The sequence below is a fragment of the Nonomuraea sp. AD125B genome (assembly GCF_041402765.1).
Classification (GTDB): Bacteria; Actinomycetota; Actinomycetes; order Streptosporangiales; family Streptosporangiaceae; genus Nonomuraea; species Nonomuraea bangladeshensis.
The window spans coordinates 55,439-111,633 of record NZ_JBGLOU010000024.1; the positions used below are offsets into that span (position 1 = coordinate 55,439).

Annotated in this window: 52 protein-coding genes (2 of these 52 running past the window's edge); 30 read left to right on the forward strand and 22 right to left on the reverse strand. The window is 72.5% G+C overall.

Features of this window, described 5'->3' with window-relative positions; translation table 11 throughout:
• A protein-coding gene (locus ACBR40_RS42625) for an asparagine synthase-related protein (protein ID WP_371252423.1) crosses the window boundary here: on the forward strand, positions 1–734 show its 3' end. It extends 1,042 nt beyond the left edge of the window; only the last 734 of its 1,776 coding nucleotides appear in the window; its start codon lies beyond the left edge, outside the window; its stop codon occupies positions 732–734.
• Here the strand turns inward: ACBR40_RS42625 and ACBR40_RS42630 are convergent.
• From ACBR40_RS42630 to ACBR40_RS42640, 3 genes are read right to left on the reverse strand one after another with little or no spacing between them, the layout of a single operon-like run.
• On the reverse strand, positions 703–1,251 hold the full coding sequence (locus ACBR40_RS42630; protein WP_344218747.1) for a TIGR03086 family metal-binding protein: 549 nt from the start codon (positions 1,249–1,251) through the stop codon (positions 703–705). The genes ACBR40_RS42625 and ACBR40_RS42630 overlap by 32 nt on opposite strands.
• Positions 1,248–1,760 (reverse strand): isoprenylcysteine carboxylmethyltransferase family protein, encoded by a 513-nt coding sequence (locus tag ACBR40_RS42635; protein ID WP_344218749.1) that lies wholly within the window; start codon positions 1,758–1,760, stop codon positions 1,248–1,250. Before ACBR40_RS42635 ends, ACBR40_RS42630 begins: the two co-directional genes overlap by 4 nt.
• Positions 1,757–2,776, reverse strand: a complete 1,020-nt coding sequence (locus tag ACBR40_RS42640) for a 3-oxoacyl-[acyl-carrier-protein] synthase III C-terminal domain-containing protein (RefSeq protein WP_344218751.1) — start codon at positions 2,774–2,776, stop codon at positions 1,757–1,759. Before ACBR40_RS42640 ends, ACBR40_RS42635 begins: the two co-directional genes overlap by 4 nt.
• A gap of 42 nt (positions 2,777–2,818) precedes the next feature.
• On the opposite strand from ACBR40_RS42640, the gene ftrA reads away from it, so the two are divergent.
• Positions 2,819–3,850 carry a transcriptional regulator FtrA gene (ftrA, locus tag ACBR40_RS42645; RefSeq protein WP_371252425.1) on the forward strand — a complete coding sequence of 344 codons (1,032 nt, stop codon included), beginning with the start codon at positions 2,819–2,821 and terminating at the stop codon, positions 3,848–3,850.
• Here ftrA and ACBR40_RS42650 read toward each other — a convergent pair.
• Positions 3,805–4,452, reverse strand: a complete 648-nt coding sequence (locus ACBR40_RS42650; RefSeq protein ID WP_371252426.1) for a TetR/AcrR family transcriptional regulator — start codon at positions 4,450–4,452, stop codon at positions 3,805–3,807. The two genes, ftrA and ACBR40_RS42650, sit on opposite strands and share 46 nt — an antisense overlap.
• A 22-nt stretch (positions 4,453–4,474) precedes the next feature.
• On the opposite strand from ACBR40_RS42650, the gene ACBR40_RS42655 reads away from it, so the two are divergent.
• From ACBR40_RS42655 to ACBR40_RS42670, 4 genes are all read left to right on the forward strand, one after another.
• Positions 4,475–5,809, forward strand: coding sequence for an MFS transporter (locus ACBR40_RS42655; RefSeq protein WP_371252427.1), 1,335 nt, complete (start codon positions 4,475–4,477; stop codon positions 5,807–5,809).
• Positions 5,806–6,237, forward strand: coding sequence for a hemerythrin domain-containing protein (locus ACBR40_RS42660; protein ID WP_344218759.1), 432 nt, complete (start codon positions 5,806–5,808; stop codon positions 6,235–6,237). The genes ACBR40_RS42655 and ACBR40_RS42660 overlap by 4 nt, the downstream gene beginning before the upstream one ends.
• 39 nt (positions 6,238–6,276) lie before the next feature.
• Positions 6,277–6,537 (forward strand): hypothetical protein, encoded by a 261-nt coding sequence (locus ACBR40_RS42665; RefSeq protein ID WP_329592168.1) that lies wholly within the window; start codon positions 6,277–6,279, stop codon positions 6,535–6,537.
• A 118-nt stretch (positions 6,538–6,655) separates the two neighbouring features.
• The gene (locus ACBR40_RS42670) at positions 6,656–7,081 is read left to right on the forward strand and encodes a VOC family protein (RefSeq protein WP_344218763.1); all 426 of its coding nucleotides are present in this window, start codon (positions 6,656–6,658) and stop codon (positions 7,079–7,081) included.
• 15 nt (positions 7,082–7,096) lie between these two features.
• Here ACBR40_RS42670 and ACBR40_RS42675 read toward each other — a convergent pair whose 3' ends face one another.
• Both ACBR40_RS42675 and ACBR40_RS42680 read right to left on the reverse strand, forming a co-directional pair.
• Positions 7,097–7,924, reverse strand: a complete 828-nt coding sequence (locus ACBR40_RS42675) for an SAM-dependent methyltransferase (RefSeq protein ID WP_371252428.1) — start codon at positions 7,922–7,924, stop codon at positions 7,097–7,099.
• Between the two features lie 37 nt (positions 7,925–7,961).
• Complete coding sequence (locus tag ACBR40_RS42680) at positions 7,962–8,915, reverse strand: GlxA family transcriptional regulator (protein ID WP_371252429.1); 954 nt, start codon at positions 8,913–8,915, stop codon at positions 7,962–7,964.
• A gap of 71 nt (positions 8,916–8,986) precedes the next feature.
• Here ACBR40_RS42680 and ACBR40_RS42685 point away from each other — a divergent pair, with 71 nt between their 5' ends.
• Together ACBR40_RS42685 and ACBR40_RS42690 are read left to right on the forward strand one after the other, a co-directional pair.
• The gene (locus ACBR40_RS42685; RefSeq protein ID WP_371252430.1) at positions 8,987–10,273 is read left to right on the forward strand and encodes an MFS transporter; all 1,287 of its coding nucleotides are present in this window, start codon (positions 8,987–8,989) and stop codon (positions 10,271–10,273) included.
• The gene (locus ACBR40_RS42690) at positions 10,270–10,929 is read left to right on the forward strand and encodes a peptidyl-tRNA hydrolase (RefSeq protein WP_344218771.1); all 660 of its coding nucleotides are present in this window, start codon (positions 10,270–10,272) and stop codon (positions 10,927–10,929) included. The genes ACBR40_RS42685 and ACBR40_RS42690 overlap by 4 nt, the downstream gene beginning before the upstream one ends.
• On the opposite strand, the gene ACBR40_RS42695 is transcribed toward ACBR40_RS42690, so the two are convergent.
• Positions 10,919–11,902 carry a DUF3616 domain-containing protein gene (locus ACBR40_RS42695; protein WP_371252431.1) on the reverse strand — a complete coding sequence of 328 codons (984 nt, stop codon included), beginning with the start codon at positions 11,900–11,902 and terminating at the stop codon, positions 10,919–10,921. The genes ACBR40_RS42690 and ACBR40_RS42695 overlap by 11 nt on opposite strands.
• Positions 11,903–12,003: 101 nt before the next feature.
• Between ACBR40_RS42695 and ACBR40_RS42700 the strand changes: the two genes are divergently transcribed.
• The 6 genes from ACBR40_RS42700 (at position 12,004) to ACBR40_RS42725 (ending at position 18,174) form a co-directional block, all read left to right on the forward strand.
• Positions 12,004–12,903 (forward strand): hypothetical protein, encoded by a 900-nt coding sequence (locus tag ACBR40_RS42700; protein ID WP_371252432.1) that lies wholly within the window; start codon positions 12,004–12,006, stop codon positions 12,901–12,903.
• 37 nt (positions 12,904–12,940) lie between these two features.
• Positions 12,941–14,863 carry an ATP-dependent zinc metalloprotease FtsH gene (gene ftsH / locus ACBR40_RS42705; RefSeq protein WP_344218777.1) on the forward strand — a complete coding sequence of 641 codons (1,923 nt, stop codon included), beginning with the start codon at positions 12,941–12,943 and terminating at the stop codon, positions 14,861–14,863.
• 97 nt (positions 14,864–14,960) lie between these two features.
• A complete protein-coding gene (locus tag ACBR40_RS42710) occupies positions 14,961–15,548 on the forward strand; it encodes a DUF937 domain-containing protein (protein WP_364463739.1) in 588 nt (195 codons plus the stop codon).
• A 16-nt stretch (positions 15,549–15,564) separates the two neighbouring features.
• Positions 15,565–16,146: a nucleoside triphosphate pyrophosphatase gene (locus ACBR40_RS42715; RefSeq protein ID WP_364463742.1), complete on the forward strand. Its 582-nt coding sequence runs from the start codon at positions 15,565–15,567 to the stop codon at positions 16,144–16,146.
• Between the two features lie 10 nt (positions 16,147–16,156).
• Positions 16,157–16,906, forward strand: coding sequence for an EI24 domain-containing protein (locus tag ACBR40_RS42720; RefSeq protein ID WP_371252433.1), 750 nt, complete (start codon positions 16,157–16,159; stop codon positions 16,904–16,906).
• 146 nt (positions 16,907–17,052) lie between these two features.
• Entirely contained in the window at positions 17,053–18,174 is a 1,122-nt protein-coding gene (locus tag ACBR40_RS42725) for a DUF4192 domain-containing protein (RefSeq protein WP_371252434.1), read from the forward strand.
• A gap of 368 nt (positions 18,175–18,542) precedes the next feature.
• On the opposite strand, the gene ACBR40_RS42730 is transcribed toward ACBR40_RS42725, so the two are convergent.
• Positions 18,543–18,887 (reverse strand): hypothetical protein, encoded by a 345-nt coding sequence (locus tag ACBR40_RS42730; RefSeq protein ID WP_329592196.1) that lies wholly within the window; start codon positions 18,885–18,887, stop codon positions 18,543–18,545.
• A gap of 163 nt (positions 18,888–19,050) precedes the next feature.
• Between ACBR40_RS42730 and ACBR40_RS42735 the strand changes: the two genes are divergently transcribed.
• Positions 19,051–19,644 (forward strand): DUF1707 and DUF4870 domain-containing protein, encoded by a 594-nt coding sequence (locus ACBR40_RS42735; protein WP_344218787.1) that lies wholly within the window; start codon positions 19,051–19,053, stop codon positions 19,642–19,644.
• Between the two features lie 206 nt (positions 19,645–19,850).
• On the opposite strand, the gene ACBR40_RS42740 is transcribed toward ACBR40_RS42735, so the two are convergent.
• The 3 genes from ACBR40_RS42740 to ACBR40_RS42750 all read right to left on the reverse strand — a co-directional run bounded on the left by ACBR40_RS42740 (position 19,851) and on the right by ACBR40_RS42750 (position 23,386).
• Positions 19,851–20,618: a septal ring lytic transglycosylase RlpA family protein gene (locus ACBR40_RS42740; RefSeq protein WP_371252435.1), complete on the reverse strand. Its 768-nt coding sequence runs from the start codon at positions 20,616–20,618 to the stop codon at positions 19,851–19,853.
• A 720-nt stretch (positions 20,619–21,338) separates the two neighbouring features.
• On the reverse strand, positions 21,339–22,862 hold the full coding sequence (locus ACBR40_RS42745) for an ATP-dependent DNA ligase (protein ID WP_371252436.1): 1,524 nt from the start codon (positions 22,860–22,862) through the stop codon (positions 21,339–21,341).
• Positions 22,863–23,011: 149 nt separating this feature from the next.
• A complete protein-coding gene (locus tag ACBR40_RS42750; RefSeq protein WP_344218793.1) occupies positions 23,012–23,386 on the reverse strand; it encodes an FKBP-type peptidyl-prolyl cis-trans isomerase in 375 nt (124 codons plus the stop codon).
• A gap of 77 nt (positions 23,387–23,463) precedes the next feature.
• On the opposite strand from ACBR40_RS42750, the gene ACBR40_RS42755 reads away from it, so the two are divergent.
• Positions 23,464–24,225, forward strand: a complete 762-nt coding sequence (locus tag ACBR40_RS42755; protein ID WP_371252437.1) for an SDR family NAD(P)-dependent oxidoreductase — start codon at positions 23,464–23,466, stop codon at positions 24,223–24,225.
• Between the two features lie 9 nt (positions 24,226–24,234).
• Here the strand turns inward: ACBR40_RS42755 and ACBR40_RS42760 are convergent, their stop codons facing one another.
• On the reverse strand, positions 24,235–25,674 hold the full coding sequence (locus tag ACBR40_RS42760; protein WP_344218797.1) for a GuaB1 family IMP dehydrogenase-related protein: 1,440 nt from the start codon (positions 25,672–25,674) through the stop codon (positions 24,235–24,237).
• A gap of 97 nt (positions 25,675–25,771) precedes the next feature.
• Between ACBR40_RS42760 and ACBR40_RS42765 the strand changes: the two genes are divergently transcribed.
• A complete protein-coding gene (locus ACBR40_RS42765; protein ID WP_344218799.1) occupies positions 25,772–26,224 on the forward strand; it encodes an effector binding domain-containing protein in 453 nt (150 codons plus the stop codon).
• A gap of 19 nt (positions 26,225–26,243) precedes the next feature.
• Here ACBR40_RS42765 and ACBR40_RS42770 read toward each other — a convergent pair whose 3' ends face one another.
• Positions 26,244–27,398, reverse strand: a complete 1,155-nt coding sequence (locus ACBR40_RS42770; protein WP_371252438.1) for a cytochrome P450 — start codon at positions 27,396–27,398, stop codon at positions 26,244–26,246.
• Positions 27,395–28,516, reverse strand: a complete 1,122-nt coding sequence (locus ACBR40_RS42775; RefSeq protein WP_344218803.1) for a CaiB/BaiF CoA-transferase family protein — start codon at positions 28,514–28,516, stop codon at positions 27,395–27,397. The genes ACBR40_RS42770 and ACBR40_RS42775 overlap by 4 nt, the downstream gene beginning before the upstream one ends.
• 119 nt (positions 28,517–28,635) lie before the next feature.
• Between ACBR40_RS42775 and ACBR40_RS42780 the strand changes: the two genes are divergently transcribed.
• The 4 genes from ACBR40_RS42780 (at position 28,636) to ACBR40_RS42795 (ending at position 33,908) form a co-directional block, all read left to right on the forward strand.
• Positions 28,636–30,183: a serine/threonine-protein kinase gene (locus tag ACBR40_RS42780; protein ID WP_371252439.1), complete on the forward strand. Its 1,548-nt coding sequence runs from the start codon at positions 28,636–28,638 to the stop codon at positions 30,181–30,183.
• Positions 30,180–31,163 (forward strand): NAD(P)-dependent oxidoreductase, encoded by a 984-nt coding sequence (locus tag ACBR40_RS42785; RefSeq protein WP_371252440.1) that lies wholly within the window; start codon positions 30,180–30,182, stop codon positions 31,161–31,163. Before ACBR40_RS42780 ends, ACBR40_RS42785 begins: the two co-directional genes overlap by 4 nt.
• Positions 31,164–31,294: 131 nt before the next feature.
• Entirely contained in the window at positions 31,295–32,644 is a 1,350-nt protein-coding gene (locus tag ACBR40_RS42790; RefSeq protein ID WP_344218809.1) for an FAD-binding oxidoreductase, read from the forward strand.
• Positions 32,645–32,648: 4 nt separating this feature from the next.
• Positions 32,649–33,908, forward strand: a complete 1,260-nt coding sequence (locus ACBR40_RS42795; RefSeq protein WP_344218811.1) for a cyclopropane-fatty-acyl-phospholipid synthase family protein — start codon at positions 32,649–32,651, stop codon at positions 33,906–33,908.
• Between the two features lie 30 nt (positions 33,909–33,938).
• On the opposite strand, the gene ACBR40_RS42800 is transcribed toward ACBR40_RS42795, so the two are convergent.
• Positions 33,939–34,853 (reverse strand): zinc-binding dehydrogenase, encoded by a 915-nt coding sequence (locus ACBR40_RS42800; protein ID WP_371252441.1) that lies wholly within the window; start codon positions 34,851–34,853, stop codon positions 33,939–33,941.
• A gap of 113 nt (positions 34,854–34,966) precedes the next feature.
• Between ACBR40_RS42800 and ACBR40_RS42805 the strand changes: the two genes are divergently transcribed.
• Entirely contained in the window at positions 34,967–35,731 is a 765-nt protein-coding gene (locus ACBR40_RS42805; protein ID WP_371252442.1) for a TetR/AcrR family transcriptional regulator, read from the forward strand.
• A gap of 10 nt (positions 35,732–35,741) precedes the next feature.
• Here ACBR40_RS42805 and ACBR40_RS42810 read toward each other — a convergent pair whose 3' ends face one another.
• Positions 35,742–35,867 (reverse strand): hypothetical protein, encoded by a 126-nt coding sequence (locus ACBR40_RS42810; protein WP_364463793.1) that lies wholly within the window; start codon positions 35,865–35,867, stop codon positions 35,742–35,744.
• A gap of 105 nt (positions 35,868–35,972) precedes the next feature.
• Positions 35,973–37,508: a long-chain fatty acid--CoA ligase gene (locus ACBR40_RS42815; protein WP_371252443.1), complete on the reverse strand. Its 1,536-nt coding sequence runs from the start codon at positions 37,506–37,508 to the stop codon at positions 35,973–35,975.
• A gap of 149 nt (positions 37,509–37,657) precedes the next feature.
• Between ACBR40_RS42815 and ACBR40_RS42820 the strand changes: the two genes are divergently transcribed.
• The 3 genes from ACBR40_RS42820 to ACBR40_RS42830 are packed head-to-tail and all read left to right on the forward strand — an operon-like array spanning position 37,658 to position 41,359.
• A complete protein-coding gene (locus tag ACBR40_RS42820; RefSeq protein WP_371252444.1) occupies positions 37,658–39,199 on the forward strand; it encodes a GMC family oxidoreductase in 1,542 nt (513 codons plus the stop codon).
• Between the two features lie 43 nt (positions 39,200–39,242).
• Positions 39,243–40,496, forward strand: coding sequence for a cytochrome P450 (locus ACBR40_RS42825; protein ID WP_344218823.1), 1,254 nt, complete (start codon positions 39,243–39,245; stop codon positions 40,494–40,496).
• 23 nt (positions 40,497–40,519) lie between these two features.
• Positions 40,520–41,359 (forward strand): alpha/beta fold hydrolase, encoded by an 840-nt coding sequence (locus tag ACBR40_RS42830; RefSeq protein WP_371252445.1) that lies wholly within the window; start codon positions 40,520–40,522, stop codon positions 41,357–41,359.
• Between the two features lie 6 nt (positions 41,360–41,365).
• Here ACBR40_RS42830 and ACBR40_RS42835 read toward each other — a convergent pair whose 3' ends face one another.
• Entirely contained in the window at positions 41,366–42,397 is a 1,032-nt protein-coding gene (locus ACBR40_RS42835; RefSeq protein WP_371252446.1) for a methyltransferase domain-containing protein, read from the reverse strand.
• 222 nt (positions 42,398–42,619) lie between these two features.
• On the opposite strand from ACBR40_RS42835, the gene ACBR40_RS42840 reads away from it, so the two are divergent.
• Positions 42,620–43,861, forward strand: coding sequence for a cytochrome P450 (locus tag ACBR40_RS42840; RefSeq protein WP_371252447.1), 1,242 nt, complete (start codon positions 42,620–42,622; stop codon positions 43,859–43,861).
• Here the strand turns inward: ACBR40_RS42840 and ACBR40_RS42845 are convergent.
• The gene (locus ACBR40_RS42845; protein ID WP_371252448.1) at positions 43,858–45,915 is read right to left on the reverse strand and encodes a hypothetical protein; all 2,058 of its coding nucleotides are present in this window, start codon (positions 45,913–45,915) and stop codon (positions 43,858–43,860) included. The two genes, ACBR40_RS42840 and ACBR40_RS42845, sit on opposite strands and share 4 nt — an antisense overlap.
• A gap of 431 nt (positions 45,916–46,346) precedes the next feature.
• Here ACBR40_RS42845 and leuS point away from each other — a divergent pair, with 431 nt between their 5' ends.
• Positions 46,347–48,827 carry a leucine--tRNA ligase gene (gene leuS, locus ACBR40_RS42850; RefSeq protein WP_344218833.1) on the forward strand — a complete coding sequence of 827 codons (2,481 nt, stop codon included), beginning with the start codon at positions 46,347–46,349 and terminating at the stop codon, positions 48,825–48,827.
• 2 nt (positions 48,828–48,829) lie between these two features.
• Here the strand turns inward: leuS and ACBR40_RS42855 are convergent, their stop codons facing one another.
• Positions 48,830–49,798, reverse strand: coding sequence for a TIGR03557 family F420-dependent LLM class oxidoreductase (locus ACBR40_RS42855; protein ID WP_371252449.1), 969 nt, complete (start codon positions 49,796–49,798; stop codon positions 48,830–48,832).
• Positions 49,799–49,807: 9 nt separating this feature from the next.
• Positions 49,808–50,266 carry a hypothetical protein gene (locus tag ACBR40_RS42860; protein WP_344218837.1) on the reverse strand — a complete coding sequence of 153 codons (459 nt, stop codon included), beginning with the start codon at positions 50,264–50,266 and terminating at the stop codon, positions 49,808–49,810.
• A 153-nt stretch (positions 50,267–50,419) separates the two neighbouring features.
• Here ACBR40_RS42860 and ACBR40_RS42865 point away from each other — a divergent pair, with 153 nt between their 5' ends.
• Positions 50,420–53,572, forward strand: coding sequence for a PDZ domain-containing protein (locus tag ACBR40_RS42865; protein ID WP_344218839.1), 3,153 nt, complete (start codon positions 50,420–50,422; stop codon positions 53,570–53,572).
• A 47-nt stretch (positions 53,573–53,619) separates the two neighbouring features.
• Here the strand turns inward: ACBR40_RS42865 and ACBR40_RS42870 are convergent, their stop codons facing one another.
• Entirely contained in the window at positions 53,620–54,630 is a 1,011-nt protein-coding gene (locus tag ACBR40_RS42870) for a MalY/PatB family protein (protein ID WP_371252450.1), read from the reverse strand.
• Between the two features lie 163 nt (positions 54,631–54,793).
• On the opposite strand from ACBR40_RS42870, the gene ACBR40_RS42875 reads away from it, so the two are divergent.
• A complete protein-coding gene (locus ACBR40_RS42875) occupies positions 54,794–55,636 on the forward strand; it encodes an aminoglycoside adenylyltransferase domain-containing protein (RefSeq protein ID WP_371252451.1) in 843 nt (280 codons plus the stop codon).
• Between the two features lie 174 nt (positions 55,637–55,810).
• Positions 55,811–56,195 carry the beginning of an MFS transporter gene (locus tag ACBR40_RS42880; protein ID WP_371252452.1) on the forward strand. Its footprint extends 812 nt past the window's final position, so only the first 385 of its 1,197 coding nucleotides appear in the window; it begins with the start codon at positions 55,811–55,813; its stop codon lies beyond the right edge, outside the window.

Sequence of the window (56,195 nt, forward strand, 5' to 3'; positions counted from 1 at the left end):
TGCGCGCGGGCAGCCTCAACCTCCTGCAGACCGACCTCGGCGACAAGGCCCTGCTGCGCCGGATCACCACGACCTTCTGCAAGGACGACAAGCTGTTCACCGCCGAGGCCAACGAGCACGCCCGCGAGCTGGCCCGCCCCTGGCAGGAGCGGCCCGACCGGCTGGAGGCGCTCGACCACATCTACATCTGGTACAAGGTCGGCCGGTGGCAGGCCAGCGCGCGGGCCGGCGCCCTGCGCCGGGGCGATCCGGTGCGGCCGTTCCTGGACAACCGGGTGGTGCGCGCGGCGCTCGCCCTCGACCAGCGCTGGCGGCTGTCGGAAGAGGTGATCTACCAGCTCGTCGTGCGCTTCGCGCCCCGCCTGCGTGACGTGCCGATCGAGGGCAAGCCGTGGCGCTTCGCGGAGGGCATGACCCGGCGCCTGCCGTGGACGCACGTCCCGCCGCCCGCCATGCCGACCGTGAAGACCGGCGGCGGCTGGAGCTGGCGGACCAGCCCCGGTCCTGCGCTCACGGACGTGCTGCGCCGGCAGGTGCTCGGCAGCCTCGACGCGCTCGCGCCCATCGTGAACCCCGACGAGGCGCGGGCCCTGTTCGCCGACCCGGTGGTCAAGAAGCCCGCGCTCGCCTGGCACCTCTACACCGTGAGCGCCCTGCTCACCGGGCTCTACCCCGGCAAGCAGCCCGAGGGTCTGGAGCCGATCACGGTCTCCAGGCCGGATCCCGGCCGATGAGGCCGAGGAACCGCTCCAGCGCGGGCGCGTCCGCCGGCACGGCGACCTCCTCGCCGAACGCGCCCCGCGCCCGGCCGATCGGCGCCATGTCCTTGGCGAAGGCGAGCAGCCTGGCCGCGGTGGCCTCCTCCACCTCGTAGCCGCGGCCGGTTGCCCGGGAGAGGTCCCAGCCGTGGGCGACCAGGTCGGTGAGCGCCATGTGGGCGAGGACGGTGCGCGGCAGCCCGCCCATGGCCTCGCTGACGCCCTCCCACGACTCCGGCTTGTCCCAGGCGATCAGCATGCGCTCGACCCGCTCGGGGAAGTCGCCGGTGTACTCCTTCGGAGGCAGGAACCCGCCGCCGCCCGCGACCGACTCGAACAGCGAGGCGCCCCACTCCAGGTGGTTGATCAGCCCCCGGACGTCGAACTCCTGGCACGGCGTGGGCCGGCCGAACTCCTCCTCGGGGATGCTGGTGACCAGGTCGGCGGTGCGCTGGGCGGCCCCGCGCAGCATCGGCAGCAACTCTTCTCTCATGAGCTACAGGATGCCAGCGCCCGGTCCTCCTCCGTGATCCGAATCGTGAGAAGAACCGCGTTGACCGCCGTGAAGACCAGCGCGGTGAGCCAGGCGGTGTGGACGAGCGGCAGCGCCACCCCCTCCGCCACGACGGCCACGTAGTTGGGGTGCCGCACCCACCGGTACGGCCCGCCGCTCACCAGCGGCAGCCCCGGCACCACGACCACCCGCGTGTTCCACTGCCGCCCCAGCGTCCCGATGCACCACCAGCGCAGCGCCTGCGCGAGCAGCACCACGGCGAGCATCGGCCAGCCCAGCGCCGGCACGAACGGCCGCCCGAGCAGCCACACCTCGGCCGGCGCGGCCACCAGGAGCGCCACGTGCGCCGCCACGATCCAGGGGTAGTGGCGCCTGCCGTGCTCGACGCCGCCCCGCGCCCGCGCCCACGCCAGGTTGCGCCTGGCCACGACCAGCTCGGCCAGCCGTTCCATGACGACCAGCCCGATCAGCACCAGGTAGGCGTTCACCAGTGCAGCAGGAGCAGCTCGGCGGAGAAGCCCGGCCCCAGGGCCATCAGCACCGCGGGCGCCCCCGGCCGGCCGCGCGTCTCCTGCAGCACGTTGAGCACCGACACCGACGACAGGTTGCCGTGCCGGCGCAGCGAGCGCCAGGTCACCTCGACCGCCTTGGGCGGCAGGCCCAGCGTCTCCACGATCTTCTCGATGACCTTGGGGCCGCCGGGGTGGCAGATCCAGGTGCCCACCTGGTCGGGGGTCAGGCCGTAGTCGGCGAGGAAGGCCCGGATGTCGCCCGCCAGCACCTCCTCGACGAAACTGGTCAGGTCGGCGTCCAGGACGAGGCGGAAGCCGTGGTCGCCGACCTCCCAGCCCATCAGGTGCTCGGTGCCGGGATACAGCCGGCTGCGGGTCGCCACGACCTCCGGCCCCCGTCCGCGCCCGGTCGCCACGACGGCTCCCGCGGCGTCGCCGAACAGGCCGCTCGCCACGAGGTTCGCGATCGAGGTGTCGTCCCGCTGGATGGTGAGCGAGCACAGCTCCAGGCACACCAGGACCGCGACGTGGTCCGGCCAGCCGCGCAGGTAGTCGTACAGGCGGGACAGGCCCGACGCTCCGGCCGCGCACCCCAGGCCGAAGACCGGCAGCCGCTTGACGTCCGGCCGCAGCCCCATGCGTTTGGCCAGCCGCGCGTCCAGGGAGGGCGTGGCCAGGCCCGTGGTCGAGCAGAACAACAGGTGGTCGACCCGCTTCGGCTCCACGCCCGCCTGGTCGAGCGCGGCCGTCAGCGCCCGCTCGGTCAGGTCGAGGCCGAGCTCCACGTACGCGTCGTTGGCCCGGCCGAAGGAGTCGAGCTTGGCGTAGTCCTCCAGCGGGAGCGCGAGACTGCGGCCCGTCACGCCGGTCGCCTCGTGGAAGCGCCGCAGGAGGTCCTCGTCGCAGTGGGTCAGACGGGCGAACGCCTCGGTGATCTCCGCCTGCTCGTAGCGGTGATCGGGGAGAACCGTCTGTACCGCCGTGATATGCATGCACTTCCTCTGCCGCTGGAGGAGCCCGGCTAACATGCGCTCATGCTCCTCCCCGACCCGGCCCGGCCGCACCGGGTCGCCGCGCTGGCCTTCGACGGGATGGCGCCGTTCGAGCTGGGCTGCGTGGTGGAGCTGTTCGGGCTGCCCCGGCCGGAGCTGGCCGAGCTCGGCGTGCCGTGGTACGACCTCAGGGTGTGCGCGGCGTCCCCGGAGCCGCTGCGGGTGGTGGGCGGCTTCACCATGAGCGCCGAGCACGGGCTCGACGTGCTGGCCGAGGCCGACACGGTGATCGTCCCCGGGGTGGCGGACGTGCGCGGGCCGGTGCCGGACCCGCTCGTGGCCGCGCTGCGCCGGGCGCACGGGCGCGGCGCGCGGCTCGTGTCGATCTGCTCGGGCGCCTTCGCGCTGGCCGCCGCCGGGCTGCTCGACGGCCGCCCGGCCACCACCCACTGGAGGTACGCCGCCCTGCTCCAGGAGCGCTTCCCCGCCGTCCGGGTCAACCCGTCGGTCCTGTACGTGGACGACGGCGACGTGCTGACCAGCGCGGGCAGCGCCGCCGGGCTCGACCTGCTGATCCACCTCGTCCGCACCGACCACGGCCCGCGCGTCGCCAACACGGTCGCCCGCCGCCTGGTCGTGCCGCCGCACCGGGAGGGCGGGCAGGCCCAGTTCATCGAGGCGGCGGTCACGCCGGCCGGCGGCGACGACGCGGTGGCGCGGGCGATGGCGTGGGCCCTGGAGCACCTGGCCCGGCCGATCACCGTGGCCGACCTGGCGCATGTGGCGACCATGTCGCAGCGCTCGTTCATCAGGCACTTCCACCGGCGGACCGGCACCAGCCCGCTGCGGTGGGTGATCGCGCAGCGGGTGGCGGCCAGCCTGCCGATGCTGGAGTCCACCGGGGTTTCGGTGGAGGAGATCGGGGCGGCGGTGGGGTTCGAGAGCGCGGTGACGTTCCGGCGGCACTTCACCAGGGCCATGCGGACGTCGCCGTCCGCCTACCGCAGGGCGTTCGCCGGGGGCTCCGGTCAGGGCAGCAGGCCCGCGACGAGCGCGCGCAGCCCCCGGTCGTAGGTGTCCCTCGCGGTGAGCTCCGCCCACCGCGGGCCGACCTCGGCCAGGCGCGGGAACGCGCCCGCGTCCAGCTCCGCGAACACCCGCTCCCGGTAGGTGCTCCCGCCCTCCGCCCGCCGCCCGGCCGCCGCCGCTCTGGCGCCGATCTCGCCGGCGGTGTAGTGCCAGATGATCCGGTACGCCGAGACCGCGTCCTCCATCGCCAGCCCCGCCGCCAGGGCCGCATCGATGATCTTCTCCGGGTACCAGAGCCCGCCGACGGACAGCAGGTCGTCGGCGCGCAGCACGTCCACGATCCACGGGCAGCCGGCCAGCGCCTCGCGCATCGCGGTGGCCACGGCGACGACGCGCTCGCGCGGCTCATCCGGCAGCTCCTCCTCGGCCGGGCGGGCGTGGCCCGTCGCGTAGTCGTCGAGGAGGAGCAGGAGGAGCTCCTCCTTGTCGCGTACGTGGTGGTAGAGGGCCATGGCCGTGCTGCCGACCTCGCGGGCGAGGCGGCGCATGGTCAGGCTCGCCACGCCGTCCTCCTCGATGACCCGGTGGGCGGCGGTCACGATGTCGGCCCTGGAGATCTTCGGCGGGCGGCCGGTGCGCGCTGGCATCCTGTCATGTTACTTTCTATACATGTATAAAAACTCCTTCGCGAGCCGGGCGGCCGTGGGGGCGCTCGCGTACGGCGTCGCCGTCGGCACGCTGCAGATGACCGTGGTGGTGCCGCTGCTGCCCCGGCTGGCGCGCGAGCTCGCCGCCTCGCCCGCCTCCGTCTCCTGGACGCTCACCGCCGGGCTCCTGTCCGGCGCGGTCGCCATCCCGGTGCTGTCCCGCCTCGGCGACCTGTACGGGCGGCGGATGATGTCCCTGGTCGCCCTCGCGCTGCTCGTGGCCGGATCGGTGCTCAGCGCCGTGTCGGACACGCTCGCGCCCATGATCGCTGGACGCGTGCTGCAAGGGCTGGCCGCGCCGCTGCTCCCGCTCGCCATCGGCCTGGTCAGGCAGGCGCTGCCCGCCGAGCGGCTGCCGTCGGCCATCGGGGTGCTGAGCGCCACCATAGGCGTCGGCAGCGGCGGCGGCATGATCGTCGCGGGGCTGGTCGACGGGGACAGGCGGACCGTGTTCTGGCTGCTCGCCGGGCTGGCGGCGCTGGCGTTCGTCCTGGTCGCGGCCACCGTGCGGGAGGGGCTGCGGATGCGGGGGCGGCCGGGGGAGCGGCTGGACCTCATCGGGGCGGTGCTCGTCTCGGGCTGGCTCGTCTGCCTCCTGCTCGCGCTCAGCAAGGGCGCCGAGTGGGGCTGGACGTCGCCGGTCACCCTGGCGCTGCTGGCCGCAGCCGTGGCGGTGGCGGCCTGCTGGGTGGCCGCCGCGCGCCGGGCGCCGTCCCCGCTGATCGAGATCCCGATGCTGCTGCACCGGAGCACCGTGGGGGCCACGGTGGCGTCGTTCCTGATCGGGTTCGCGCTGTTCGCCGCGATCACCACGGTGTCGGCGTACGCGCAGGGCACGCTCGGCGCGTCCGTGCTGCAGGTGGGGCTGTACCTGCTGCCGACGACGGTCCTGATGCTCGCGGTCTCCGTGCTGGCCGGCCCGCTGATGCGCCGCTTCGCCCCCGCCACGCTGGTCGCGGGCGGCTCGGCGCTGGTGACGCTCGCCGCCGCCTGGCTCGCCGTGCTGCGCGGCGGCGGACCGGGACTGTACGCCGCCACGGCCGTGCTCGGCCTCGGCGTCGGACTCGGTTACGCGGCGCTCGGCACCATGGCCGTCCAGCACGTCGAACCCGCCAGGACCGCGGCGGCCGGAGGCGTCAACGCGCTGGTGAGGGTGCTCGGCAGCAGCCTGGCCGGAGCGGTGGGCGCGGTGGTCCTGGCCGCCGGCGGACCCGGCTGGGCCTTCACCCTCGCCGCGGGGGCGGCGCTGGTCGCGGCTCTCTTCGCCGCCGTACACGGAAGGGTGCGCATCGCATGACCGGGGACCGGCGTCTCGTCGCCTGGGGTGACGAGCTGATCAAGCTGCACGACGGTTTCCGCCGCGATCTCGCCGCCCTGCGCGCCGGGCTGCGTGGAGCGGGCGGGGGCGAGTTGCGTACGCACTGCCTGGCGTTCTGCGACGCCCTGCACGCCCACCACGAGGGCGAGGACGCCACGTTGTTCCCGCACCTGGCCGCCGAGCATCCCGATCTGGCGGAGGTCCTGCGCCGGCTCGGCGCCGAGCACCGGGTGGTGGCCCGGCTCCTGGAGCGGGTCCGGCGGCTGCTGGACGAGGAAGGGGCGGGGGAGGGCGTCGCGGACGAGGTGGAGCGGCTGACCCGCGAGCTGGAGGCTCACCTGGACTACGAGGAGGAGCACCTGGTTCCCGTGCTCAACCGGATGACCGCGCTGCCTGACGGCGTCTGATCGCTGGCTATTTCGAACTGGCGTTCGTATAATGGGGACATGGATCTCACGCCGAAGGACCTTCCCGAGCTCTGGCGGCCGCCGATCGTTCTCCGCGCCGGCGCGGCGCGTTATCTGCTCGCCTGGGGTGACGACGCCGCGGGCGAACGATGGGGTTTCCTGCTGTGGCCGCCGCGGGCGCGCCCGGCGGACGACGGCGTCGCGCACGAGGGGCAGGCGCGCTGGGTGCCGTGGGAGGACATCCGCCCGGTCACGGGCGAGGACTACAGCACCGTTCCGGTGGCGGACGCGTTGCTGTGAGGTGAGAAGAGGACACAACCTGGCCGCTTCGGCTGGCACGGTGGTCGTCGAGCGGGCCGCCTGCCCGCGCCCCCCCCGCCCCCCCCCCCCCCCCACCACCGATCCGCAAGGAGCGATCATGTCCGTCGACGCCGTGACCCACCTCAACTTCCGTGGCGACGCCCGCGAGGCGCTCGCCTTCTACCAGTCCGTGTTCGGCGGCGACGTGGTCGCCGTCACCTACAAGGACGCCGGGAACGTCCAGGACCCCGCCGAGGCCGACCAGGTCATGTGGGGCCAGGTGAGCGCCCCCAACGGGTTCCGCGTGATGGCCTACGACGTGCCGTCGGGCCAGCCGTGGGACCAGGGCCAGAACGCGTTCTTCCTCTCGCTGCGCGGCCAGGACGCCGACGAGGTGACCGCGTACTGGGAGAAGCTCGCCGTCGGGGCGAGCGTGCTGCGGCCGTTCGAGCCCGCCGCGTGGGCGACGCTCTACGGCATGCTGAAGGACCGCTTCGGCGTCACCTGGGTGGTGGACGTCGTCAGCCCGTACGTGCCGTCCTGACCCCCGCGGCGAGGGTCAGGCGGGGACGCGGCCGACGCCGGCCAGGATGCCGGACCGCACGTAGTCGTGCTCCCCGCCGGGCGCGCCGTCCGGCGTCCAGTCGGCGACCGGCACCACGCCGGGCCCGACCAGCTCCAGCCCGTCGAAGAAGGCGGCGATCTGGTCGTGGTCACGCCGCGCGAGGCCGCCGGAGGGCGTGTTGGCGTAGACCTGGCGCCCGGCCTGTACGGCGTCCTCGCCGGCGTCGCCCGCGTACAGGTGCGACAGCACGAGATGCCCGCCGGGCCGCAGCCGCTCCCGGACCCGCGCCGTGATGCGCCCGGCCTCGGCGTCGTCGGGGACGAAGTGCAGCACGGCGACCATGAGGACGGCGAACGGCTGCGACAGGTCCAGGTGCCCGGCCACGTGCGGGTCGTCGAAGATCGCGTCGGGGTCCTTGAGATCGCCCCGCACGACGATGACGTCGGGGTCCGTGGCGAGCAGGGCGCGGGCGTGGGTGAGGACGATCGGGTCGTTGTCCACGTACACGACCCGCGAGCCCGGCCCGTGCCGCCGGGCGACCTGGTGGACGTTGTCCTGCGTCGGCAGCCCGGCGCCGATGTCCAGGAACTGGCGCACGCCCGCCTCGGCCAGCATGCGCACCGCCCGCCCGAGGAAGGCGCGGTTGGCGAGGGCGATCTCGCGGGCGTCGTTGCCGAGCCGCCGGCCGAGCTCGATCATCTGCTCGGCGGCCTCGCGGTCCACGGCGAAGTTGTCCCGGCCGCCGAGGTAGTAGTCGTACATGCGGGCGACGCTCGGCACGCTGGGGTCGATCCCGTCCGGCACGCGGTCCGTCTCGGTCATGTCCCGACTGTAGGTCCAAGCCGGACGCGGCGGAAGATCACACCCGCCGGAACGTGTGCCGGTACGCCAGCGGCGCCACCCCCACCGCCGCGTGCAGGTGCTGGCGCAGTGAGACCGCCGTGCCGAACCCGGCCCGCCTGGCCACCTCCTCCACCCCGAGGTCGGTGGTCTCCAGCAGGTGCCGGGCGTGCTGCACCCGCTGGGCGGCCAGCCACCTGGCCGGGCTCACCCCGGTCTCCTCGCGGAAGCGCCGGGTGAAGGTGCGCACGCTCATCCTGGCGTGCCCGGCGAGGGCGTTGAGGTCGAGCGGGCGGTCGAGGTGGGCGAGCATCCACTCCCGGGTGGCGCCCAGGCCGCCGGCCGTCTCGTCCGGCAGCGGCCGCTCGACGTACTGGGCCTGGCCGCCGTCCCGCCACGGCGGCATCACGCACCGGCGGGCGGTGCGGTTGGCCACCTCGCTGCCGTGGTCACGCCTGATGACGTGCAGGCACAGGTCCATGCCGGCGGCCACGCCGGCCGAGGTCAGCACGTCGCCGTCGTCCACGAACAGCACGTCGGGGTCCAGCCTCACCTGCGGGAACAGCTCCGCGAACCGGGGCGCCTCCCGCCAGTGCGTGGTGGCCGGACGGCCGTCGAGCAACCCGGCCGCGGCCAGCACGAACGCCCCCGTGCAGATCGACATCACCCGCGGCCGGTCGCGCAGGGCGGCGCGCAGCTCGGTCGAGAGCGTGCCGTCCTTGAGCACCCGGCCCGCGTGGATGCCGGGCACGAGGACGGTGTCGGCCGTGTCGAGCACGTCGAGGTCGTGGTCGGGCTGCACGCTGTAGCCCGCCGAGCAGCGCACCGGCCGCCGGCCCTCGGAGCAGGTCACCACCTCGTACAGCTTCTCGCCGCCGGGGGTCTCCGCGGCCCAGAAGACCTGGCCGGGGATGCCGAAGTCGAGAGGGGCGAAGTGGTTGAGCGCGACCACGGCGATACGATGACGGCGCATGGCCGGATTCTTGCACATATTGGCTTTCCGGCCACTCGTCCCCGTACTGGCAGAACCCCCAGGATTGCCGCATGACCTCCAGCACCACCCCCGCCCGCGCCCCCGTCGCCGGGCCGGCCCGCCGCGGCCCGCACCGCGCCTGGTACGTCGCGGCCGTCGCCTTCGTGGCGATCCTGGGCGCGGCCGGGTTCCGCGCCACCCCGGGCGTGCTCATCACGCCGCTGCGCGCGGAGTTCGGCTGGTCCACCGGCACCGTATCGCTGGCGGTGTCGGTCAACCTGGTCCTGTACGGCCTCACGGCACCTTTCGCCGCCGCGCTCATGGACCGGTTCGGCATGCGCCGCGTGGTCGCGCTGGCCCTGCTGCTGATCGCGGCGGGCAGCGGGCTGACCGTGTTCATGACCGCGAGCTGGCACCTCCTGCTGTTCTGGGGCATCTTCGTCGGGCTCGGGACGGGCTCGATGGCGCTGGTGTTCGCCGCGACCGTGGTCGACCGCTGGTTCGTCAGGCACCGGGGGCTGGTCACCGGCATCCTCACGGCGGCCGGGGCGACCGGGCAGCTCATCTTCCTGCCCGTCCTCGCCCAGCTCGCCGAGGGGCCCGGCTGGCGCTGGGCCTCGCTCGCGGTCGCCGGGGCGGCGCTGGCGGTGGTGCCGTTCGTGTGGTGGCTGCTGCGCGACCGCCCCGAGGACGTCGGCACGGCGGCGCTCGGCGCCGAGCCCGGCCAGGAGCGCCCCGCCCCGGGCGGCGGCAACGCGGCGTTCCGGGCGCTCGCCGTGCTCGGCCGGGCGGCTCGTACGCGCCCGTTCTGGCTGCTCGCGGGCGGCTTCGCGATCTGCGGCGCGAGCACGAACGGCCTGGTCGGCACCCACTTCATCCCCGCCGCGCACGACCACGGCATGGCCGAGCCCGTCGCGGCCGGGCTGCTCGCCGTCATCGGGATCTTCGACATCGCCGGCACCGTCGCCTCGGGCTGGCTCAGCGACAGGATCGACCCGAAGGTGCTGCTCGGCCTCTACTACGGGCTGCGCGGGCTGTCGCTGATGGTGCTGCCAAGCCTGTTCGCGGCCACGACCGAGCCCAGCATGCTGATCTTCATCATCTTCTACGGCCTGGACTGGGTGGCCACCGTGCCGCCCACCGTGGCGCTGTGCCGCCGCGTCTACGGCGCGGACGGGGCCGTGGTGTTCGGCTGGGTGTTCGCCTCCCACCAGGTGGGGGCCGCGTTCGCCGCCGTCGCCGCCGGGCTCACCCGTGACCACCTCGGCGCCTACGACCTCGCCTGGTACGGGGCGGGCGCGCTCTGCCTCCTCGCCGCCGGCATGTCCCTGGCGATCAGGCATGCTAGGACCCGATGAACGAAGATTTGTACGTGCTGCCGCTGGTCGTCAGGATCGAGCGGGCCACGCCCCCCGAACGCACCGACGCGCTGGAGGCCGCCGCCATGGCGGTGCTCGGCCTGCTCGACGACCCGGGGGAGTGGTCCGCCGAGCTGGACGCCTGGCAGTCCACCGGGAAGATCCGCAAGGTCGTGCGCAGGGCCCGCGGCGCCGAGTGGCGGCGGGCCGTCGCGCTGCCCGGCCGCACGGTCGAGCACCGCACGGCCGAGGTCCGCGTCCATCCGCCGGTGCCGCTGGACGACTGGCCGCGCGACCTCGCCCGGCTCCAGGTCGGCGGCACCGAGCTGAGCGACGCCCACGAGCCGCCGCCCGCCGTCCCGCCGGTCCTGTGGGCCAACCCCGGCCTGGAGATGACCGCGGGCAAGGCCATGGCGCAGGCCGGGCACGCGGCCCAGCTCGCCTGGTGGGCGAGCGACGCCGCCGGGCGCGCGGCCTGGCGGGCCGCGGGGCTCGCCGTCTCGGTCCGCACCGCCCCGGCGCGGGACGACTTCGACGCCATGGTCGCGGCCGGGCTGCCGGTCGTCCGCGACGCCGGGTTCACCGAGATCGAGCCGGGCTCGTGCACGTTCGTCGCCGACGCGCCCTGGCTCCGGGGCCGGGTCGCTAGATCGTGAAGATGTCGGCCAGCACGCCGCCGGCCGCGGTGATCCGGGCCGGCGACGGGCTGTCGTAGACGACCATCAGCCGGCCGTCGGCCAGCCGCGCCAGCCCTTCAGGGTGGTCGCAGCCGGCCCCGTACGGCAGGTCCATGACGACCTCCAGCTCACCCGCGGGCACCACGCCCGACCGCCGCCCCGGCCACCAGCGCCGCACGTGCACCGGGCCGTCGAGCGCCATGGACGGCCCGGTGAGCAGCAGCAGGCCCGCGCTGTCGGGGTCGCCGTCGGGGTCGCCGTCCGGGCACAGGTCCCGCACGCCGAGCCCGCCGAGGTCGAGGAAGTGCTTGCGGTACGGCTCGCGCAGCCGCAGCCGCCCCCGTCCCGTCTCCTCCAGCCGCAGCTCCAGCACCACCGCCCAGCCGCGCAGGACCGGGCCGCGCAGCCCGAGGTAGACCCGCTCGCCCACCACGGCGATGCCCTCGACGTCGAGGCCGTTGTCCTTGCCGGGAATCGACAGGAACGGCCCGAGATGCGGGTCGTCGCGCAGGTGCGCCGCGAGGCCGAGCTCCCCGGACAGCACCGCCCCCGCGCCGGGCTCCTCGCCGCGCAGCGGCAGCCGGGCGAGGATGTAGCGGTTCTCCTCCCTGACCAGGGTGGCCAGGCGGGCGGCGGCCTTGGCCGGGTCCTTCGACTTGACCCGCTTGCGCTTCAGGCTGTGCGAGCCGACCACCCACAGGTGCCCGCCGGCCCGCGCCATGCCCTCGATGTCGGCCTCGTCGTCGGGGCCGGCGGGGAGGTCGATGTAGTCCGCCAGGCGGAACGTGCGCTGGTCGCCGAAATGGTCGCCGGTCCAGGCCAGGTGCTCGAAGGAGGCGGTCTCGTCGCCGGCCACCCAGAGGCCGTGGGGGCTCTGGCGGAGCGCCGAGAGGTTCGTATGGGTCTGGGACGCCCGCGAGGCGTGATCGAAGCGGAGCTCCACCTGTTGCACGACGCCATGATTGCACTTCGGTCGCATCACCTACGGAATGGCGGGATATGTCGTACGCTCCCGTCGTGCTCGATGGGGAAGATGAGATCAAGGGTTCCCGTGTGAGAACCGCGACCAAGGCCAGAACCCTTATTTCTCCGCCCAAACGCTCCCGCATCGGTGACATCCGCATGCGGGTGGTGTACCGGGGCCTCGCCGTGGCCGCCGCCGTCGCGGCGGCGGCCGTGGCGGTGGTCGTGGTGCTCCCGTCGGAGCCGGACGAGGTCGTCGCGGGGCCGGTAACCGCGCCGCCGGCCGCGCAGCCCTCGTCCGGCCCCTCCGCGCAGGCGTCCCCGTCGGCCTCGGCGTCGGCGTCGGTGTCCGTCTCGTCCTCGGCGTCGTCCTCGGCTTCCCCGTCGGAGACCGTGACCCCGGCCGCGCCCGCCGCCCAGGTCACGCCGACCCCCGGCACGTCCCTGGCTCCCGGCTACACCGCAATGGAGGCCCTGTACGCCGACCCCCGCGTCCCCAAGCTCACCGCGAAGGTCAAGCGCATGCGGCTCCCGGCCCCCTCCCGCCGGGTGACCAAGGACCGGCGGAGCGGCCTCGCCGTGCCGAAGCTGCCGAAGCCCTGGAAGACGTACGGGCCGGCGCCGTTCACCACCAGGCAGGTGCTGCCGCGGCCGCGCGCCGGCGCGGTGCGGGGCATGTTCGTCACCTGCCCGCTGCCGATCATGGAGCAGAAGTCGCCGCGCGACACCGCGCTGCTCGCCGCTCGCTGGACGCTCAACCACCACCCCAAGGGCGCGCGCATCACCTGGCTGGCCTCGCAGCCGGTCAAGCGCGGCTGGCTGCTCGTCTACCGCGTCACGTACGGCAAGCGCTCCTCGCGCGCGGCGGTGGTCGTGGTGGACGGGGGAATGTCCAAGCCGGGTTTGGCGTTCGTGACAGTGCCTGACGCGCAGCGCAAGCAGTGGAGCGACATCGCCCGCGTGGCCTCGGGGGTGCGTGTTCTAGGCTAGAAGGATCATGGTGGCGGCGATGTGGGGAGTGGACGCCGTGGAACGCTCTGGATCGCCGCAGGCACCAGGCAAGGGCAAGGGCAAGCCGCCCTGGCGCTCGGAGGGGCTGCCCGGCACGCCCGGCGGCCGACCCAAGATCAACTGGTGGCGGTTCGTCGTCACGCTGCTGGTCGTGTACGCGGGCTTCTTCGTCGTGTCGTCGTTCGTCGACAACGAATCCGTCGAGACCATCTCCTACACCGAGTTCACCGCCCAGGTCGACGCCAAGAACGTCAAGGACATCTCCGCCCAGGGCCTGTCGGTCGAGGGTGACCTGAGGAACGCGGCGAAGAACCCCGACGGCGGCGCCACGTACACCCGGTTCTCCACCGAGATCCCCGCCTTCGCCAACACCGACCAGCTCGACCAGCAGCTCCGCACCGGCCAGGTGGAGATCACCTCCAAGCCCCTCACCCGCGGCTTCTTCTCCAACCTGCTGCTGTCGCTGCTGCCCGTGCTGCTGCTGGCCGGCCTCTGGATCTGGATCATGCGACGCGGCGCCAGCATGATGGGCGGCGGCGGACTCGGCGGGCTCGGCAAGTCCAAGGCGGCCAAGCCGGTCGAGGCCGGGCAGGTGCGGGTCACCTTCGACGACGTCGCCGGCATCGACGAGGTCGAGAACGAGCTGGTCGAGATCGTCGACTACCTCAAGGACCCGGGCAAATACCGCAGGCTGGGCGCCAAGCTGCCCAAGGGCGTGCTGCTCGCCGGCCCGCCCGGCACCGGCAAGACGCTGCTGGCCAGGGCCGTCGCGGGCGAGGCCAAGGTCCCCTACTTCTCCGCCTCCGCCTCCGAGTTCATCGAGATGATCGTCGGCGTGGGCGCCTCGCGCGTACGCGACCTGTTCGAGGAGGCGCGCAAGGTGGCGCCGTCGATCGTGTTCATCGACGAGATCGACGCCATCGGCCGGGCCAGGGGCGGCGCGGGCGGCATCGGCGGCCACGACGAGCGCGAGCAGACCCTCAACCAGATCCTCACCGAGATGGACGGCTTCTCCGGGGCCGAGGGCGTCATCGTCATCGGCGCCACCAACCGTCCCGAGATCCTCGACCCGGCGCTGCTGCGCCCCGGCCGGTTCGACCGGACCGTGCAGGTGGGCCTGCCGGACGCCGCCGGGCGCACCGCCATCCTTGGCGTGCACACCCGTGGCGTCCCGCTGGACCCCGAGGTCAGCCTCGACCAGCTCGCCAAGACCACGCCCGGCATGACCGGCGCCGACCTGGCCAACCTCGTCAACGAGTCGGCCCTGCTCGCCGCCAAGCGCGGCAAGGAGAAGGTCACCAGGTCCGACTTCACCGACGCGCTGGAGAAGCTGCAGCTCGGCGCGGCCCGCAGCATCGTGATGCCGGAGGAGGAGCGCACCCGCACCGCCTTCCACGAGGCCGGTCACGCGCTGCTCGGCATGCTCCAGCCCGGCGCCGATCCGGTCAGGAAGATCTCGATCATCCCGCGCGGGCGCGCGCTCGGCGTGACGCTGTCCACCCCCGACACCGACCGCTACGCCTACGACGAGCAGTACCTCCGCGGCCGCATCACCGGCGCGCTCGGCGGCATGGCGGCCGAGCAGGTCGTCTTCGGCGTCATCACCACCGGCGCCGAGAACGACCTCGAACAGGTCACCATGATCGCCCGGGGCATGGTGGGCCGCTGGGGCATGTCGGAGAAGGTCGGCCCGCTCACCATCCTGCCCAACGACGGCTCGCAGCCGCAGGCCAGCGCCGCCACCCTCGCCACCGTCGACGAGGAGGCGCGGCGCATCGTGGAGCAGTGCTACGAGCGCGCGGTCCAGGTGCTCACCGACAACCGCGACAAGCTGGACGCGATCGTCGCGGCGCTGCTGGAGCACGAGACGCTGGACGAGGCCGACGCCTACGCCGCGGCCGGTCTGGCCGGCCAGCCGAAGGCCGACGTCACCTCCTGACTTTCCCGAGAATTAGCACAAAGCGGGCGTTGCTCCGCGGCGTCACGGGAACCTGTAGCGTCAGGAGCCTTCGAGCGCCGAGGATCGGAGGAGAGCCGTGACGCCGTACGACGAACTCCTCGACCAGCAGCTGCTCGAACAACTCGGCCGGCCGGGCCTGGAGCAGACGGCCGCCATGCTCGGCACCGACGAGGACAAGGCCCGCGACGTCGTCCAGGCCGTCACCGGCGTCATCATCGGCGGCCTCGCCCGCAACGTGCAGTACCCCGACGGGGCCGACGCCCTGCGCGGCGCGCTGGAGGACCACGTCGACGCCGACCCCTTCGACGGCGACGTGGCCTCGCTCACCCGCGACGGCCACAGCATCCTCGGCCACGTGCTCGGCGGGCAGGGCACCGAGGCGGCCGCGACCGGGCTGGGGCGGCTGTTCGGCGTCGACACCGGCGCCATGATGAAGCTGCTGCCGCTGATCGCGCCCATGGTGATGTACCTGCTGGCCACCCGGGCGGACGGCCGCGACCTCGACGCGGACGCCCTGGTCGACGAGCTCGAACGCGAGCGCGCCGCCCTGCCCGACACCCGCCGCGAGCTCCTCGACGAGCTGCTCGACCACATCTTCGGGCCGGGCCCGGGACGTCCGGGGATCTACGGCGGACTGCCCGGCACATCCCTCCCCGACTGGTGACCGGTAGGCTTGTCCGGTGATCGTTCTGGCCTCCGCCTCTCCCGCCCGTCTGGCCCTGCTGCGCCATGCCGGCCTCGACCCCAAGGTGATCGTCAGCGGGGTCGACGAGGACGCCTACTCCGCGCACAGCCCGGCCGCGCTCAGCCTCGTGCTCGCGAGGGCCAAGGCCGAAGCCGTCGCGGGCGGGCTCGACCAGGGCGTGGTCATCGGCTGCGACTCCATCCTTGAGCTCGACGGCCGCCCCTACGGCAAGCCGGCCTCCGAGGAGGAGGTCGTGGAACGGTGGCGGCTCATGCGCGGCCGCACCGGCCGCCTCGTGACCGGCCACTGCGTCATCGACGTCGCCGCCGGACGGCAGGTCGCCGAGGTGGCGACCACCGTGGTGCGCTTCGGGCAGCCGTCCGAGGAGGAGATCGCCGCCTACGCCGCCACCGGCGAACCGCTCGGCCTGGCCGGGGCGTTCAGCATCGAGGGGCGCGGCGGCTGGTTCGTCGAGGGCATCGAGGGCGACCACGGCAACGTGCTCGGCCTGTCGCTGCCGCTGCTGCGCGACCTGCTCGCCGAGCTCGGCTACGCGGTGACGGCGTTCTGGCGCTAGCCTGCCGGTCATGCGATCAATGCGTGACTTCTCGGCCGGTATCGGCTTCTTTCTCAAGGGGTTCGGCTGGGTGGCCAGGAACGGCCGGTGGTGGGGGTTCGGGCTGATCCCCGCGCTCATCGCGTTCGCTCTCTACGTGGTCGCGCTGATCTTCCTGGGCACGTACGCGTTCGAGCTGGCCGAGTTCCTGACCCCGTTCGCCGACTCCTGGAGCTGGCAGGGGGCCTTCCGCACCCTGGTCGGGATCGTGCTGTTCGCCGGCGGGCTGGCGCTGGCGGTGGTGACGTTCACGGCGGTCACGCTCGCCATCGGCGAGCCGTTCTACGAGCGGCTGTCGGCGGCGGCCGACCCGCTGGACAACGAGATCGAGCAGCCGTGGTGGCGCACCCTGCCGCGCTCGATCAGGGACAGCCTCGTGACGCTCTTCTATGTGCTGCTGTTCACCGTGCCGCTGTTCGTGCTGGGGTTCGTACCGGTGCTGGGGCAGACCGTGGTGCCGGTGCTGGGGGCGGCGGTGTCCGGGTTCTTCCTGACCGTCGAGCTCACGACGCTGGCGCTGGAGCGGCGGGGTGTGGCATGCAAGGAACGCTTCCGGTTGCTGCGCGCGAACCTGGGGGTGACGCTGGGGTTCGGGGTGGCGGTGTTCGTCCTGTTCCTGGTGCCGTTCGTGGCGGTGATCGCCATGCCGGCCGCCGTAGCCGGCGCCGCCCTCCTGGTCCGCCACCACATCGCCCCCACCACCTCCGCCACCACCCCCTGACCCGCGCCGGGTGTGGGTCGCCCGCGGTCCAGGACGCCGGCGCTTGTGCGGGTGTTGTCCACAGGGCAGCCCGTCGCCCGCACGCTTGTCCCCAGAATCGCCTTCGGCTCATTCCGGGCCCGCGCTTCCGGGCACCCTAACGGTCCATGACGACCAACACCTCCCCGCCCCCGCCCCCCTTCACCTCTCCCTCGACCCCCGCTTCCCCCTCGCCCTTCCTCACCCTCACCAGCCCGTCGGACATCCTGGCCGCCGTCCCCTATCTCGTCGGCTTCCACCCCTCCGAGAGCCTGGTCGCGGTTGGCTTGGAGCACGGCAAGGCCGTGATGGTGGTCCGCTGGGACCTCCCCATGCCCCCGGGCACCCTCGACGCCCTGGAGACCATGTTCAAGCGGGAGAAGGTGACCGAGATGGTCGCCATCGGCTACGGCCCCGGGGAGTCCGTCACCCCCGCCGTGGACGAGGCCAGACGGGTGGCGGCCCGGGCCGGCGTCCGCGTGGGGGAGGCACTGCGCGCCCACGCCGGCCGCTACTGGTCCTACGTCTGCACCCTCCCGTCCTGCTGCCCCGCCCAGGGCACCCCGTACGACCCCGGAAGCAGCCGCATCGCCGCCGAGGCCACCGTGCGCGGCCTGGTCGCCCTCCCCGATCGCGAAACCCTCGAACGCACCCTCGCCCCGGTCACCGGCCCGGTCAGGCTGGCGATGCGCCGCGCCACGTCCGACGCGGCGGGCGAGGTCAAGGCCGCGCTGGCGGCGGCCACCAACCTCGACGCCTTCACCCGAGGCTTCGTTGCGGAGGGCCTGGCCCGCGTCCGCAAAGCCCTGGCGACCCACGAGCAGGGCGGGCGGCTCACCGACCTGGAGGCCGCCAGGCTGGGCCTCGACCTCGCCCTCGTACGGATCCGCGACGAGGCATGGACACTCATGCAGGACTCCCACGTCGCGCTGTGGAAAGACCTCACCCGCCGCCTGGAGCCGCGCTTCGCACCACCGGCCGCGTCCCTGCTGGCGATGGCGGCCTGGCGGTCGGGCGACAGCATCCTGGCCACTGTCGCCCTCGAACGCGCCCTGGCGATCGACCCGGGCTACTCGATGGCCAACCTGCTCATGCACGCGGTCCAGAACCTGCTCTCACCCGCGATCCTGCGCGACCGCATGCCGACTCCCGCCGAGCTCGACACCGCCATGGGCGCGGCCCACGCGGGCTGGCTCCTGCCCTTGTCGGGCCTCCTGCTGGACGACGAAACACCCATCCCAGGAGACTGAGCCCTCCTCGCTCCAGTGACGAGCGGCGGCCCAGTGACGAGCGGCGGCCCAGTGACGAGCGGCGGCTGGGCGACGAGCGGCGGCCCAGTGACGAGCGGCGGCTGGGCGACGAGCGGCGGCCCAGTGACGAGCGGCGGCTGGGCGACGAGCGGCGGCCCAGTGACGAGCGGCGGCTCAGTGACGAAGGGCGGCTCAGTGACGAAGGGCGGCGAAGAACAAGCGGGGAAACACCCGAGCCCACACCGAGAAACACACCTCACACAAGGGCCGCCGATCCCCGCCCGTGCCGCCCTCATGAGATCCCGAATCCTTTGAATCAGCCGACGCCCGAGCACGCGACCGACCGAAACCACACCGACTGACCGAGACTAGAGCGAGCCTTCTTCGCGGCGGCGGCGTTCGTTGAATGCCCTCATGCGGGGCGGATATCCAGTGAGCTGGACGTCGTACACCGGCAGCGCCAGATTACGGGCGACCTTGTGAATCACCGCGGGAGCCCCGACCCGGCGCCTGGTCCACTCGCCGTCGTCGGCGACGGCCACGGCGGTCGTGTCGGTGGCGAACGTCTCCGGCTCGACGTAGAACTCGACGCCGCGCCGGGAACGGGCGAATGCGATCAGCGCCTCGATGTCGGCGTCTGTCGCCTCACGGTCGAACTTCGCGACCTTCGGGCCGCGCCATCGACGAAGGCCATACCGGTCTCGCCATCTCATAGGTCCTTTTTATATCGTCTGGCGCTTTCGCGCGTAGGAGAAAAAGATCTTTTCAGGGGGTGATCTCGGGGACAGCTCGGGGTTTCTCCTGATGCCCGCCGCCCCGTCCGGTGACGCAGTATGGAAAGACACCACGGATCAGTGAAGGAGAGGCATGGCGACTATGGCTGGGGTACCGACAACCCCCGGGCCGGGACAGGTGCCGCCAGCTCACCTGCGCGTCACCAACCAGGACCGCGAGCATGTGGTCGAGCACGTCAAGGCGGCGTACGCGGAGGGCCGGTTCGACAAGCTCGAATTCGACGACCGGCTTGAGCGAGCGATGACGGCACGCACCCACGGCGACCTGATGCCCATCATGACCGAGCTGTACGGCACGCAGGCGGTGCCGCGGCTCGCTCCGCGACCTGCTCCCGCCTACCCGACGCGGCCGGCGGGGGCCGTGGAGAGCAACGAACGCCTCGGCGCCGCGGCCGGCCACCTGCTCCTGGCGCTGGGCTTCCCGATCGTCGGCCCGCTGATCCTGCTGCTCGCCGCGGGCAAGACGTCGCCGTACATCCGGCAGCACGCCGTGGAATCGCTCAACTTCGGGCTGACGGTGGTCGGGGCGTCGATCCTGCTCCCGTTCACGATCATCGGTGTGGTGCTGCTGCCCGTGATCTGGGTGGGGGCGTTCGTCCTCTCGATCGTCGCCGGCGTCAACGCGCTTACCGAGGGCAACTACCGCTATCCGCTGACGGTCCGTCTGGTCAAATAGGCCAAGCTCCTCAGACTCACGCAGCTGAGGCCGGGTCGGCAGGTCACGCGCCGATCCGGGCGCGTGCTCATACGACCTGCGGGGGTGGTCGTATGTGCCCCGCGCGGGCGCGCTGCTTCGCCGGCCCGTCCTCGTGAGGGCCTTTGCGACTCGCGCGGAATGGGGGCGCGCGCGGGGCGGGGCTCGCTGCGGCAGCGAACGGGGGGTTAGCGGGCCAGGACCTGGTACTTCACGTGCATCACGCCGGCGTTCGTGCTGCCGATGGCGGAGAAGGCGGCGGCGGACAGGTCGAGGCAACGGCCGCCGACGTACGGGCCGCGGTCGTTGATGCGGACGGTGACCGACCTGCCGTTGTTCGGGTTGATCACGCGGACCTTGCTGCCCAGGGGGAGAGTCTTGTGTGCGGCCGTCATGGCGGACGGGTTGAAGCGCTCGCCGCTGGCGGTCATCTGGGGCTCGTCGTAGTACGAGGCGCCACAGGAGCCGGAGGAGAGGACCTTCGCCTTGGGCTTCTTGGCGACGGGCTTGGCCGGCTTGGGGGCGGCGGGCCGTGAGGTCTTGCCGCTGGACGCGCTCGGGGCCGTAGTGGCGGGCGAGGCACCCGCTGCCTCTGCGTCCTGCGACCCCGTACCGTCCGGCCTCGTTGCCTGCGGGGTGGGGGTTCGGGGGGACGTGGCCTGCGGGTGAGAGGTCGCGGCGGTCGTGGGGTTCGGGTTCGCGGCGGCGGGCGGCTCCGGAGCCGGGGAGAGGGGCTTCGGGCTCGACTGGCGGCCCGCCTCGTTCGGGGTCTTCGCCGCGGCTGTGCCGGTTTCGGCGAGGGGCTTGGCGGCGGTCGCGGCGCGCTTGGCGGAGTCGTCGTTGGAGACTGCCGCGTACGCGGAGGCCGATGCGGTGGCGATGACGGCGGCACCCGCTGCGACGGCGGTCCAGCGGCGCCTGCCGGTGAGGAACGGCTTGTGGGAATGCTGGCCCAAGGTAAACCACGGTCCTGGCTAGGGGATAGGGAAGGGAAAGGCCGGTCCGGGCGGGGGTGGGGGCGTACGGCGGCCGTTTCCGTAGGCGCGGCGGGGGATGCCGCGCGGTGAGGACGAACATACGGGACAAACAGCTAGTAAAGACAACTTAATGCGGAATCTAGTGACATATCTCACTTTGATTCAAGATCGCATTAAAGGTCAACTTTGCGCTATTGATCTCTGAATTCCGCAGATATGTCGATCAGTACGGCTTGATCGCAAAAGAGGGGCTTGATCAGGGCGAACGGAGGCGCTGTGTCTCGGTGGTGAAGGGCTACTGGGGCAAAACTCCGGGCTGGGTTGCGGGCATACGGAGAAAAGCCGGAAGGCGAGGACAAGGCTGTCGAAGTGCTTGTCCGTCGGGCGCGGGAGCCAGGAACCACCCGCAGGAACCATCCGCAGGAACCATCCGCAGGAACCACCTGCAGGTTCGGGACCCTCAAGGAATCACCCGCAGGTTTGGGGGCCCAGGAACCCCCGCCGCCGATACCAGGTGTCAGGAGGGCGTGGATGCGGGCGGCCCTTCCGTGGATGCGCCGCTGCCCCTGGCATCCCTCGCTCACAAGCCACTCCTGGCGGCTGAGGCCCGCCACCCTCGCAGGGTGGGCCAGGGGCGTCTGGAGGGCTCCCGTCACTGGCGGCGGGCGAGCGCGGGGCCAGGGACCCCGGTGGAAGCGGTCAGATCATGAGAGAGCGGACCGTGTCCACCGTGTCGGCGTCCTCCACCCGCTTGTCCGGCCGGTAACGCAGCACCCGCGCGAACCGCAGCGCCATCCCGCCCGGATAGCGCGGCGAGCGCTGCACCCCGTCGAAGGCGATCTCCACGACCAGCTCGGGGCGCAGCCGTACCGTCCAGTCGTCCGTCGGCCCCTCGGCCAGCTCCAGGAAGCGCTCGGTCTGCCAGGCCAGCAGCTCGTCCGTCAGGCCCTTGAAGGTCTTGCCGAGCATCACGAACCCGCCCTCCGGGTCGCGCGCCCCCAGGTGCAGGTTGGACAGCTTGCCCTCGCGCCGGCCGTGACCCCACTCGGCGGCCAGCACCACCAGATCGAGGGTGTGCCGCGGCTTGACCTTGATCCAGCCCGCCCCGCGCCGTCCGGCCGCGTACGGCGACCCCAGCGCCTTCACCACCAGGCCCTCGTGCCCGGCCTTGACCACGTCCTTGAAGAACCGCTCGGCCTCCGCCACGTCGCCCGTCACCAGGTGCGGCGTCAGCAGGGTCGGCGGCACGGCCCGGGCCAGCGCCTCCTGGCGCTCGGTGTAGGGGAGGTCGAGGAGATCGTCGCCGTCGGCGCGCAGCGCGTCGAAGAAGAACACGCTGAGCGGCGTCTGCTCGCGCAACTGCTCGACGTTGAGCTTGCTGGAGACCCGCGCGGCGGTCACCTGGAACGGGTGCGGGCGGCCGTCGGGGCGCAGCGCGATCACCTCGCCGTCCAGCACCAGGTCGTCCGACGGCATCTTCAGCACGGCCTCGACCAGCTCGGGGACCTGCGCGGTGATGTCGTCGAGCGTACGGGTGAAGACGCGGACCTCCTCGCCGGACCGGTGGGCCTGCACCCGGATGCCGTCCAGCTTCCACTCCAGCGAAGCGGGCGCGCCCGCCTTGTCCAGGGCGGCGGCGACGTTGGGCGCGCTGCCGGCCAGCATGGGGGAGACCGGCCGGCCGACCTCCAGGCGGAAGGCGTGCAGCGCCTCCACCCCGCCGCCCAGCGCCGCCGCGCCGACGGCGGGCAGCCAGCCGCGCAGCGTCAGCGCCCGCCGGACGTCGGCGGACGGGGCGCCGGACGCCTTGGCCACCGCCTCGATCATGACGCCGTCGAGCGCGCCCTGCCGCAGCTCCCCGTGGAGCAGGCGGCGCATGAACTGCTGCTCCTGGCTGGTCAGCCCGGCGAACAGCTCGCTCACCAGCGCCTTGCGCGCCGCCTGGGAGCCGGGGCCGGACACGGCCTTGATCCGGGTCAGCAGCGCGTCGACCGTGGTCAGGGTGGCGGTGGCGACGAGCTTGGGCTGGGGGATGTCCTCCAGGGTGCGCCAGCCGACCCCTACCTGGCGCTGGGGCAGCTCGCCCGACAGGTAGGAGATGGCGATCTCCGCCTCGTCCGGGCCGACCCGGCCCAGCAGCTCCGCCAGATGTGCGATCTTGCCCAGCCTGGCGGACGTGCGCGTCACCGCCTCGGAAACTCGGACCACGTCGATCAGAAGCACACGCCTATCGTGCCTCACGCGGCCGACATTCCCTACCGGGCCCTCCCGGCGCCCATCGGCCGGCCGTGAGACGGGCGCCCACCGGCCGGCCGCGACGCGGGCGCCCACCGGCCGGCCGTCACGGGCCGGCCGGTGGGCGTGCGGAGCCCCTACCTGACGCCGAGCAGGTCGACGACGAAGATGAGGGTCTCGTTCGGCTTGATGGCGGCGCCCGCGCCGCGGCTGCCGTAGCCGAGGTGCGGCGGGATGACCAGCTTGCGCCGTCCGCCGACCTTCATGCCGGCGACGCCCTGGTCCCAGCCCGCGATGACGCGCCCGCCGCCGAGCGGGAACTCGAAGGCGTCCCCCCGGTTCCAGGACGCGTCGAACTCCTCCCCGGTGGAGAAGGCCACGCCGACGTAGTGGACGCGGACGTTGTGGCCGGGCTTGGCCTCGGGGCCGTCGCCCTCGACCAGGTCGACGATCTCAAGATCCTTGGGCGGGGTGCCCCCGGGGAAGTCGATCTCGGGCTTCTCGAGTGCCACGAAAGTGCTCCTGTCGGCGACTTGATGGTGTGATTCGGACCCGACGACTCTATGCGCTCGGGATATCGTCCTCGTTCATGGCCGCCCTGAGTCCTGATGCGATCCTGCTCACCGGCCGCGTGGCCGTCGTCACCGGGGGAGCCCGAGGCATCGGGCTGGCCGTCGCCGAGACCTTCGCCGCCTTCGGCGCGCACGTGGCCGTCTGCGACCGCGACAAGCCGCCGTTCGGGGAGCCGGCCATGACGCTCGACGTGCGCGACCCGGTGGCGGCGGAGGTGTTCGCGCGTGCGGTGGACGAGCGCTGGGGGCGGGTGGACGTGCTGGTCAACAACGCGGGCGGCACCTTCCACGCCCCGTTCGAGAGCGTGTCGCCGCGTGGCGAGCGTGCGTTGATCGAGGAGAACTTCACTCAGCTCACGGCCATGATCCGCAGGCTGCTGCCGCTGATGCGGCCGGGCTCGTCGATCATCAACGTGACGTCGAGCGAGGCCCACCAGGCGGCGCCGGGGTTCGCCGTGTACGCGGCCATGAAGGCGGCCGTGGAGAGCCTGACCCGGTCCCTGGCGCTGGAGCTGGCGCCGCGCGGCGTCCGGGTCAACGCCATCGCGCCCGACGCCCTGCCCACCGAGGGCGAGGAGGGCGTACGGGAGCGCATGCTGGCCGACGGCTCCCTGCCCTACGAGCCGGTACGCCTCCCGCCCCTCGGGCGGCTGGGCGAGCCTGTGGAGGCGGCGGGGGCGGCCGTGTTCCTGGCGGGGGACCTGGCCAGGTTCGTCACGGGCACGACCGTGCACGTGGACGGCGGCATCCACGCGGCCGGAGGCTGGCGCCGCACCTGACCCGCGCGCTCACCAGCTCGTGTGCAGGGGCATGCCCTCCGCGTACCCGGACGAGCTCTGCAGGCCCACCACGGCCCGCTCGTGGAACTCCTCCAGGGTCGAGGCCCCGGCGTACGTGCACGCCGACCGCAGCCCCGCCACGATCGCGTCGATCTGGTCCTCCACGCTGGGCCGCTTCGGGTCCAGGTACATCCTGGACGTGGAGATGCCCTCCTCGAACAGCGCCTTCCTGGCCCGCTCGAACGCCGAGTCCTCGGCCGTCCGCAGCCGCACCGCGCGCGCCGAGGCCATGCCGAAGTTCTCCTTGTACTTGCGGCCGTCGGCGTCCACGCGGGTGTCGCCGGGCGACTCGTACGTCCCCGCGAACCACGACCCGATCATCACGTTGGACGCCCCGGCGGCGAGGGCGAGCGCCACGTCGCGCGGGTGGCGCACGCCGCCGTCCGCCCACACGTGCCGGCCCAGCCGGCGGGCCTCGGCGGCGCACTCCAGCACGGCGGAGAACTGGGGACGCCCCACGCCGGTCATCATCCGGGTGGTGCACATCGCGCCCGGCCCCACGCCGACCTTGAGGATGTCGGCCCCGGCCTCGACGAGGTCGCGTACGCCGTCGGCGGTCACCACGTTCCCCGCCGCGACGGGCACGCCGGGGTCGAGGGCCCGCACGGCACGCAGCGCGGAGATCATCTTCTCCTGGTGGCCGTGCGCGGTGTCCACGACCAGGCAGTCGATGCCGGCCTCCAGCAGCTCCTTGGCCTTGGAGGCCACGTCGCCGTTGACGCCGACGGCGGCGGCGACGCGCAGCCGTCCCCCGTCGTCCACGGCGGGCTGGTAGAGGGTGGCGCGCAGGGCGCCGGTGCGGGTGAGGATGCCGACCAGGCGGCCGTCGCCGTCCACGATGGGCGCGAGGCGGTGGCGGCCGTCGTGCAGCCGGTCGAACGCCTCCCGGGGGTCGAGCCCGGCGGGCAGCGTCAGCAGCTCGCTGGACATGACGTTGGAGAGCTGCGTGAACATGTCCACGCCCTGGCAGTCGGCCTCGGTGACGACGCCGACCGGCCGGTTGTCCCAGTCCACGACGATGACCGCGCCGTGCGCACGCTTGGGCAGCAGTTGCAGCGCCTCGCCGACGGTCTCGTGCGGGGTGAGGGTGAGCGGCGTGTCGTGGACGAGGTCGCGGCCCTTCACCCATGCGACGACGTCCGCCACGACGTCCAGGGGGATGTCCTGCGGGATGACGGCGATGCCGCCGCGCCTGGCCACGGTCTCGGCCATGCGGCGGCCGGCGACCGCGGTCATGTTCGCCACGACGAGGGGGATGGTGGTGCCCGTGCCGTCGCCGGTGGACAGGTCGACCGCGAGCCGTGATCCGATCGCGGAACGCGACGGGACCATGAACACGTCGCTGTAGGTCAGATCGTGCCGAGGCTGGACATCGTTAAGAAATTTCACGTTCATCCATCTTATGTCGTATGTGCTCCACCTGGAGTTTGCCCGTTCGCGGGGGCCTTATGATCGGCCCGGACACTTTTGCGAGGGGGAGGGTCCCGTGAACGTCACCGAGCGGGCCGAGCTGACGGTCGTCGGCTGGGTCGTACGCACCAGCAACGCCGACGAGATGGACCCGGCACGCGCCAGACTGCCCGCCCTGTGGCAGCGCGCGGGCGCGCCGGGGGTCTTCGCGCACGTGCCGGGGCGGATCGACGAAAACCTTTACGCGGTTTTGACCGACTACGAGAGCGACCACAACGGCGCCTACACCCAGATCGTCGGCGTCGGGGTGCGCACCGCGCCGCGGCTGCCCGAGGGCATGGTGGCCGTACGCGTGCCGGCCGGGCAGGCGCTGCTGGTCGAGGCGCGGGGGCAGCTTCCGCAGGCGCTGGTGGAGGCGTGGCAGCGGGTGTGGAAGCACACCGAGTCCGGCGGCGTCCCGCCGCGCGCGTTCACGACGGACGTCGAGGTGCACCACCCCGACGGCGTCGACCTCTACCTCGCGATCTAGCGCGCCACCGCGGGCGCGCTCACCAGGCGCGCAGTGAGATCGGGAACGACGTCACGCCCCTGACGAAGGCGTTCGGCAGGATGCGCGGGCCGCGCTCGTCGGCCCATTCCGCCTCCCGCACCCGCGCCACCCACTCCTCGAAGAAGATCCGCAGCTCCAGCCGGGCCAGCGCCGCTCCCAGGCAGAAGTGCGCGCCGAGGCCGAAGGCGAGGTGCCCGCCGGGTTTCCTCGTCACGTCGAAGGCGTCCGGGTCGTCGAAGACCTCCGGGTCGCGGTTGGCGGAGCCGTACATCAGCAGCACCTGCGCGCCCCGGGGGATCGGCGTGCCGCGCAGGACGGTGTCGCGGGTGGCCGACCGGCACATGTTGAGCACCGGCGTGGTCCACCGGATGAACTCCTCGACCGCCCCCTCCATCAGGGAGGGGTCCGCGCGCAGCAGCCGCCACTGGCCGGGGTGGCGGATCAGCGCGTCGATCGCCGTGGCGATCACCGTCCTGGTGGTCTCGGCGCCGCCGTCGAGCAGCAGCAGCGCGTCGTTCGCCAGGCGTTCGTCGTCGTAGTCGGGGCTCGCGGCCCACAGCGACAGCAGGTCCTCGCGCGGGCGTTCGCGGCGCTCGGCGGCCAGCTCCAGGACGGCCTGGGCGTACTCGGCGGCCGCCACCACGGCGTCGTGGGTGACGTACCGCAGGCCGCCGCCCGACACGATCGTCGTCTCCGACCAGTGCTTGAGCCGCGGCCAGTCCTCGTCGGGGAAGCCGAGCAGCCGGCCGATCATCCGGGCCGGCAGCGGGGCCGCGAGCGCGTCCACCGCGTCCACCGTGCCCTCCTCCAGGGCTCGGCCCAGTTGCTCGGCGACGACCGCGCGCACCTGTTCTGCGTAGGCGTCGCGGACGTGGCGCGGGGTGAAGCGGCGGTAGATCAGGCGGCGGCGGGCCGCGTGCTCGGGGTCGTCCAGGCCGATCATGGACGGCTCGGACGGGAGCTGCGGGCGGTAGCCGCCGGTGCTCGTCCAAAGACCCGGGTCCCGCTCGACGGCCGAGACGTCGGCGTGCCGCGAGACTCCCCAGAGGCCGTTGGGCTCGTCGTGATGGACGGGGGAGTGCTCGCGCAGCCAGGCGTAGACCGGGGCAGGGTCCCCGGCGTATAACTCGCCGTCGAGCAGGTCGACGATCACCCGAGGACTCCTTGGCCGCGTAGCTTGTCCGCCTCCTCCTGCGACAGGCCCCAGTCGGACAGGTCCGTCAGGCGGGTGGCGGGGGAGAGGTCCTGCTCGGGCACGCCCAGCAGGCGCGGCGCGGGCCGGGGCTGGATGAGCCCGCCGACCTCGGTGAAGGAGTCGCGGGCGACGTTGTGCGGATGGGCGGCGGCCTCGGGCATGGACAGCACGGGCGACACGCACGCGTCCGAGCCGTCGAACAGCTTCTCCCACTCGGCCCGGGTCCGCTTCCTGAACTCCTCGGTGAGCCGGGCCCGCAGCGCGGGCCACTGCGCCCGGTCGTCGCGGTCGGGCAGGTCGGTCAGGCCCATGAGCTCGACCATGGCCTTCCAGAACTGCGGCTCCAGCGAGCCCACCGCCAGGTACTCGCCGTCGGCGGTCTCGTACGTGTCGTACTGGGGGGCGCCGGTGTCGAGCAGGTTCGTGCCACGCGGCCCCCAGAAGCCGCTCTGCACGCCCTGGTAGAACATCGCGAACAGGACCGCCGCGCCGTCCACCATGGCCGCGTCGATGACCCGGCCCTTGCCGGTGCGCTCCCGTTCGAACAGCGCCAGCAGCACGCCGTAGGCGAGCATGAGGCCGCCGCCGGCGAAGTCGCCGAGGATGTTGATCGGCGGGGTGGGCTTGCCGCCCTCGCGGCCGAGCATCGACAGCACGCCGGAGATCGCGATGTAGTCGATGTCGTGGCCGGCCGTGGACGCCAGCGGCCCGTCCTGGCCCCAGCCGGTCATCCGGCCGTAGACCAGCCGCTCGTTGACGGCGTGCAGGTCGTCGGGGCCGATGCCGAGCCGCTCCGCGACGCCCGGCCGGAACACCTCGATCACCACGTCGGCGTGCCGCGCCAGCTCCTTGAAGGCGGCCACGCCCTCGGGCGACTTCAGATCCAGCCCGATCGAGCGCTTGCCACGGTCCATCACATCCGTGCGCGGCCGGTCCGAGACCGCCTTGACCCGGTCCACCCGCAGCACCTCGGCCCCGTGGTCGGCCAGCATCATCCCGGCGAAAGGCCCCGGGGCCAGCCCGGCGAGCTCCAGCACGCGCACACCGGCCAGCGGGCCGCGACGTCCATCAGTCATACCCCCAGTAGAACAACATTCGGTCATCTGGTGCAAGCAGCCTTCGCGAGCTTCCCTCGCGTGCCCCATCAGGTATGGGAAACTTGCCCACTGTTCGTGGTGGTCTACAGGGGACGGACATGGTATCGGAGAGCAACCGGCTCATCGCCAGGCGCTACGAGTTAGTGCGCGAGCTGGGCCGCGGGGGGATGGGCGTGGTCTGGGAAGGCCGGGACACGCTGCTGAACCGTCAGGTGGCCATCAAGGAAGTCGTGCTGCCCGACGGGCTGCCGGCCGGCGACCGGGAACGTCAGCTCATGCGTACCGTCCGCGAGGCCCGCACCGCCGCCAAGCTCAACCATCCCGGCGTCGTCGCCGTCTACGACGTCGTCGAGGAGGGCGGCCGGCCCTGGATCGTCATGGAGCTGCTGAGCTGCCCCACGGTCGAGCAGGTCGTGCTCAGCACGGGCGCGCTGCCGATCCGCGAGGCCGCCGACGTCGGCCGCCAGGTGCTGTCGGCGCTGCGCGCCGCGCACGAGGCCGGCATCCTGCACCGGGACGTCAAGCCGAGCAACATCCTCATGACCGAGGACGGCCGGGCGGTGCTCACCGACTTCGGCATCGCCACGGTCGAGGGCGACGCCTCGCTCACCCGCACCGGCATGGTCACCGGCTCGCCCAGCTTCCTCGCCCCCGAGCGGGTGCGCGCCGACGCCGCGGGACCGGCCTCCGACCTGTGGTCGCTCGGCGCGACGCTGTACGCGTGCCTGGTCGGCCGCTCGCCGTTCGAGCGGGGCGAGGCCATGGCCACGCTCAACGCGCTGCTCAACGAGGAGCCCGACTACCGGCGCATCCCGCCCGCCATGCACCCGGTGCTCCGCGGCCTGCTGCAGAAGGAGCCCGAGCAGCGGCTGAGCGCCGAGGAGGCCGACCGGCTGCTGGCCGAGCTCGCCGCCACCTCCCGCCCCGCCTACGACGACGACGCCGACGAGCCCAGGCGCGGGCGCGGCGGACGGGGCCGGACCCTGCTCGCGGCGGCCACGGTCGCCGTCGTGGTGGTCGGCGCGGGGACGTTCGGCTACTTCAGGTTCGCCACGCCCGCCGAGGGCGCGCCGCGCGCCAGCACCGCGCCCGCCGCCGCGACCGCCCCGCTCACCCCCGTCCCGACGTCGGCCACGCCCACGCCCAGTGCGACCCCCTCGGCCAGGCCGAGCGTCACGCGGGCGGCGGCGCCGCTCGTACGGGCCTGGCGATCGCCCGACGGCTGGACGATCCTGCGGCCCTACGGCTGGCGGGGGGCGCGGCGGGAGGCGTACACGGAGTGGACGCGCCGCGACCGCAACGCCCACTTCGGGGTGCAGGCCGTCTACAGCAGCACCGACCCCGCCGAGCTGATGATCACCACCCGCGACGAGCTGCGGCAGAGCGCCGAGGACGTCGTCACCCGGGGCCGCCGCACCGTCGACCACCAGGGCGTCAGGGCGCTGGAGTGGGAGCTCACCTACACGGCGGGCGCCGAGGGCGGCGCGCCCTGGGTCACGCCCGGCGCCCGCTACCGCGAGCTGCGCAGGGCCGTGGTCGTCGGCGACACGGCCTACGTGCTGTCCTGGACCGTCGCGGAGGGCCAGTGGGCGCGCAGCCAGCGGCTGATGCGGCAGGTGATCAACAGCTTTACGGTGAGGGCATGAGCCCCTGGACCCTGCTCGCCCTGCCGCCGCTTCCCGAGACGTTCATCCGCAGCCTGCTCGCCCCGCTCGGCGACCGGGTGGACGTGCGGGTGCCCGCCGCCCGCGAGCGTGACGCGCTCCTCGCGGCGCTGCCGGACGCCGAGATCGTGCTCGGCGACTGGACGGGCACGCTCGTCCTCGACGGCGCGGCGGTCGCCGCCGCGCCCCGGCTGGCCTTCGTCCAGCAGCCCTCGGTCGGCGTGGACGGCCACGACCTCGCCGCGCTGACGGCGGCCGGGGTGCCGCTGGCGAACACGCCGGGCGTCAGCGCCGTCGCCGTCTCCGAATGGTGTCTCGCGGCCGCCCTGGCGCTGGCCCGCCGGCTCGTCGCGGGCGACGCCGCGGTGCGGGCCGGGGAGTGGCCGCAGCAGAGTCTGCGGCCGTACGAGCTGCGCGGCCGGAGCGTCGGCGTCGTCGGCTACGGCCCGATCGGCGTGGCCTGCGCCGAGTTGTTCCGCGCGCTCGGCTGCGAGGTCCGCTTCTGGACCCGCACCCCCCGCGAGGACCCCGCCTACCAGGACCTCGGCGCGCTCCTCGCGGGCAGCGACGTCGTGGTGGTCGTCATCGCGCTGTCCGAGGAGACCACGCGCCTCGTCGACCCGGCCCTGATGAAGCCCGGCGCGCTGCTCGTCAACGCCGCCCGCGGCGAGGTCGTCGACCAGGCCGCGCTGGTGCGGGCGCTGCGCTCGGGCCACCTGGCCGGGGCCGCGCTGGACGTCTTCGAGACCGAGCCGCCGCCGCCCGGCGACCCCCTGCGCGAGCTGCCGAACGTGCTGCTCAGCCCGCATGTCGCGGGCGTCACCCCCGAGGCGAGCGGCCGGCTGCTGACCGCCGTCGTGGACAACCTCCGCGCCGCCGTCGAGGGCCGCGAACTGGCCGGTGTGGTGAACGGCCTGCCGCCCACGGTCCGCAGGAAGTCAACGGGAATGACTACCCGATAACGGATTCACCTGGCACGATAAACAGTTTTCGTGTCTTTAACGACCCCGGTCTGGCCCGAGCCGCGAGCGGGAGATACCGTGCTGACGGACGATCTCTACCAGCTCAAGGGGGTGCTTTGGTGACGACGACGATGTCGACACACCGACGGGCAGTAGAGCAGATCAGGCAGTCGTACGCGGAGATCCCCGGCGGCGCCGCGCCCCGCCTGGCCAAGTCGACGTCGAACCTCTTCAGGTTCCGCGACTCCGGCCGCACCGCGAAGCTGTCGGCACGCGACCTGGACGAGGTCATCAGCGTGGACCCCGAGACCATGACGGCCGAGGTCCAGGGCATGACCACCTACGAGCACCTGGTCGAGGCCACGCTGCCGCACGGGCTCATGCCGTACGTGGTGCCCCAGCTCAAGACCATCACGCTCGGCGGCGCCGTCACCGGTCTCGGCATCGAGTCGACCAGCTTCAGGGACGGCCTGCCCCACGAGTCGGTCGAGGAGCTGGAGATCCTCACCGGCGACGGGCGGGTGATCGTGGCGCGCGAGGACAACGAGCACCGCGAGCTGTTCCGCTCCTTCCCCAACTCCTACGGCACGCTCGGCTACGCCCTGCGCATCAGGATCAAGCTCCGCAAGGTCCAGCCGTACGTGCATCTCACCCACGTCAGGTTCACCGACGCCGCCAAGTGCATGCTCGCCATGCAGGAGATCTGCGAGAGCATGGTCCACGACGGCGAGCGGGTCGACTTCGTGGACGGCGTCTTCTTCGACCCCGGCGAGATGTACATCACCCTCGGCCGCTTCGCCGAGCGCGCGCCCTACGTCTCCGACTACACCGGCATGCGCATCTACTACCAGTCGATCAGGCAGCGCAACCGCGACTGGCTGACCATCCACGACTACCTGTGGCGCTGGGACACCGACTGGTTCTGGTGCTCGCGCGCCTTCGGCGTGCAGCAGCCCGTGGTCCGCTCGCTCATGCCGCGCCGCTGGATGCGCTCCGACGTCTACCGCCGCCTGGTCGCGCTCGACCGGAAGTACGGCGTGACCGCCCGCGTCGACCGCTGGCGCGACCAGCCCGTCCACGAGTCGGTCATCCAGGACGTCGAGGTGCCCGTCGAGCGCGGCGCCGAGTTCCTGGAGTTCTTCCACGACAAGGTGGGCATGACCCCGGTGTGGATGTGCCCGCTCCGGGCCGGCTCCCGCTGGCCGCTCTATCCCCTGGAGCCGGGCCGGCTGTACGTCAACTTCGGCTTCTGGGGTATGGTGCCGCTGCCACGGGGACAGTTCGACGGTTACTACAACCGGCTGATCGAGAACGCCGTGCACGATCTCGACGGCCACAAGTCGCTCTACTCGACGTCCTTCTACGACCCCGAGCAGTTCTGGCAGTTGTACAACGGCGATGCCTACTGGCCGGTCAAGCAGGAATACGACCCGAACGGACGCCTGCTGGACCTGTACGACAAGTGTGTACGGGGAAGGTGAGTCGATGGCTCTCGCAACCATCTTCGAGAAAATCGTCGGCAAGGACGCCAACATCGCGTTCATGGCCTACGACGGCAGCAAGGCGGGGCCGGACGCGGCCGACCTCGCGCTCGAGGTCAAGTCGCCGATCGCGGTGGCCTACCTGGCGCAGGCCCCGGGGGAGCTGGGCCTGGCCAGAGCCTACATTTCCGGTCACATCGACGTGCACGGCGACATGTACACCCTGCTCGACCGCATGTGGAACATCACCACCAACGACCTGAGCACCGCCGAGAAGGTCGCCGCGGTGCGGGCGCTCGGGGTCAAGCCGCTGCTCATGCGGGTCCCGCCCCCGCCGCAGGAGATGCGGCAGAGCACGCTGGCCAGGCTGGGGTCCCGGCACGCCAAGCAGCGCGACGCCGAGGCCATCCACCACCACTACGACGTCTCCAACCGGTTCTACCGGTGGGTGCTCGGGCCGTCGATGGCGTACACCTGCGCGGCCTTCCCCGAGGAGAGCTCCTCACTTGAGGAGGCCCAGTTCGCCAAGTTCGACCTGGTGGCGCGCAAGCTCGGCCTCAAGGAGGGCATGCGCCTGCTCGACGTCGGCTGCGGCTGGGGCGGCATGGTCATCCACGCCGCCAAGCACTACGGCGTCAAGGCGCTCGGCGTCACGCTGAGCAAGCAGCAGGCCGAGTGGGCGCAGAAGGCCATCGCCGACGAGGGTCTGCAGGACCTCGCCGAGGTCCGCTTCATGGACTACCGCGACGTACGGGAGACCGGCTTCGACGCGGTCAGCTCCATCGGCCTGACCGAGCACATCGGCAAGGACAACGTGCCGGCGTACTTCGAGTTCCTGTACGGCAAGCTCAAGCCGGGCGGCCGGCTGCTCAACCACTGCATCACCCGCCCGACGGGCAAGGAGAAGACCTTCAACAAGGGCGGCTTCATCAACCGCTACGTCTTCCCCGACGGCGAGCTGGAGTCGGTGGGCTGGCTGATCCGCCAGATGGAGGACCTCGGCTTCGAGATCCGCCACGAGGAGAACCTCCGCGAGCACTACGCCAAGACCCTCCGCCACTGGTGCGACAACCTCGACGCCAACTGGGAGGACGCGGTCCAGGAGGTCGGCATGGGCACCGCCCGCGTCTGGGCGCTCTACATGGCCGGCTGCATCGTGGGCTTCGAGCGCAACAAGGTCCAGCTCCACCAGGTGCTGGCGGTCAAGCTGGACGACCAGGGCCGCTCCGGCATGCCGCTGCGCCCGGCCCGCGACTGGCCCTGACCTTCCCGCCCGCGGCCGGGAGGCCGTCCTTCACGGCGCCTGGGTGACGTCGAGGACGGCCTTTCCCGCGACGCGCCGCTCCAGCAGCGCCGTGGCGGCCTCACCGACCCGTTCCCAGGACCCCCGCCAGCTCACCTCCGGCGACAGCCGGCCCGACGCCACGAAGGCGAGCAGCGTGGCGAGGTCGGGTCCCGGCTCGCGTACGTCGCCGAACGAGCTCACCGTCTTCGCCGGGCCGAGCGAGAACAGCGAGTACGGCGCGAGGACGGCGGGCTCGCCCGAGGCCCAGCCGATGGCCTGGATGTCGCCGCCGGGCGCGAGCAACCGCCAGGCGGCGGCGAGCTGAGGGCCGCCGACGTTGTCGAGGATCAGGTCCACGGGCTCGCCGACGCCGTCCAGGCCGATCACCACCTCGGCCGCGCCGAGTTCGGCCAGGCCGGCGGCACGGGACGGGGAGCCGACCGAGGCGATGACGTGCGCGCCGCCGAGCGCGGCGAGCTGGACCGCGTAGCGGCCGACGCCGCCCGCGGCGCCGGTGACGAGCACGCGGCGGCCGAGGATGGGGCGGGTGCGCAGGGTGCGCAGCGCGGTGAGGCCGGCCATCGGGAGCGCGGCGGCGGCGGCCAGGTCCACGCCGTCGGGGACGGCGGCCACGGCCGTGACGTCCACCGCCATCCGCTGCGCCCACGCCCCCTCCCCGAACGCCACCACGCGCGTGCCTTCGGCCGGGCCGGTGCCGTCCGTCGCCGCCTGCCGGACGGTCCCGGCCGCGTCGAACCCGTGGACGGTGCCGGGCGGGCGGCCGGCGGCGCCGATGACCTCGCCGCGGTTGAGCGAGACGTGGTGGACGTCGAGCACGAGCCGGCCGGGACCTGGCTCCGGCTCGGGCGCGGTGCCGAGGCGCAGGGCGCCGGGAGCGTCGGGATCGGTGACGAGAGCGCGCATGGTCGAGCTGCCTCCTTGGCGGCGAAGGGTAAGCGGACCGTCGGTCCGGATGGGTATGCACGCTAGCATAAACGGACCGACGGTCCGCGACAATGAGGGGGAGGAAGGACGTCATGACAGACGGGCGGACGGAGCAACTCGACGCCACGCGCGACCGGGCGGAGCAAGTCGGCGCCCCGCGCGACCGGACGGAGCGGGCCGGGCGCGAGCGAGTCGGCGCCGGGCGTGAGCGGGCGGAGCGGGTCGGCGCCGGGGGCGGGCGGGTGGAGCGGGGGGATGCCGCGCGTAATCGGGTGGCGGTGTTGCGGGCGACCGAGCGGCTGCTGGCGGAGGGCGGCGGCGACCACGTGTCCATCGACCGGGTCGCGGCGCTGGCCGGGGTCGGGAAGGGCACGGTGTTCCGGCGGTTCGGCAGCCGGGCCGGGCTGCTGCAGGCGCTGCTGGAGGAGCGCTCGAAGGACCTGCGGGAGGCGGTGGCGGGCGGCCCGCCGCCGCTCGGCCCCGGCGCGCCGGCCCGTGACCGGCTGCTCGCCTTCCTCGACGGCCTGGGCGCGATCGCCGAGGGGAACGCGATCCTGCTGGCGGCGCACGAGCAGGCGTGCGCCGAGGACAAGTACGACGACCCGAGCTACCGCTCCTGGCACGGGCACCTCAGCACCCTCATCGCGGAGGCCCGCCCGGAGCTGGACGCGGGCTTCGTGGCCCACGCCCTGCTGGCGGTCTTCGACGGGGCGCTGATCCGGCACGTGACGCCGCCGGAGGACCCGCGCAGGTTCACCCGCTCGGTGCGGAGCCTGGCCCTGGCGCTGCTGGGGGACGGAGAGGATGGCCGCCACCTCCGCGCCGAGGTGGCGGCCCGCGTGCCGGAGGACCGCTAGAGGGAGAGGGTCACTCCGGGTCCTCGGCCGGAGCGGCGTGCTTGCCGCGGCTCGGCCGCAGCTCGGCCGGCCTGGCCGTTTCCTTGCCCTCTTCTGGCTGGTCCTTGGGGGTGTGGGGCTTCTCGTGGCGGCCCACGCGACCTCCTTTGCCGTGCTCGGTTGCATGCGGTTACCGCAAGATTACAATCAGCACGGCCGAAAGGCGAACGCCGCACGGCGTCCGCCTTCCGGGGGGCGAAGGTCAGCGCAGCTCGCGCTTGAGGATCTTGCCGGTGGCCGTCATCGGCAGCGCGTCACGGAACTCGATGATCCGCGGATACTTGTAGGCCGCCATGTTCTCCTTGCACCAGGCGATGAGCTCGTCCTCGGTGATCGTGGCGCCCGGCGTCCTGATGACGTACGCCTTGATCTCCTCGCCGTGCGACTCGTGCGTCACGCCCACCACGGCGGCCAGCGAGACGGCCTCGTGGGTCATGAGGACCTCTTCGAGCTCGCGCGGGTAGACGTTGAAGCCGCCACGGATGATCATGTCCTTGGCGCGGTCGATGATGGCGTAGTAGCCGTCGGCGTCGCGCGTGGCGATGTCGCCGGTGCGGAACCAGCCGTCCCGCATGACCTCGGCGGTGGCCTCGGGGCGGCCGTAGTAGCCCTTCATGACGTTGTGGCCGCGGATGGCGATCTCGCCGGGGCCCTCGCCCTCGACCGTCTTCCAGTCGCCGTCCACGAGCTTCATCTCCACGCCCCAGATGGGGGTGCCGATGGTGCCCGGCTTGGCCGGCCGGCCCGGCTGGTTGAAGCTCGCCACCGGCGAGGTCTCCGACAGGCCGTAGCCCTCCAGGATGCCGATGCCGAAGGTCTGCTCGAAGTCCTTCAGCACCTCGACCGGCGAGGACGCGCCGCCCGCCACCGCGATCCGCAGCGTGTCCGGCACCTCGGCGCCCTCGGCGTGGATCTTGGTGAGCATGCCCCAGTACATGGTGGGGACGCCCGCGAAGAACGTCACGCCTTCCTTGCGCATGAGCTCCAGGGCCTCGCCCGGCTCGAAGCGCGGCATGAGCACGACGGTCGCGCCGCGCAGGAACCCGGTGTTCATGACGGTGGTCTGGCCGAAGGAGTGGAACATCGGAAGCACGCCCAGGTAGACGTCGCCGCCCTCGGTGGCCGGGAACATGCGGTCGCTGACGATGGCGTTCATCAGCATGTTCTGGTGGCTGAGCTCGGCGCCCTTGGGCTGGCCCGTGGTGCCGGAGGTGTAGAGGATGACCGCGGTGTCGTCGGGCGCGGTCTGCACGGTCTCGAACGTGGCCGCCGTGCCGCCGAGCGCCGCCCAGAACGACTCGCCGTACTCCGACTCGGTGGCGAGCGGGGTGGCGGGCAGCACGAAGAAGTGCTCACAGCCCTCGGCGGCCTCGAACCCGGCCTTGCCGCGCTCGCCGAGCGGCAGCTCGGGCGTGCCCTCGAAGCAGAACAGCGCCTTGGCGTCGCTGTCGTCGAGGTGGTAGGCGATCTCGCGGGACTGCAGCAGCACGTTGAGCGGCACCACGGTCGCTCCGGCCTTGAGGATGCCGTAGTAGACGAACGGGAAGTACGGCAGGTTGGGGCAGGCCAGCGCGACCTTGTCGCCCTTGCGGATGCCGCGCGACACCAGCAGGTTCGCCACCTGGTTGGCCACCGTGTCGATCATCGAGTACGGCAGCCGCATGTCACCGAAGACGATGGCCGTGCCGTCCGGGTTGTTCCTGGCGCTGTCCTCCAGGACGATCGACAAGTTCAGCATGACGCCTTCCTCCTCTAGCCGGCTTTCGCGCCATCTTCGCAGCATGGGCATACCGACCGGTAGGTAACGCAGGTTACAACTGGATATGGACGGCCCCCGGTCGCGTGGCGTAAGCAAGTAGTCAATTACTTGCCCCCATGGAGGGAACCATGGAGTACGACTACGTGATCGTGGGCGCCGGCTCGGCGGGCTGCGTGCTGGCCAACCGGCTGTCGGCCGATCCGGGCGTGTCTGTGGCCCTGGTCGAGGCGGGCGGCCAGGACGACAAGCTGGAGATCCGCATGCCCGCGGGTTTCGCCAAGCTCTTCAAGACCGACTACGACTGGAACTACACCACGGCCAAGCAGGACGAGCTGTCCGGCCGGGAGCTCTACTGGCCGCGCGGCCGGGTCGTCGGCGGCTCGTCCTCGCTCAACGCCCAGATGTGGGTGCGCGGCTGCGCCCGCGACTACGACCAGTGGGAGGTGCCCGGCTGGTCCTACGCGGACGTGCTGCCGTACTTCACCAGGGCCGAGCACCGGATCGGCAGCAACGAGGGCGGCGTCTACGGCACCGGCGGCCCGCTGCACGTCTCCGAGCTGCGCAGCCCCAACGTCACCACGGCCGCGTTCCTGCGCGCCTGCGAGGAGCTGGGGTATCAGCGGCTGCGCGAGCTGAACGGCCCCTCCAACGAGGGCTACTGCCCGACCCCCGTCACGCAGTACCGCGGCCGGCGCTGGAGCTCGGCCGACGCCTACCTGCGCCCGTCCCTCAAGCGGTCCAACCTCACCGTGATCACCGGGGTGACCGTCGAGCGGGTGCTGTTCGACGGCCGCAGGGCGGTGGGGATCGAGCACGGCGGCGCGCAGCTGCGGGCGCGGCGCGAGGTCGTCCTGGCCGCGGGCGCGATCGGCTCGCCGCACCTGCTCATGCGCTCGGGCGTGGGCGCGGCCGACGAGCTGCGCGCGGCCGGCGTCGAGGTCGTGCACGACCTGCCCGAGGTCGGCGGGAACCTCCAGGACCATCTCGCCTCCGGCGTGTACGTCGCCTGTCTCCAGCCGGTCACGCTCACCAAGGCCGAGTCCATCGGCAACCTGCTGCGTTTCCTCGTGCTGCGCTCCGGCATGCTCACCACGAACGTCGGCGAGGCGGTCGCGTTCCTGCGCACCTCGCCCGAGGAGCCCGCGCCGGACATCGAGCTGGTCTTCGCGCCGGTCCCGTTCGTGGAGCACGGCCTCGTCCCGGCGACCGGGCACGGCCTGACCGTGGGCGTGGTGCTGCTGCAGCCGGAGAGCCGCGGCCGGATCACGCTGAACGGCCGGGACCCGGTCATCGACCCCAACTACCTGAGCGCGGAGGCCGACGTGCGGCGGCTGGTCGCCGGGCTGAAGGCGGCCAAGCAGGTGTTCACGACCTCGGCGATGCGGCCGTACGCGGGCGGGCCGATGGACCCCTACTGGGGGCCGGAGAGCGACGAGGAGCTGGCCCAGTGGGTGCGCGAGCGCGCCGAGACCCTCTACCACCCGGTCGGCACCTGCCGGATGGGGGCAGACGAGGGCTCGGTCGTGGACCCGTCGCTGCGGGTGCGCGGCGTCGAGGGGCTGCGCGTCGCGGACGCGTCGATCATGCCGACGCTCAACCGCGGCCACACGCACGCCCCGGCCATCATGATCGGCGAGAAGGGGGCGGATCTGATCCTCGGGCGAAAGTGAGCGACCCTTGACGTAAGTGGTCACTTGCACAATGTTGGTGGGTATGACCCTGTCCACCGACGTCGACCTGTCGCACATCCCGTTCTGGGCCCTGCCGCAGGCCGAGCGCATGGAGGCCTTCCGCCGGCTGCGCGCGCTCGATCACCCGGTGTTCGTGCGCGAGCAGGCCGTGCCGTTCGTCGGCGGCGGACCGGGCTACTACGCCCTCGTCCGCCACGCCGACGTGACCGAGGCCAGCAGGAACGCGGCCGTCTTCAGCAGCGAGCCGTGCTCCAACAGCATCCCGGACATGCCGCGCTGGCTCAGCGTGTACTTCGGGTCGATGATCAACATGGACGATCCGCGGCACGCCCGGCTGCGGCGGATCGTCTCCCGCGCCTTCACCCCGCGCATCCTCGCCAAGATGGAGGAGGACCTCGCGCGGGCCGCCGCCGAGATCGTGGACCGGGCCGTCGAGGAGGGGCCGGGCGACTTCGTCACCCAGATCGCGGCCCGGCTCCCGGTCCGCGTCATCTGCGACATGATGGGCATCCCCGCCCAGTACCACGACATGGTGCTGCGGCGCACCAACGTCATCCTCGGCAACGCCGACCCCGAGTACACCGGTCTGTCGCCCGACTTCGGCCGGCTCAACGTGGCCCGCGGCCTGGCCAAGCTGCTGCACGCCGGCTACTCGCTCAACCGGCTGGCCGCCCGCCTCGGCGACGAGCGGCGCAAGCGGCCCACGGGCGACCTCGTCAGCCTGCTGGTCAACGGCGAGGAGCGGCTGTCGTCGCAGGAGCTGGGGTCGTTCTTCATCCTGCTCGTGGTGGCCGGCAGCGAGACCACCAGGAACGCCATCGCCTACGGGCTGAAGCTGCTCACCGACCATCCCGAGCAACGCGAGCTGCTCCTCGCGAACTTCGACGGGCACATCGTGGCCGCCTGCGACGAGATCGTCCGCTACGCGACCCCGGTCATCCAGTTCCGGCGGACGCTCACCCGCGACCACGAGATGAACGGGACGGCGTACAAGAAGGGCGACAAGGTGCTGCTCTTCTACAACTCCGCCAACCGCGACGAAGCGGTCTTCGACCACCCCGACACGTTCGACATCACCCGCGACCCCAACCCGCACGTCGGCTTCGGCGGCCCCGGCCCGCACTACTGCCTCGGCGCCCACCTGGCGCGCAGGGAGATGACGGTGATGTTCCGCGAGCTGTTCACCCGCCTGCCCGGCATCCGCGCGGCAGGCGAGCCGGACTTCCTGCTGTCCAACTTCATCAACGGCGTCAAGCACCTGCGCTATACCGTCTGACCCGAATGCTAGGTTTCGCAGTCATGGAGATCAGGACTGTCCACGCCAACGGGCTGGAGTTCGCGTATCTGACCCTGGGGGACGGGCCGCTCGCGCTGTGCCTGCACGGCTTCCCCGACACCGCGCACACCTGGCGGCACCTGATGCCGGCGCTGGCCGAGCAGGGCTACCGGGCGGTCGCGCCGTTCCTGCGCGGCTACGCGCCCACCGAGATCCCGGCCGACGGGGCGTACGAGGGGGCGGCGCTGGCCGCCGACGTCCTCGCGCTGCACGAGGAGCTGGGCGGCGGCGAGGACGCCGTCGTCATCGGGCACGACTGGGGCGCCTTCCCCGTCCACCAGTGCGCCGGCCGCTTCCGCCGCGCCGTCGCGCTGGCGGTGCCGCCGCCGGGCGCGCTGGCCGGCTCCTTCTTCGACTACGAGCAGCTCCGGCGCTCGTTCTACATCTTCCTGTTCCAGACCCCGCTGGCCGAGACCGCCGCGGCGGCCCCCGGCTTCATCGAGGGCCTCTGGCGCGACTGGTCACCGGGGTACGACGCCGCCCAGGACCTCGCCTTCGTCCGCCGCAGCCTGCTCGACGACCCGGCCAACCTCGCGGCGGCCATCGGCTACTACCGGGCGATGCTCGGCACCACCCCGCCCTCCGGCCGCTACCCGGAGCCGGGTCCGGAGGCGCGCGGGCCCGTGCTCTACCTGCACGGCGCCCAGGACGGCTGCCTGGGCGCCGGGCTCGTCAAGGACGCCGTCGCGCACCTGCCCGGCGGGTCGCGGGCCGAGATCGTGGCGGACGCGGGCCACTTCCTGCACCTGGAACGGCCGGACGAGGTCAACCGGCTGATCCTCGACTGGCTCGGGCCCGCCTGACCCTCCCTACTCCTTCCTGAGCACCGCGATCAGGGGGTGCCGCCCCGACAGGCTCACCCGTACGGCCCGCTCCACGGCGAACCCGCGCGGCGGCCCGTCGTCGTGGACCAGCGCCACCGCGAGCCCGTCGTCGGCCAGCACCCGCCGCACCTCCCGCCACAGCGGGCCGAGCCCGCCGGCGAGCAGCCCCAGGGGCGGCACCTGGCGGCCCCACGGCGGGTTGACCAGCACCCGGTCGGCCGCCCCGTCCCGTACGGGGACGCGGCCGCCGTCGGCGCGCGCCCAGGTGAACGCTCCACCGCCGCCCCCCGCGTTGGCCCTGGCGGCGGCGAGCGCGTCGGGCGCGTGGTCGAAGCCCAGGAAGCGGGCTCCCGGCGCGAGCGCGCGCGCCTCGATCAGCGTGGTGCCCGCGCCGCAGCACGGGTCCAGCACCGTCCCCGCACCGGCGGAGAGACACGCCAGGTCGGCGAGCTGCCCCATGGCGGCGGCCAGCGGCGGGTGCAGGGTGCCGCGGACGGAGGCCGTCTTGTAGGCGCGGCGGTGCAGCGGACGCCGGGCCGGCCGTACCGCGATCACCGCGCGCTCGCCCTCGATGGTGACCCGCCAGGCCGTCGCCTCGCCGGGCGGCCGCGCGCCGTCCCGCCGCGAGTGGTACGGCACCCGCGCCGGCCGCGCCAGCTCGGCCCCCACCGCGTCCTCGACGTCGTACCTGGTGTAGTTGCGCCGGCCCACGAACGACGCCGACACCTCCACTCCGGCCGGGCCGGGCGCCGGCAGCGGCCCGGGGTCCAGCTCGCGCGCGGCCCGGGCGAGCCGCCGCAGGGCGGAGCGATCCCGCCCGATCCCGTCCACCACGGCGGCGGCCAGCAGCACGTCGTCGGCCGTCCGCAACGCCGGCAACTCCGCTGTGCCCGGGGTCTCGAACCACACCTCGCGATGGCGCAGCTCCCGCACCACGCCCGCGCCGGAACGCCGGATCTCCGTGGCCACCAGGGGCTCGATGCCGTGCACCGCCCTGGCCACGGCAAAAGTATGCACGTGTCCTTCTCCCACGTCGCGACCCGGGACGGCGCTGAGTCAGCCGTCCCGCATCGCCGGCGGTGGGTGCTCCGCGACCCGCCGGCGGATCGCTAGCCGAGGTGGAAGAAGAACGTGTACATGGCGGTCATTCTAGCCACAGGGCGGGGCCCGGTTGATCACGTACGTACGGTGTACGTCAGAACCATTGACGTAAGTGCCTGCTTTTCCAATGATTGCCTCATGAGCGTCCTCGACTTCGACCTGTCGGACCGCGACTTCTGGGCCAGGCCCATGGAGGAACGCGAGCAGGCCTTCGACCGGCTGCGTGCCCGTGAGACCCCCGCGTTCTTCGAGGAGATGGACGTCGGCGTCGCCCCCAAGGGACCCGGCTACTACGCGCTGGTCAAGCACGCCGACATCCTGGAGGCCAGCCGCAACCCGGAGGTCTTCTGCTCGGGCGACGGCGGCGCGACCAACATCCCCGACATGCCGAGCGAGTTCACCGAGTACTTCGGCTCGATGATCAACATGGACGATCCGCGCCACGCCCGGCTGCGCAGGATCGTCTCGCGGGCGTTCACCCCCAAGATGATCAAGCAGTTCGAGGCGGACGTCGAGTCGGCGGCCACCACCATCGTGGACGACCTGCTGGTCAAGGGCCCCGGCGTCGATTTCGTCACCGAGGTGGCCGCCCGGCTCCCCCTGAAGATCATCTGCGACATGATGGGCATCCCCGAGCGGGACTACACCTACGTCTTCGACCGCTCGAACGTCATCCTCGGCGGCTTCGACCCCGAGTACACCGGCGGCGACCTCGAACAGATCGCCACCCGCCTGCTGACCGCCGGCATGGAGCTGCAGCAGCTCGTCCAGGACCTCGCCGCCCACCGCAGCGAGAACCCGACGGGCGACCTCACCTCGTCACTGGTCAACGCCAACATCGACGGCGAGCGGCTGACCATGCAGGAGCTGGGCTCGTTCTTCATCCTGCTCGTCGTGGCGGGCAACGAGACCACCCGCAACGCCATCTCCCACGGCCTGCACCTGCTGACCAGGAACCCCGACCAGCGCGCCCGCTGGCTGGAGGACCTCGACGGGCGCGCGCCCTCGGCCGTCGAGGAGATCGTCCGGCTGGCCTCACCGGTCAACTTCATGCGCCGCAAGGTCACCCGCGACTTCGAGATGAACGGCCACCTCTACCGCGAGGGCGAGAAGGCCGTCCTGTTCTACTGGGCGGCGAACCGGGACGAGGCGGTGTTCGAGGACCCGTACCGCTTCGACGTCACCCGCCACCCCAACCCGCACGTCGGCTTCGGCGGGCCGGGGCCCCACTTCTGCCTCGGGGCGCACCTGGCCCGGCGCGAGATCACGGTGATGTTCCGCGAGCTGCTGCGCCGGGTGCCCCAGATCGAGGGCGGCGAGCCGGACCGGCTGCACTCCTCGTTCATCAACGGCATCAAGCACATGGAGTGCCGCTTCTAGCCCAGCCTGAGCTGGTTCATCACCACCCGGATGTCGGGCAGGAGCTGCTTGCTCTCGGCCGGGATCGACACGAAGACGATGGCGGGCACGCTGCCGCCGGTGTTGACCGCCATCGTCACGATCGTGGCCTTGTCGGTGCCCGACGTCAGCGAGTACGCGATCAGCCGCCCGGTCTTGTCGCCCACCTTGATCGCCTGCTGGGCGACCTTGCGTACCTTGTTGTCGGACGGGAAGAACCGCTTCCTGGCGTCCAGCACGACCTGCTTGATCACCGGCTCCAGGTCGTCCTGGTCGTAGTACGACGCCAGCCGCTCCGGCAGCGGCCCCGACATGACCATGGCCGACTTGTCCTCGTTGATCGGGACGTACTGGCGGGTGTCGTAGCCGTAGGTCGCCTTGACCGTCGCGCGCTGGTCGAGCTGCCAGGTGCCGCCGAGGCGCGGGACGGAGATCCCGGCCGCCTGGTCGGGCACCCGGCCGATCACCGGCGAGGCCTTGCCGGGGTACTTCGGCAGCGGGCCGATCGAGGTGCCGGCCTTGGTCGCGCTCGGCTTCTGCGAGGTCGTGGGACCGGCGGCGGCGGTGCTCGCCGCCTCCTCGCCGGCCAGCGGCCCCGCCAGGAACGCCCACAGCAGCGCGGCCACCAGCGCGATCGCCACGGAGCCGCCAAGGGCGTAGATCCAGATCGGCTTGCCCTCGTCGTCGTCGTCCAGCGGGTCGCGCCCGCCCGTCGCCTCGTAGTTGTCGCCGAAGACGGTGTTCCAGAGCTCCTGCTGACGCTCAGGGGGCGGGGTGCGCGAGCCGCTGATCTGGCCCGCGGTCACGAACCTGTTCTCCGGGTCGGAGGGGTCGCGGCTCAGGTTGGAGCCGGCGCGTGACCCCTGCTGGGGAGGCTGCCCGTGCTCGCCGGGAGGCGCCGGCGGGGCGCCGATGTGGGTCTCGCCGGGGCGGCCGTAGGTGATCGTGCGCTCCTCGGACGGCTGCGGCGGCGGGCCGTGCGGCCCGGACGGGCCCTCGTGCGGCAGGGTCCCGGCGGGCGCGGCGGCGGCCTGCCCGAACGAGACCGGCGCGGAGGCGGCCGGTGCGCCGTCGTACGCGACCGGCGCCGACGCGACCGGGGCCGACGCGACCGGGGCGCCGTCGAACGGGGCCGCAGCCGGGGCGTTGTCGAACGGGCGCGGCTCGGGCGCCTCGACGGGCTCCGGGGGGCGGGGCGGCCAGGGCGCCGGCGTGGACAGGTTGGCCCACGCGCCGGGGGAGGGCGTCGGCGGCTGCTGCCAGGCGGGCACCGGGTCGGGCACCCGATGCGGCGCCGCGTCGAACCCCGGCTCGGGCATACGGCCGGGGCCGGCGTTCATCGGGTCGGACATGCGGCCGGGCCCGGAGCTGGTGGGGTCGGACATGCGGCCGGGCCCGGCGTTCATCGGGTCGGGCATGCCGTTGGGACCGGAGGTCATGGGGTCGGACATGCCGTTGGGGCCGGAGTTCGGCAGTTGGCCGGGCGCGGGAGGACGGCCGTTGCCGCGCTCGCCGGCCCACGCCGGAGCGCCGCCGTCCTTGCGCGGCGGCTCGGGCCAGCCGGCGTCCGGGCGGGGCGGCTCAGGCCAGGACGGGCCGGGGTCCTGCGCGCCGTAGGAGCCCGGGGCGTCCGCGCGGCGGCCATCGCCGGCAGCGCCGTGCGGCCCGCCGTTCCGCGGGCCGTTGCCGTTCGCGCCGCCGTTCCTCGGACCGTTCCCGTTCGCCGCGCCGTTGCCGGCGCCGTGACCTGCGCCGTTCGCGGGGCCGTTCACGGGGCCGTTCGCTGGGCCGCCGCGGGACGGGCGGGGCGGCTCCGGCCAGGAGCTCTCGGGGCGCGGGGGCTCGGGCCAGGCGGGGTCGTGACCGGCCTGCCGCGGCGTCTCCGGCCACGACATGGGCACCTCGGCCGCGGGCGTTCCCGCCCAGGAAGGGGAGGAGTCCTGCTCGGAGGGCGTGCTGGCCCACGAGGATGGTTCCCTGCGCGGCGCCTCCGGCCAGGATGGGGGCAGGTGTGGTCCGGAGTTATCCGTTGCCATGTCTGCCGGTCCTCCCGAAGTTCTGTCCGGATCAACCCTTATATCCGGATTTGACGTACCAGGCATGATCTCATGGGATTTTCCAGGAGATGAGGGTGGTTCCGCAGCGAAACGAGCGAAGCCATGCGGATCGGTGGGCGGGTCCTGCATGGGCAGGCCGTCCTCCGGTCGATCGCGCTCAGCTGGGTATACCACGGCGACAAGGGTAATCTTCTGGGACGAATGAGGTCACAACGGATACATCACCATCGGGTCTCGTCAACCCTGAAGCGTCCATTGTGCCTGGGGCCGCCGATCGTCTGCCTGCATTCAGCCGAAGAGGTGCGCTAGGCTTGACACATGCGTTCCGCGACCCTGCTTCTTAGCGGGCCGCGACGGCCCTGAGATCTCGCCGTCGCGGCTACCCCTCGTTGTGCACGGGGGGTTTTCTTATGGGTCCGAGTCAATCCAGAAGGACAGTAGCCGTGAGTGAGTACGACCCGCAGGCACTGCAGGCCAAGTGGTTGCAGCGCTGGGAGGAGCAGGAGCCCTACCGGGCGAGCGAAGACCCCGCCGACCCCCGCGAGCGGCGCTACATGCTCGACATGTTCCCCTACCCCTCGGGCGACCTGCACATGGGCCACGCCGAGGCGTTCGGGCTCGGCGACGTCGTGTCGCGCTACTGGATGCAGCAGGGCTACAACGTGCTGCACCCCATCGGCTGGGACTCCTTCGGCCTGCCCGCCGAGAACGCCGCGATCAAGCGCAACGCGCACCCGGCGGAGTGGACCTACGCCAACATCGACACGCAGGCCAACTCGTTCAAGCGCTACGCGCTGTCCTTCGACTGGTCGCGCCGCCTGCACACCAGCGACCCCGACTACTACCGCTGGAACCAGTGGCTGTTCATCCGCTTCTTCGAGCGCGGCCTGGCCTACCGCAAGGGCGGCCTGGTCAACTGGTGCCCCAACGACCAGACGGTGCTGGCCAACGAGCAGGTCGTGGCCGGCAAGTGCGAGCGCTGCGGCGCCGACGTCATCCGCCGCGAGCTGACCCAGTGGTACTTCAAGATCACTGACTACGCGCAGCGGCTGCTGGACGACATGGACCAGCTCCACGGCTGGCCCGAGCGGCTGCTGACCATGCAGCGCAACTGGATCGGCCGCTCCGAGGGCGCCGACGTATTGTTCGAGATCGAGGGCCGCGAGGAGCCGGTCCAGGTCTACACCACGCGCCCCGACACCCTGTTCGGCGCCACGTTCTTCGTCGTCGCCGCCGACGCCGCGCTGGCCGACGAGATCGTCACCGACGAGCAGCGGCCCGCGTTCGAGGCCTATCGCGCCGAGGTCGCCCGGCTGAGCGACATCGAGCGCCTGGCCACCGACAAGGAGAAGACCGGCGTCTTCCTGGGCCGCTACGCCATCAACCCGGTCAACGGCGAGCGCATCCCGGTCTGGGCGGCCGACTACGTGCTGTCCGACTACGGCCACGGCGCCATCATGGCGGTGCCCGCCCACGACCAGCGCGACCTCGACTTCGCGCGCAAGTTCGACCTGCCGGTCAAGGTCGTCGTGCACACCGGCCTGGCCGACCCGGGCGAGACCGGCGTGGCCACGCCCGGCGAGGGCACGCTGGTCAACTCCGGCCCGCTGGACGGCCTGACCAAGGCCGAGGGCATCTCCCGGATCATCGAGCTGCTGGAGAAGGAGGGCAGGGGCACCGGCGCGGTCAACTACCGGCTGCGCGACTGGCTGCTGTCCCGCCAGCGCTACTGGGGCACGCCGATCCCGATCATCCACTGCCCCGACTGCGGCGAGGTCCCGGTCCCCGACGACCAGCTCCCCGTCACGCTGCCCGACCTGCGCGGCGAGGCGCTGGCCCCCAAGGGCGTGGCCCCGCTGGCCTCCGCCGCCGAGTGGGTCAACGTCTCCTGCCCCAAGTGCGGCGGCCGGGCCCAGCGCGACACCGACACGATGGACACCTTCGTCGACTCGTCCTGGTACTTCCTGCGTTACTGCTCGCCCGGCTACACCGACGGCCCGTTCGACGTCGAGCAGGTGCGCAAGTGGGGCCCGGTCGACCAGTACGTCGGCGGCATCGAGCACGCCGTGCTGCACCTGCTCTACTCGCGCTTCTTCACCAAGGTCCTGCACGACATGGGCATGGTGGACTTCACCGAGCCCTTCAGGCGCATGCTCAACCAGGGCCAGGTGATCAACGGCGGCAAGGCCATGTCCAAGTCGCTGGGCAACGGCGTCGACCTGGGCCAGCAGATCGACGCCTACGGCGTCGACGCGGTGCGCCTGACCATGATCTTCGCCGGCCCGCCCGAGGACGACATCGACTGGGCCGACCTCTCGCCGCTGGCCTCGCAGAAGTTCCTGGCCCGCGCGCTGCGCGTGATGTCCGAGGTCACCAGCGAGCCCGGCACCCCGGTCGAGGCCGGCGACGCCGAGCTGCGCAAGGTCGTGCACCACACGATCGACGAGGTCACCAAGCTGCTCGACTCCTACCGCTTCAACGTGGCGGTGGCGCGCATGATGGAGCTGACCTCCGCGGCGCGCAAGGCGATCGACTCGGGCCCCGGCCCCGCCGACCCGGCCGTCCGCGAGGCCGCCGAGACGCTGGCGGTCATGCTGTCCCTGGTGGCCCCCTACACCGCCGAGGAGGGCTGGGAGCGGCTGGGCCGCACCGGTCCTGTGGCCTTCGCCGGCTGGCCGGTGGCCGACCCGGCGCTGCTGGTGCAGGAGTCGGTCACCTGCGTGGTGCAGGTGGCGGGCAAGGTCCGTGACCGCCTGGAGGTGCCGCCGGGCATCTCCGAGGAGGACCTGCGGGCCCTGGCCCTGGCCTCGGAGAAGGTCTCGGCCTACCTGTCCGGCATGCCGCGCAAGGTCATCGTCCGCGCGCCCAAGCTGGTCAACATCGTCCCCTAGCTCTAGAGGGACCTGAGCGCCGGCAGGAGCTCCTTCTCGGCCCAGTCGAAGAAGGGCTCCTGCTGGTCGTGACCGACCTGCACGAGCGCCACGTGGGTGTAGCCGGCGTCGGCGAACTTCTTGACGCGTTGCACGACGGCGTCCACGTCGTCGCCGCACGGCACGCTCTGGGCGACGTCGTCGGGCCGGACCGTGGTGGCCGCCGCGGCGAAGTTGACCGGTCCTGGCAGCTCGGCCATGACCTTCCAGCCGCCCACCGCCGACCAGCGCCACAGCTTGTGGGCGCGCTGCTTGGCGGCCTCGGCGTCGGTGCCGTAGGAGAGGGCGAGCTGGCCGTAGACCGGCTTGCCGCGTCCGCCCGCGGCGTTGAAGTGCTCGACGACCTGCGGCATCGGGTCGTTGATGACGAGCGCGTCGGCGAGCTCGGCGGCCAGGTCGGCCGACTGCCCGCCCGAGGCGGCGATGCCGATCGGCACCGGCCGGTCGGGCAGGTCGTAGAGTTTGGCCGAGTCGACGTCGAAGAACTCGCCCTGGTAGGTGACGTAGCCGCCGCCGAACAGCTCCTTGATGATCTGTACGGCCTCGGCGAACATCCGGTGCCGGGTGTCGACGGGCGGCCATCCCTCGCCGATGACGTGCTCGTTGAGGTTCTCGCCCGCGCCGAGCCCGAGGGTGAACCTGCCCTCGCTCAGCACGCCCATCGTCGCCGCCTTCTGGGCCACCACGGCCGGGTGGTAGCGCATGATGGGGCAGGTCACGTACGTCATGAGCGGGATGCGCTCGGTGACCTGGGCGACGGCGCCGAGCACCGACCAGCAGTAGGGCGAGTGCCCCATTTCCTCCACCCATGGGAAGTAGTGGTCGGAGATGACGGCGTAGTCGAAGCCGATCCGCTCGGCCGCCGCGGCATAGTCGACCAGCTCGCGGGCCGGTGTCTGTTCCGACATCAGGGTGTAGCCGATCTGTACCATGCGTCGGGACTACCCGTGTATGTCCGCTTTAGTGCCAGGGTGTCGACATCCTCGCTTGGCCAGCTCCTCCAGGACCAGCCCCAGGCCGATGCCGAGCAGCCAGACGTCCTTGGCCACGCCGAGGCCCTGCTGCGTCGGCCGGAGGCTGCCCTCGCGGCGCATGCCCGGCGTCAGGAGGTAGAGCCCCACCAGCCCGCCCGCGAACCCGGTCAGCGCCGCCCCGGCCACCAGCGACGGCACGAACGGCAGCGCCAGCGCGGCCCCGAGCGCGAGCTCGGCCCGCGACAGCAGGCGGGTGAACTGCACGGGCTCCATCGCGCCGAGGAAGGGGTAGGCGCCGGTCGCCATGCCGTGCAGGCCGCTCGCCCGCTCCTCGTCGGCGCCGATCATGTCGGCTCCCGAGTGCAGCATGATGGCGGCGGCCGCCAGCCGTGGCGGAAGCTGGTGGGTGCGGGCGAAGATCCTCATGTTCCCCTCCGTGATCCAGTCCGTGATCTGGTTGCTCGCCCACCTGCCCTCGCGGGTGCCGAACACCCCGTTCTTGGCATTCCCCGTACACAGTCGGTCCGCCAGGAGGAGAATTCTTGGGCCGGGTTTGGTGTCGCGCACTAGTGTTCAGATGTGACAAATGGCGCATACCTCAGATATCCGCATCTCCACGGTGACCTGGTCACCTTCGTCGCCGACGACGACATCTGGATCGCCCCCCTCAGCGGCGGACGCGCCTGGCGCTTCACCGCCGACCGCGTGCCCGTGAGCGAGCCGCGGTTCTCGCCCGACGGCACCCGCATCGCGTGGACCGGCGGCAGGGAAGGTGCGCCCGAGGTGTTCGCGGCCGAGATCGACGGACCCGAGGGCGAGCGGCTGACCTTCTGGGGCAGCGCCAAGACCCGGGTATGCGGCTGGAGCGACGACGGGCGGGTCCTCGCCGTCAGCTCGACCGGGGAGGGCTCGCGCAGCCGGACCTGGGCCTACGCGGTGCCGCTCGACGCCGGGCCGGCCGAGCGGCTGCCGTACGGCTGGGTCAGCGAGGTCGCGGTCTCCGGCGAGCGGGTCGCCACCGTCTCGCCCATCTGGCGCGAGCCGTCACAGTGGAAGCGCTACCGGGGCGGCACGGCCGCCAAGATCTGGGTGGACGCGAACGGCGACGGCGAGTTCGCCCGGCTGTTCGCCGACAACCCCGCCCAGCACTGGGCGGTCAACTGGATCGGCGACCGGCTGGTCTTCCTCGCCGACCCCGACGGCGTCGGCAACCTCTACTCCGCCCTGCCCGACGGCTCCGACCTGCGCCGGCACACCGCGCACGAGGAGTTCTACGCCCGGCACGCCACGGGCGACGGCACGCGGATCGTCTACAGCCACGCCGGTGACCTGTGGCTGCTGGAGAGCCTGGACGCCGAGCCGCGCCCGCTCGACATCCGGCTCGGCGGGCCGCGTCCCGGCCGGGCCAGGCGGCCGGCGCCGCTGCGGGTCGGCTCGTACGCGCCCGACGCCACCGGCCGGGCCAGCGCCGTCGAGGTCCGCGGCACCGCCCACTGGGTCGCCCACCGCGACGGCCCCGCCGGCACGCTGCGCGCCGAGCCCGGCGTCCGCGTACGGCTGCCGCGCGTGCTGAACGCCGACGGGCACGCCATCTGGGTCTCCGACGCGAGCGGCGAGGACGGGCTGGAGATCGGCACGCCCGGCGGCGAGGTCCGTACGCTGGCGGCCGGGCAGCTCGGGCGGGTCCTGGAGCTGGAGGCGGCCCCCGACGGCAAGCACGCGGCCGTGGCCACCCACGACGGGCGGCTGCTGGTCGTGGACCTGGAGTCGGGCGCCCTGCGCGAGCTGGACCGCACCTCGTACGGCGACCTCAGCGGGCTGACGTTCTCGCCCGACTCCTCCTGGCTGGCCTGGGTCCACCCGCACCAGGAGCCGCTGTCGCAGATCAGGATGGGCCGCGTGGACGGCACCTCCGTGATCGACGTGACGCCGGTGCGCTTCGCCGACTACGACCCGATGTTCACCCGGGACGGCAAGCATCTGGCCTTCCTGTCGATGCGCACCTTCGATCCCGTCTACGACGCGCACGTCTTCGACATGTCGTTCCCGCAGGCGTGCCGGCCGTACCTGGTGCCGTTGAAGGCGGACACGCCCTCGCCGTTCGACCCCTCGCTCCAGGGCCGCGGCTTCAACGGCGAGGACGACAAGCCCGGCAAGGACGACAAGTCCGCCAAGGACGACACGCCGCCGCGGACCGAGGTGGACCCCGAGGGGCTCGGCTCGCGCGTCGTGCCCGTACCGGTGCCCGCCGGCCGCTACGGCAACCTGCGCACCGCCAAGGACGCCCTGCTGTGGCTGCGCCACCCGCTCGCCGGGCAGCTCGGCGACGGCAGCGACGCGCCCCACGAGATCGTGCTGGAGCGCTACGACCTGAAGAAGCGCGCCAAGGGCGAGCTCGGCAGGGAGATCCGCTCGTTCGAGGTCAGCGGCGACGGCACCCGCCTGGTCGTCCACGGCAAGAACGGCCTGCAGACCCGCGCCGCGAGCGAGGGCGACGAGGTCGTCACCATCGACCTCGACCGGATCACGGTGCAGCTCGACCCCGTCGCCGAGTGGCGGCAGGGCTACCGCGAGGCCGGCCGGCTCATGCGCGACCACTACTGGCGCGAGGACATGAACGGCGTCGACTGGCAGGCCGTGCTCGACCGCTACGCGCCGCTGGTCGAGCGCCTCGGCGCCCACACCGAGCTGATCGACCTGCTCTGGGAGGTCCAGGGCGAGCTCGGCACCTCCCACGCCTACGCCAGCCCACCCGCCGGCGGCTCCGACCCGCGCCGCCGCCAGGGCCTGCTCGGCGCCGACCTCGCCAAGGACGCCGACGGCGTGTGGCGGGTCGAGCGCATCCTCGCCGGCGAGTCCTCCGACCACGAAGCCCGCTCGCCGCTGCTCGCCCCCGGCGTCGCCGTCCGCCCCGGAGACGCCATCGTCGCCGTCGGCGGGCGTCCGGTCGATCCGGTACGCGGCCCGCTCGCCCTGCTCGCCGGCACCGCCAACCACCCGGTGGAGCTGACCGTACGGCCGGGCTCCGGCGGCGAGACCCGCCGGGTCGTGGTGAGCCCCCTCGCCGACGAGACCGCGCTGCGCTACCACGACTGGGTGGAGAGCTGCCGGGCCCGCGTCCGGGAGCTCTCCGGAGGCCGGCTCGGCTACCTGCACGTGCCGGACATGGTGGCCTCGGGATGGGCGCAGTTCCACCGCGACCTGCGTACCGAGATGTCCTATGACGGGCTCGTCGTGGACCTGCGGGACAACGGCGGCGGGCACCTGTCCGAGCTGGTGCTGGAGAAGCTCAGCCGCAAGGTCACCGGCTGGGTGCGGGCCCGCGGGTTCGAGCCGAGCCGCTACCCGGTCGACTCGCCGCGCGGCCCGGTCGTGGCCGTCACCGACGAGTTCGCCGGCTCCGACGGCGACATCGTCAGCGCCGGGATCAAGATCCGCGGCCTCGGGCCGCTCGTCGGCACCCGCACGTGGGGCGGCGTGATCGGCATCGACAGCCGCTACCAGCTCGTGGACGGCACCCGGGTCACCCAGCCGCGGTACTCGTTCTGGCTGGAGGGCCACGGCTGGGGGGTGGAGAACCACGGCGTCGATCCCGACGTCGAGGTGGTCACCACGCCGCAGGACCGGGTCGCCGGGCGGGACCCGCAGCTCGACCGGGCGGTCGAGCTGGCGCTCGCCGCGCTCGACGAGCACCCCGCCGCCACCCCGCCGGAGCTCCCGCCCCTGGCCTGACCGTCTGCCCGGCCCGCCTCCTTCCGAGGCGGGCCGGTCGCCGGGGATCAGGCCAGGCGGGACAGCCGGTCCAGGATCTCGGCGAGGACGGGCTCGGAGGTGGCGAAGTTCAGCCGTACGCACTCCGCGCCGCCCGGCCCGAACGCGGCCCCGTCCGAGAGCATGACCTTGGCCTCGCGTTCGACGACCTCCGCCATCCCGGTCCGCCCCGTGTGCAGCCAGGCCAGGTACGTGGCCTCCGGCATCCGGTAGCCGAACGTCGCCGGCAGCCGTTCGGCGATGGCCCGCCGGTTGCGGTCCAGCAGCGTCCGGACCTCCTCCAGCCAGGCGTCCCCGTGCCGCCAGGCGGCCACCGTCGCCTCGACGCCGAACAGGCTCGCCGAGCCGAACAGGAAGGGCGGCTGCGCCTCCAGCGCCTTGCGCACGCCGTCATGACCGAGGTGGGCGACCGAGCAGCGGATGCCGCCCAGGTTGAACGCCTTGGTGGCGGAGGTGAGCGTCACCGTACGATGGGGGGCGATCGTGGCGAACGGGATGTGCCGGTGCGGCGCGAAGGTCAGGTCGGCGTGGATCTCGTCGGCGATGACGAGCAGGTCGTGACGCTCGGCCAGCTCGGCGAGCTCCTCCAGCTCCGCGCGGTTGAGCACGCGGCCGGTCGGATTGTGCGGGTTGACCAGCAGGAGCACCCGGCAGCCCGTCAGGTCGGGGATGGCGAAGCGCCACGAGTCGCCGTCCGGCTCGGCCTGGATCGGGCGCACCGGCCGCTCCATGACCTCCATCGTGCCGAGGAACGGGTGGTAGGCGGGGGTGTGCAGGGCCACGCCGTCGCCGGGCCGGGTCCACAGGTGCAGCAGCACCTGGAGCGCCTGGTTGACGTCGGAGAAGGCGCGGACGTGGGAGATGTCGGGGGACCAGCCGTGGCGGGCGGCCATCCGCTCGCCGAACGCCTCCGCCAGCGGGCCCGCGTTCGGCTGGTCCAGCCAGGTCGGGTAGCCGAGGTCGCCGTCGGCGCGCCGGTGCAGGGCCTCGATGACCGCCGGGGCGGTGGGCAGGTCCATGTCGGCGATCCAGGCTGGGATGACTCCGGCCTCAGCTTTCGACCATTTGAAGCCGTCGTTCCGTGCTTTGAGGTCTTCAATGCTGTATGCCTTGTTCACCTAGGCATTCTAGGATTTGCATTGTCCTGAGGTGGTGTCGCGACCTGTGGCAGGCTGGGCGGCCATGACCCCCCACCCGAAGATCGAGGCGATCGTCGAGACGTACCTGTCGCTGGCCGACGCGGCGGCTCCCGGCCTGATCGAAGGGCTCTACCTGGAGGGCTCGGCGGCCCTCGACGACTACCACCCCGCCACGAGCGACGTGGACTTCGTGGCCGTGACCGCGGCGCCCCCGCCCGTCGAGGTGCTCGCCCGCATCCACACGAGCCTCGGCGCCCACCCGTTCGAGGGCGTCTACCTCACCTGGGACGACCTCCGCGGCAACCCCTGCGACCTGGACGTCCGGCCCGGGGCGCAGGCCGGCCGGTTCGAGCCGCGCCGCGGCGTCAACCCGGTCACCTGGCACACCCTCGCGCGGCACGGCGTCACCTGCCGCGGTCCCAAGCCGGGCGAGTTCGACATCTGGAGCGATCCAGACGTGCTCGCGGCGTGGACCGACGACAACCTCGACCGCTACTGGCGCCGCCTGGTGAGCCGGGCGGCCAGCCCGGTGCGCCCCTGGGGGCTCGCGGCGCTCGGCGGGTACGCGACCGTCTGGATCGTCACCGGGGTCTCCCGGCTGCACTACACGCTGGCCACCGGCGAGGTGACCTCGAAGACGGGCGCGGCCCGGCACGCGCTGGCGGCCTTCCCGGAGCGCTGGCAGCGCGTGGTGCGCGAGGCGCTGAGGCTGCGCGAGGAGGACGACGCGCGGCCGACGTTCGGCGGCCTGCTGTCGGGGCTCGGCGAGCACTTCGGGACGCCCCGGCGGTCGCTGTACGGCTCGCCCTTCGACCGCCGCAGGGACGTGCTGGCCTTCGCCGGTGAGGCGATCGAGGCCGCGCACGCGCTGTACGTGGCGCGGTAGGACGTTCGCGCGGCGACCTTTCCAACAGATGTTGGGAAAGTTATTATCCCAACATGCCTTGGGAAATTGGGTCACCTCGGCCGGCCACCATCCACACCAGCCCCAGCGCCCGTCCGTGGGCCCCGAGCTGACCGGGCGGGCGACCGCGCCGCTCCTGGAACCCGACGACGAGCGATGACGCGCCTCCTGCTGTTCTGCGCAGGCGGGTGTTTCCTGTCGCTCGGCCTGCTCATCCCCGCCATCCCCGCCCACGTCACCGGTGTCCTCGGGCAGGGTCCCGCCGCGGTCGGCGGCTGCCTGGCGGTCACGGCGGTGTGCGCGGTGCTCGCCAGGCCACTCGCGGGACGGCTGGCGGACCGGCGCAGCAGGAGGTTCGCCGCGGCGACCGGTGCCGCGCTGCTGGCGCTCACGTCCGGGGCCGTGCCGTGGACGGACGGCATGCCGTCGTTCCTGGCCTGCCGCGCCGTCGCGGGCGTCGGCGAGGCCCTGACGTACGTCGGCCTGGCCGCCGCGGCCAGCGACCACGACCGTCCGGGCGCGGCGCTCAACGGCTTCTCCG

Coding starts and splice junctions, on each gene's coding strand:
- ACBR40_RS42815 (WP_371252443.1), bottom strand. CDS start 37,508: ATGCTGAACTTGTCGATCGTCCTGGAGGACAGCGCCAGGAACAACCCG.
- ACBR40_RS42755 (WP_371252437.1), top strand. CDS start 23,464: ATGGCCGCCCTGAGTCCTGATGCGATCCTGCTCACCGGCCGCGTGGCC.
- ACBR40_RS42720 (WP_371252433.1), top strand. CDS start 16,157: ATGCGATCAATGCGTGACTTCTCGGCCGGTATCGGCTTCTTTCTCAAG.
- ACBR40_RS42685 (WP_371252430.1), top strand. CDS start 8,987: ATGACCTCCAGCACCACCCCCGCCCGCGCCCCCGTCGCCGGGCCGGCC.
- ACBR40_RS42680 (WP_371252429.1), bottom strand. CDS start 8,915: ATGCGCCGTCATCGTATCGCCGTGGTCGCGCTCAACCACTTCGCCCCT.
- ACBR40_RS42795 (WP_344218811.1), top strand. CDS start 32,649: ATGGCTCTCGCAACCATCTTCGAGAAAATCGTCGGCAAGGACGCCAAC.
- ACBR40_RS42845 (WP_371252448.1), bottom strand. CDS start 45,915: ATGGCAACGGATAACTCCGGACCACACCTGCCCCCATCCTGGCCGGAG.
- ACBR40_RS42870 (WP_371252450.1), bottom strand. CDS start 54,630: ATGGACCTGCCCACCGCCCCGGCGGTCATCGAGGCCCTGCACCGGCGC.
- ACBR40_RS42875 (WP_371252451.1), top strand. CDS start 54,794: ATGACCCCCCACCCGAAGATCGAGGCGATCGTCGAGACGTACCTGTCG.
- ACBR40_RS42655 (WP_371252427.1), top strand. CDS start 4,475: ATGTATAAAAACTCCTTCGCGAGCCGGGCGGCCGTGGGGGCGCTCGCG.
- ACBR40_RS42785 (WP_371252440.1), top strand. CDS start 30,180: ATGAGCCCCTGGACCCTGCTCGCCCTGCCGCCGCTTCCCGAGACGTTC.
- ACBR40_RS42670 (WP_344218763.1), top strand. CDS start 6,656: ATGTCCGTCGACGCCGTGACCCACCTCAACTTCCGTGGCGACGCCCGC.
- ACBR40_RS42650 (WP_371252426.1), bottom strand. CDS start 4,452: ATGCCAGCGCGCACCGGCCGCCCGCCGAAGATCTCCAGGGCCGACATC.
- ACBR40_RS42690 (WP_344218771.1), top strand. CDS start 10,270: ATGAACGAAGATTTGTACGTGCTGCCGCTGGTCGTCAGGATCGAGCGG.
- ACBR40_RS42820 (WP_371252444.1), top strand. CDS start 37,658: ATGGAGTACGACTACGTGATCGTGGGCGCCGGCTCGGCGGGCTGCGTG.
- ACBR40_RS42830 (WP_371252445.1), top strand. CDS start 40,520: ATGGAGATCAGGACTGTCCACGCCAACGGGCTGGAGTTCGCGTATCTG.
- ACBR40_RS42630 (WP_344218747.1), bottom strand. CDS start 1,251: ATGAGAGAAGAGTTGCTGCCGATGCTGCGCGGGGCCGCCCAGCGCACC.
- leuS (WP_344218833.1), top strand. CDS start 46,347: ATGGGTCCGAGTCAATCCAGAAGGACAGTAGCCGTGAGTGAGTACGAC.
- ACBR40_RS42725 (WP_371252434.1), top strand. CDS start 17,053: ATGACGACCAACACCTCCCCGCCCCCGCCCCCCTTCACCTCTCCCTCG.
- ACBR40_RS42660 (WP_344218759.1), top strand. CDS start 5,806: ATGACCGGGGACCGGCGTCTCGTCGCCTGGGGTGACGAGCTGATCAAG.
- ACBR40_RS42780 (WP_371252439.1), top strand. CDS start 28,636: ATGGTATCGGAGAGCAACCGGCTCATCGCCAGGCGCTACGAGTTAGTG.
- ACBR40_RS42860 (WP_344218837.1), bottom strand. CDS start 50,266: ATGAGGATCTTCGCCCGCACCCACCAGCTTCCGCCACGGCTGGCGGCC.
- ACBR40_RS42790 (WP_344218809.1), top strand. CDS start 31,295: ATGTCGACACACCGACGGGCAGTAGAGCAGATCAGGCAGTCGTACGCG.
- ACBR40_RS42675 (WP_371252428.1), bottom strand. CDS start 7,924: ATGACCGAGACGGACCGCGTGCCGGACGGGATCGACCCCAGCGTGCCG.
- ACBR40_RS42840 (WP_371252447.1), top strand. CDS start 42,620: ATGAGCGTCCTCGACTTCGACCTGTCGGACCGCGACTTCTGGGCCAGG.
- ACBR40_RS42800 (WP_371252441.1), bottom strand. CDS start 34,853: ATGCGCGCTCTCGTCACCGATCCCGACGCTCCCGGCGCCCTGCGCCTC.
- ACBR40_RS42855 (WP_371252449.1), bottom strand. CDS start 49,798: ATGGTACAGATCGGCTACACCCTGATGTCGGAACAGACACCGGCCCGC.
- ACBR40_RS42640 (WP_344218751.1), bottom strand. CDS start 2,776: ATGCATATCACGGCGGTACAGACGGTTCTCCCCGATCACCGCTACGAG.
- ACBR40_RS42825 (WP_344218823.1), top strand. CDS start 39,243: ATGACCCTGTCCACCGACGTCGACCTGTCGCACATCCCGTTCTGGGCC.
- ACBR40_RS42805 (WP_371252442.1), top strand. CDS start 34,967: ATGACAGACGGGCGGACGGAGCAACTCGACGCCACGCGCGACCGGGCG.
- ACBR40_RS42735 (WP_344218787.1), top strand. CDS start 19,051: ATGGCTGGGGTACCGACAACCCCCGGGCCGGGACAGGTGCCGCCAGCT.
- ACBR40_RS42665 (WP_329592168.1), top strand. CDS start 6,277: ATGGATCTCACGCCGAAGGACCTTCCCGAGCTCTGGCGGCCGCCGATC.
- ACBR40_RS42730 (WP_329592196.1), bottom strand. CDS start 18,887: ATGAGATGGCGAGACCGGTATGGCCTTCGTCGATGGCGCGGCCCGAAG.
- ftrA (WP_371252425.1), top strand. CDS start 2,819: ATGCTCCTCCCCGACCCGGCCCGGCCGCACCGGGTCGCCGCGCTGGCC.
- ACBR40_RS42775 (WP_344218803.1), bottom strand. CDS start 28,516: ATGACTGATGGACGTCGCGGCCCGCTGGCCGGTGTGCGCGTGCTGGAG.